The organism is Blastocatellia bacterium (assembly GCA_035275065.1).
Classification (GTDB): domain Bacteria; phylum Acidobacteriota; class Blastocatellia; order UBA7656; family UBA7656; genus DATENM01.
Genome location: DATENM010000035.1, coordinates 57,672 through 115,342, shown reverse-complemented (window position 1 = coordinate 115,342; position 57,671 = coordinate 57,672). Strand labels below are relative to the sequence as shown.

The 57,671-nt window shown below is 59.5% G+C and carries 43 protein-coding genes (1 of these 43 only partly in view); 26 read left to right on the top strand and 17 right to left on the bottom strand.

Annotated features, from left to right (window positions below; translation table 11 throughout):
• Positions 1–2,826, top strand: partial view of a glycosyltransferase gene (locus VJ464_07230; GenBank protein HKQ04907.1) — the 3' portion only. The gene continues 2,595 nt to the left of window position 1, outside the view; the window shows 2,826 of its 5,421 coding nt (coding positions 2,596–5,421); the start codon falls outside the window, past its left edge; the stop codon is at positions 2,824–2,826.
• 155 nt (positions 2,827–2,981) lie between these two features.
• Here VJ464_07230 and VJ464_07225 read toward each other — a convergent pair whose 3' ends face one another.
• Together VJ464_07225 and wecB are read right to left on the bottom strand one after the other, a co-directional pair.
• On the bottom strand, positions 2,982–3,425 hold the full coding sequence (locus VJ464_07225) for a hypothetical protein (protein HKQ04906.1): 444 nt from the start codon (positions 3,423–3,425) through the stop codon (positions 2,982–2,984).
• A gap of 197 nt (positions 3,426–3,622) precedes the next feature.
• The gene (gene wecB / locus VJ464_07220; protein HKQ04905.1) at positions 3,623–4,738 is read right to left on the bottom strand and encodes a UDP-N-acetylglucosamine 2-epimerase (non-hydrolyzing); all 1,116 of its coding nucleotides are present in this window, start codon (positions 4,736–4,738) and stop codon (positions 3,623–3,625) included.
• Positions 4,739–4,938: 200 nt separating this feature from the next.
• On the opposite strand from wecB, the gene VJ464_07215 reads away from it, so the two are divergent.
• The 4 genes from VJ464_07215 to VJ464_07200 are packed head-to-tail and all read left to right on the top strand — an operon-like array spanning position 4,939 to position 8,157.
• Positions 4,939–5,739, top strand: a complete 801-nt coding sequence (locus VJ464_07215; GenBank protein HKQ04904.1) for a glycosyltransferase family 2 protein — start codon at positions 4,939–4,941, stop codon at positions 5,737–5,739.
• 14 nt (positions 5,740–5,753) lie between these two features.
• The gene (locus VJ464_07210) at positions 5,754–6,866 is read left to right on the top strand and encodes a hypothetical protein (GenBank protein HKQ04903.1); all 1,113 of its coding nucleotides are present in this window, start codon (positions 5,754–5,756) and stop codon (positions 6,864–6,866) included.
• A 49-nt stretch (positions 6,867–6,915) separates the two neighbouring features.
• Positions 6,916–7,677 (top strand): sulfotransferase, encoded by a 762-nt coding sequence (locus VJ464_07205; GenBank protein HKQ04902.1) that lies wholly within the window; start codon positions 6,916–6,918, stop codon positions 7,675–7,677.
• A 15-nt stretch (positions 7,678–7,692) separates the two neighbouring features.
• The gene (locus tag VJ464_07200) at positions 7,693–8,157 is read left to right on the top strand and encodes an OsmC family protein (GenBank protein ID HKQ04901.1); all 465 of its coding nucleotides are present in this window, start codon (positions 7,693–7,695) and stop codon (positions 8,155–8,157) included.
• A 26-nt stretch (positions 8,158–8,183) separates the two neighbouring features.
• Here the strand turns inward: VJ464_07200 and VJ464_07195 are convergent, their stop codons facing one another.
• The 3 genes from VJ464_07195 to VJ464_07185 form a co-directional block, all read right to left on the bottom strand.
• The gene (locus VJ464_07195; protein HKQ04900.1) at positions 8,184–10,343 is read right to left on the bottom strand and encodes a M14 family zinc carboxypeptidase; all 2,160 of its coding nucleotides are present in this window, start codon (positions 10,341–10,343) and stop codon (positions 8,184–8,186) included.
• Between the two features lie 281 nt (positions 10,344–10,624).
• Complete coding sequence (locus VJ464_07190) at positions 10,625–10,990, bottom strand: cupredoxin domain-containing protein (protein ID HKQ04899.1); 366 nt, start codon at positions 10,988–10,990, stop codon at positions 10,625–10,627.
• 32 nt (positions 10,991–11,022) lie between these two features.
• Positions 11,023–11,805 (bottom strand): DUF420 domain-containing protein, encoded by a 783-nt coding sequence (locus VJ464_07185; GenBank protein ID HKQ04898.1) that lies wholly within the window; start codon positions 11,803–11,805, stop codon positions 11,023–11,025.
• Positions 11,806–12,024: 219 nt separating this feature from the next.
• On the opposite strand from VJ464_07185, the gene VJ464_07180 reads away from it, so the two are divergent.
• Positions 12,025–12,870, top strand: coding sequence for a lysophospholipase (locus VJ464_07180; GenBank protein HKQ04897.1), 846 nt, complete (start codon positions 12,025–12,027; stop codon positions 12,868–12,870).
• A gap of 15 nt (positions 12,871–12,885) precedes the next feature.
• Here VJ464_07180 and VJ464_07175 read toward each other — a convergent pair whose 3' ends face one another.
• The gene (locus tag VJ464_07175; protein HKQ04896.1) at positions 12,886–13,776 is read right to left on the bottom strand and encodes a response regulator; all 891 of its coding nucleotides are present in this window, start codon (positions 13,774–13,776) and stop codon (positions 12,886–12,888) included.
• A gap of 208 nt (positions 13,777–13,984) precedes the next feature.
• Between VJ464_07175 and VJ464_07170 the strand changes: the two genes are divergently transcribed.
• The 6 genes from VJ464_07170 (at position 13,985) to VJ464_07145 (ending at position 20,903) form a co-directional block, all read left to right on the top strand.
• Positions 13,985–15,100, top strand: coding sequence for a phosphotransferase family protein (locus VJ464_07170; protein ID HKQ04895.1), 1,116 nt, complete (start codon positions 13,985–13,987; stop codon positions 15,098–15,100).
• A 14-nt stretch (positions 15,101–15,114) separates the two neighbouring features.
• Entirely contained in the window at positions 15,115–15,828 is a 714-nt protein-coding gene (locus VJ464_07165; GenBank protein ID HKQ04894.1) for a histidine phosphatase family protein, read from the top strand.
• Between the two features lie 112 nt (positions 15,829–15,940).
• Positions 15,941–17,959, top strand: a complete 2,019-nt coding sequence (locus tag VJ464_07160) for a S8 family serine peptidase (GenBank protein HKQ04893.1) — start codon at positions 15,941–15,943, stop codon at positions 17,957–17,959.
• Between the two features lie 75 nt (positions 17,960–18,034).
• Entirely contained in the window at positions 18,035–18,580 is a 546-nt protein-coding gene (pyrR, locus tag VJ464_07155) for a bifunctional pyr operon transcriptional regulator/uracil phosphoribosyltransferase PyrR (protein ID HKQ04892.1), read from the top strand.
• A 92-nt stretch (positions 18,581–18,672) separates the two neighbouring features.
• A complete protein-coding gene (locus tag VJ464_07150; GenBank protein ID HKQ04891.1) occupies positions 18,673–19,617 on the top strand; it encodes an aspartate carbamoyltransferase catalytic subunit in 945 nt (314 codons plus the stop codon).
• A gap of 5 nt (positions 19,618–19,622) precedes the next feature.
• Complete coding sequence (locus VJ464_07145; protein ID HKQ04890.1) at positions 19,623–20,903, top strand: dihydroorotase; 1,281 nt, start codon at positions 19,623–19,625, stop codon at positions 20,901–20,903.
• A 110-nt stretch (positions 20,904–21,013) separates the two neighbouring features.
• Here VJ464_07145 and VJ464_07140 read toward each other — a convergent pair whose 3' ends face one another.
• Positions 21,014–22,183, bottom strand: coding sequence for a ScyD/ScyE family protein (locus tag VJ464_07140; protein HKQ04889.1), 1,170 nt, complete (start codon positions 22,181–22,183; stop codon positions 21,014–21,016).
• A 325-nt stretch (positions 22,184–22,508) separates the two neighbouring features.
• Between VJ464_07140 and VJ464_07135 the strand changes: the two genes are divergently transcribed.
• The 3 genes from VJ464_07135 to VJ464_07125 all read left to right on the top strand — a co-directional run bounded on the left by VJ464_07135 (position 22,509) and on the right by VJ464_07125 (position 27,686).
• Complete coding sequence (locus VJ464_07135; GenBank protein HKQ04888.1) at positions 22,509–23,684, top strand: IS4 family transposase; 1,176 nt, start codon at positions 22,509–22,511, stop codon at positions 23,682–23,684.
• A gap of 166 nt (positions 23,685–23,850) precedes the next feature.
• Complete coding sequence (locus VJ464_07130; GenBank protein ID HKQ04887.1) at positions 23,851–24,423, top strand: sigma-70 family RNA polymerase sigma factor; 573 nt, start codon at positions 23,851–23,853, stop codon at positions 24,421–24,423.
• Positions 24,420–27,686 carry a protein kinase gene (locus tag VJ464_07125; GenBank protein HKQ04886.1) on the top strand — a complete coding sequence of 1,089 codons (3,267 nt, stop codon included), beginning with the start codon at positions 24,420–24,422 and terminating at the stop codon, positions 27,684–27,686. Before VJ464_07130 ends, VJ464_07125 begins: the two co-directional genes overlap by 4 nt.
• Before the next feature lie 12 nt (positions 27,687–27,698).
• On the opposite strand, the gene hemG is transcribed toward VJ464_07125, so the two are convergent.
• The 4 genes from hemG to VJ464_07105 are packed head-to-tail and all read right to left on the bottom strand — an operon-like array spanning position 27,699 to position 31,870.
• Entirely contained in the window at positions 27,699–29,126 is a 1,428-nt protein-coding gene (gene hemG, locus VJ464_07120; protein ID HKQ04885.1) for a protoporphyrinogen oxidase, read from the bottom strand.
• Between the two features lie 6 nt (positions 29,127–29,132).
• Entirely contained in the window at positions 29,133–30,221 is a 1,089-nt protein-coding gene (gene hemH / locus VJ464_07115; protein HKQ04884.1) for a ferrochelatase, read from the bottom strand.
• Between the two features lie 18 nt (positions 30,222–30,239).
• A complete protein-coding gene (gene hemE, locus VJ464_07110) occupies positions 30,240–31,265 on the bottom strand; it encodes a uroporphyrinogen decarboxylase (GenBank protein ID HKQ04883.1) in 1,026 nt (341 codons plus the stop codon).
• A gap of 41 nt (positions 31,266–31,306) precedes the next feature.
• Entirely contained in the window at positions 31,307–31,870 is a 564-nt protein-coding gene (locus VJ464_07105; protein HKQ04882.1) for a DNA-3-methyladenine glycosylase, read from the bottom strand.
• Between the two features lie 222 nt (positions 31,871–32,092).
• Here VJ464_07105 and mgtE point away from each other — a divergent pair, with 222 nt between their 5' ends.
• Both mgtE and VJ464_07095 read left to right on the top strand, forming a co-directional pair.
• Positions 32,093–33,463, top strand: coding sequence for a magnesium transporter (mgtE, locus tag VJ464_07100; protein HKQ04881.1), 1,371 nt, complete (start codon positions 32,093–32,095; stop codon positions 33,461–33,463).
• Between the two features lie 65 nt (positions 33,464–33,528).
• On the top strand, positions 33,529–34,137 hold the full coding sequence (locus VJ464_07095; GenBank protein ID HKQ04880.1) for a DUF4870 domain-containing protein: 609 nt from the start codon (positions 33,529–33,531) through the stop codon (positions 34,135–34,137).
• A gap of 91 nt (positions 34,138–34,228) precedes the next feature.
• On the opposite strand, the gene VJ464_07090 is transcribed toward VJ464_07095, so the two are convergent.
• The 5 genes from VJ464_07090 to VJ464_07070 all read right to left on the bottom strand — a co-directional run bounded on the left by VJ464_07090 (position 34,229) and on the right by VJ464_07070 (position 41,595).
• Complete coding sequence (locus VJ464_07090) at positions 34,229–35,269, bottom strand: CPBP family intramembrane glutamic endopeptidase (GenBank protein HKQ04879.1); 1,041 nt, start codon at positions 35,267–35,269, stop codon at positions 34,229–34,231.
• A 150-nt stretch (positions 35,270–35,419) separates the two neighbouring features.
• Entirely contained in the window at positions 35,420–36,625 is a 1,206-nt protein-coding gene (locus tag VJ464_07085; protein ID HKQ04878.1) for a VWA domain-containing protein, read from the bottom strand.
• Positions 36,626–36,856: 231 nt separating this feature from the next.
• Positions 36,857–39,169 carry a DUF6600 domain-containing protein gene (locus tag VJ464_07080; GenBank protein HKQ04877.1) on the bottom strand — a complete coding sequence of 771 codons (2,313 nt, stop codon included), beginning with the start codon at positions 39,167–39,169 and terminating at the stop codon, positions 36,857–36,859.
• Between the two features lie 270 nt (positions 39,170–39,439).
• Positions 39,440–40,651: a VWA domain-containing protein gene (locus VJ464_07075; protein HKQ04876.1), complete on the bottom strand. Its 1,212-nt coding sequence runs from the start codon at positions 40,649–40,651 to the stop codon at positions 39,440–39,442.
• A gap of 77 nt (positions 40,652–40,728) precedes the next feature.
• Positions 40,729–41,595 (bottom strand): uroporphyrinogen-III synthase, encoded by an 867-nt coding sequence (locus tag VJ464_07070; GenBank protein ID HKQ04875.1) that lies wholly within the window; start codon positions 41,593–41,595, stop codon positions 40,729–40,731.
• 613 nt (positions 41,596–42,208) lie between these two features.
• Between VJ464_07070 and VJ464_07065 the strand changes: the two genes are divergently transcribed.
• The 9 genes from VJ464_07065 (at position 42,209) to VJ464_07025 (ending at position 55,926) form a co-directional block, all read left to right on the top strand.
• Positions 42,209–42,838 (top strand): tetratricopeptide repeat protein, encoded by a 630-nt coding sequence (locus tag VJ464_07065; GenBank protein ID HKQ04874.1) that lies wholly within the window; start codon positions 42,209–42,211, stop codon positions 42,836–42,838.
• 26 nt (positions 42,839–42,864) lie between these two features.
• Positions 42,865–43,962, top strand: coding sequence for a YvcK family protein (locus tag VJ464_07060; protein HKQ04873.1), 1,098 nt, complete (start codon positions 42,865–42,867; stop codon positions 43,960–43,962).
• A 126-nt stretch (positions 43,963–44,088) separates the two neighbouring features.
• Positions 44,089–45,474 (top strand): bifunctional UDP-N-acetylglucosamine diphosphorylase/glucosamine-1-phosphate N-acetyltransferase GlmU, encoded by a 1,386-nt coding sequence (gene glmU / locus VJ464_07055; protein HKQ04872.1) that lies wholly within the window; start codon positions 44,089–44,091, stop codon positions 45,472–45,474.
• 148 nt (positions 45,475–45,622) lie between these two features.
• On the top strand, positions 45,623–47,485 hold the full coding sequence (gene glmS / locus VJ464_07050) for a glutamine--fructose-6-phosphate transaminase (isomerizing) (protein HKQ04871.1): 1,863 nt from the start codon (positions 45,623–45,625) through the stop codon (positions 47,483–47,485).
• A gap of 131 nt (positions 47,486–47,616) precedes the next feature.
• Positions 47,617–48,459: a TnsA endonuclease C-terminal domain-containing protein gene (locus tag VJ464_07045; protein ID HKQ04870.1), complete on the top strand. Its 843-nt coding sequence runs from the start codon at positions 47,617–47,619 to the stop codon at positions 48,457–48,459.
• A complete protein-coding gene (locus tag VJ464_07040) occupies positions 48,456–50,648 on the top strand; it encodes a transposase family protein (GenBank protein ID HKQ04869.1) in 2,193 nt (730 codons plus the stop codon). The genes VJ464_07045 and VJ464_07040 overlap by 4 nt, the downstream gene beginning before the upstream one ends.
• On the top strand, positions 50,632–52,362 hold the full coding sequence (locus VJ464_07035) for an ATP-binding protein (protein HKQ04868.1): 1,731 nt from the start codon (positions 50,632–50,634) through the stop codon (positions 52,360–52,362). Before VJ464_07040 ends, VJ464_07035 begins: the two co-directional genes overlap by 17 nt.
• A complete protein-coding gene (locus VJ464_07030; protein ID HKQ04867.1) occupies positions 52,356–54,254 on the top strand; it encodes a TnsD family transposase in 1,899 nt (632 codons plus the stop codon). The genes VJ464_07035 and VJ464_07030 overlap by 7 nt, the downstream gene beginning before the upstream one ends.
• Positions 54,255–54,258: 4 nt before the next feature.
• A complete protein-coding gene (locus tag VJ464_07025; GenBank protein HKQ04866.1) occupies positions 54,259–55,926 on the top strand; it encodes a hypothetical protein in 1,668 nt (555 codons plus the stop codon).
• A 196-nt stretch (positions 55,927–56,122) separates the two neighbouring features.
• On the opposite strand, the gene VJ464_07020 is transcribed toward VJ464_07025, so the two are convergent.
• A complete protein-coding gene (locus tag VJ464_07020; GenBank protein ID HKQ04865.1) occupies positions 56,123–57,361 on the bottom strand; it encodes an IS110 family transposase in 1,239 nt (412 codons plus the stop codon).
• Positions 57,362–57,671 lie beyond the last annotated feature (310 nt).

Genomic DNA, 57,671 nt, shown 5'->3' with positions numbered 1-57,671 from the left:
CTGCGCGGGCCGGCCTTGAACGTGTACACCGAAGCACTCGACGAGCGGGGCCGTGACGCGCTGTTTGCCTCGCTCGACGCCTTGCGACGCGACGTGGGGCTCGCGGCGACCGCGGCTTTTGTGCAACTGCCTTTCTGGTGGCCGCTCGTCAGGCAGGCGCGCGAACGGTTCGCCTGGCCGGTGATCTACGACTGCATGGATTTTCACGCTGGCTTTTCGACCAATCGCCAGGAGATGCTCGACGCCGAAGATGAGCTGCTGCGCGCGGCGGACCTGGTGATCGCCTCGTCGGCCTTTCTCGAAGCCGAAGCCCGCAAGCATACCGATAAGGTTCTGGTGGTTCGCAACGCCTGTGATTATGACCACTTTGCGATTGCCGAGCGGACGCCGCGTGCGCGCCCCGTGGTCGGCTATTACGGCGCGATTGCCGACTGGTTCGACGCCGACCTGGTGGCCGATCTGGCGGCGCACCGTGTTGATTGGGATTTCGTGCTGGTCGGCTCGACTTTTTCGGGAGACGTCGGCCGGCTGGAGGAACTGCCGAACGTGCGGCTCGTCGGCGAAAAGCCTTACACAGAGATTCCCGACTGGCTGGCGACCTTCGACGTCGCCATCATCCCGTTCAAGCGCACGCCGCTGACCGAAGCGACCAACCCAGTGAAAGCCTACGAGATGCTGGCCGCCGGCAAGCCCGTGGTCGCGGTGCCGATCCCCGAAGTGCGCCCGCTTGCGCCGCTGGTGCGCCTGGCTTCGACCGCCGAAGAGTTCGAGCGCGAAATCAAAGCGGCGCTCGACGAGCGCGACCCGGCGCTGCGCCGGCAGCGCCAGACATGGGCAAGCGAGCAGACCTGGGAGCGCCGCTTCGCGGCGCTGGCGCCGGCAGTGCGCCGCACTTTTCCGAAAGCCTCGATCATCATCGTTACCTTCAACAACCTGGCGCTCAACCGGCTCTGCGTCGAGAGCCTCTATGCGCGCACCGAGTGGCCGAACTTTGAAGTCATTATCATCGATAATGCATCGAGCGACGGCACGCCTGATTATCTGCGCGAGGCCGAGCGCGAGCTGCCGGACCTGCGCGTCATCCTCAACGACGAGAACCTCGGCTTTGCGAAGGCCAACAACCAGGGATTGCGGCGGGCAACCGGCGAGCTGCTGGTGCTGCTCAACAACGACACGGTGGTGACGCGCGGCTGGATGACGGCGATGATCCGCCATCTCTATGCCGAGCGCGTGATCGGTCTGATCGGCCCGGTGACTAACGCCATCTCCAACGAGGCGCGCATCGAAGTCGGCTATGAGTCAATCGGCGAGATGCCGGGCTGGGCGGCGCGCTATGTCCGCGAGCACGACAACGACACCTTTGCGATTCCCATGCTGGCGATGTTCTGCGTCGCCATGCGGCGCGAAGTCTTTGATAAGGTCGGCCTGCTCGATGAGCGATTCGGCGTCGGCATGTTTGAAGACGACGATTACTGCCGCCGCCTCGAATCTGCCGGCTATCAGTTGTGCTGCACCCGCGATTCGTTCATTCATCACTGGCAGCGCGCCTCGTTCCGCTTGCTCGGCGAGGACGAATACTTGCGCATCTATCATGAGAACCGCAACAAGTATGAGAGCAAGTGGCAGGAGGCACAGCCGCCGGTCGCTGACGGCGCGCCATCGCCCGCGCCATCATCAGGCGGCGCGGAGCGTTACCGCGCCCAGTTAAAAGCGCTGCTGGCGCGCATCGACAACAGTCGCGGCGCGGTCATCTTTCTGCCCTCAATCGGTTGGAACGTTCACCTCTTCCAGCGCCCGCACCATCTGGCGCGGACGTTCGCGCAATATGGCTATGTGGCGATCTTCGACAGCTCGAACGCACGGGACGAGGTAGACGGCTTCAAAGAGGTCGAACGCAATCTCTTTCTCTTCGACGGGCCGCCAGAGTTGTTGCACGAAATCCCGCAGCCGACGCTCTGGGCCTTCACCTACAACATCACTCGCGCCGACGATTTCCCGCGTGGGGCGCGCATCGTCTACGACTGGATTGATGCGCTCGATGTCTTCCCCTATGATCGCGCGATGCTCGAGCGCAATCATGCGCGCGGCCTGCGCGAGGCGGCAGTCGTCGCGGCGGTGACGCGGCAACTGCACGCCGAAGCGATTCGCCTGCGCCCCGACGCGATCTACATGCCGAACGGCGTCGAATACGACCGCTTTGCTAAAAGTGAGGCGACGATCCCTGACGACCCGGAGCTGGCGGCGCTTTTGCAATCGGGCAAGCCGCTGGCCGGTTACTACGGCGCGCTGGCCGAGTGGTTCGACTATGATCTGCTCGACGAAGTCGCGCGGCGGCGCACGGACTGGAATTTCCTGCTCATCGGCCAGGCGCTGGACGAGAGCCTGAGCCGGCACAAACTGCTGGAGCGCCCCAATATTCGATGGGTCGGGCCGCGCCCTTACGAATCCCTGCCCGGCTATTTGCGCGCCTTCGACGTGGCCATGATTCCATTCGCGATCAACCCGATTACCCTGGCGACCTCGCCGCTCAAACTTTATGAGTATATGGCCGCGGGCAAGCCGGTTATCACCACGCCGATGCCTGAATGCCAGCAGTTCACGGAAGTCAACATCGCGCGCCATGCCCAAGAGTTCGCGCCGCTGCTGGACAGCGCGCGGGCGCAGGGCAAAGACGAAGCATTGCGTAAGCGGCTGCGCGCCATCGCCCACGGCAACACCTGGGCGCAGCGTGTAGAGGCGGCCATCGCGGCGCTCGAACAGAACGCCGGCGCACCGCCCGCTGATCGTTCAGCGCAGGCGACAAGCGGGCGCCGCTCGCAACCGTGAGAGCCGAAATGCGTCGGGGTTGATCTCGAAAGGCGGGCTTGACCGCAAAAGGCGCAGCGGGGACAAAGAGGAGCTGAATCGCTCTTTGTCCCCGCTGCGCCTTTTGTGTTCTGGTCGTGAGTTCGAGTGATCCCGATGAAAGGACCGCGCCGCGATTACGGGCAGCCTTCGGCGGTGACGTTGACGGTCAGCGTGGCGATGGTGTTTTCCGCGGCGAGCGGCTTGCCGCCGCTGACATCCTGCAAGTAAAAGGTCATGCCATTGCCGACCCACTTGCTGGTCGTCCAGTGGCCGACCGGGTCGGCTTTCGCCACAAACGTGTCACCGTCCGGCTTGCCGATGTGAACCTCGATGGCGCTGGCGCCGTTCGCCGCCCATGAAATTGTTGTGACGCCTGCGCCTGTCTTGTCGCACACCTTGATCGGGTTTGGATTGGCGGTCAGCGTGCCGGTCGCTGCGGTCTTCGCTTTGGCTGCGGGCGGCGCCGGTGGTTGATTCTTGTTGTCCGCCGCATCGGTCGGCGTGCTGGTGCAGCTCCAACCTGACAAGCTGATAAAGGCCAGACAGGTAGCGGCAAACAGACGGAAAGCAATTTTCATTAGTTCCTCCTAGATGATTTGAATGGGCGCCGTCAAACAGCGTGAGGAGGTGCCGGATTCGGAATAGGATTTTGTAACACGGGCGCGGATAAAGTTCAGCGCCAGGGTAATCAACGTTGCGCCGGCTGGCTCGCCACCGGGCGGTCACTCGGCTGCCTGGCGGCGCGTGTCCGTTGCGGCTATACGCCTATCCACTTTCACAGACGCTCGGCAAGAATCTCGGCGATGCGCTTAGCCGCGAGCCCGTCGCCGAATGGGTTGGCGACCTGACTCATGGCGATATAGGCGTGCGGCTCTGTGAGCAATTCGGCGGCGGCTTCAACGATGCGCTCGGTGTCTGTGCCGACCAGTCGCCCCGCATGCGCTTCGATCAACTCCGGCCGCTCGGTCACATCGCGCAGCACCAGCACGGGCTTGTGGAACGATGGCGCCTCTTCCTGTATGCCGCCCGAATCGGTCAGCACCAGATAACAGCACCGCAACAGCCGCAACAGGTCGTCGTAAGCGACCGGCGCGATCAAATGAATGCGCGGCTGGTCGCCGATCTCTTGATGCACGAGGCGCTTGACCTGCGGGTTGAGATGCACAGGGTAAACGATTTCGATATTGTCGAATCGTTGTGCCAGGGCCACAAGCGCCCGGCAGATGGCGCGCAACGGCTCGCCGAAGCTCTCGCGGCGGTGCGCCGTCACCAGCAAGACGCGGCGGTCGCGGAACGGGACCGCCGACAACTGGCGGTTGTCGAACGCTTCGGCGAGATTCAACATACCCAGCGCATCAACAATCGTGTTGCCGGTCAGAAAGATCGCTTCAGTGGCGACGCCTTCACTGAGCAGATGGCGGCGGGCGCGCTGCGTAGGCGCGAAGTGCAGGTCGGTGACGCAGGCGGCAACGCGGCGGTTCATCTCTTCGGGGAAGGGACTATGCGGGTTGAACGAGCGCAGCCCGGCTTCGACGTGGCCGACGCGGATGCCTTGATAAAATGCCGCCATTGCCGCCGCCATCGCCGTGGTCGTGTCGCCTTGAATCAGCACCGTATCGGGGCGCAGTTCTGTGAACAGGTCGGAGAGGGCAACCAGGGCGCGAGCGTTCAAGCGCGCCAGGCTCTGCGACGGCTCCATCAGCTCAAGATCAACCTGCGGCTTGAGATCAAAAACGGCGAGCACCTGGTCGAGCATCTCGCGGTGCTGCCCCGTAGTCGCGAAGGTGAGTTGGAAGCGGTCGGCGCGCCGCTCCAACTCGCGCACGACCGGAGCCATCTTGATGACTTCGGGCCGTGTGCCAGCGATAACCAGAATATGATGACGTGTCATGAATTGAACATCATAAACGCCGGGCGACGAAACGCCAACCGCGTGGGTGTGTGCGCGGCGGAGACGCTGTGTTGGGCGGGCTGCTGCCCCCTTTTCGAGCATCAAAGGCTGGCTGCGCACACAGTCGCCCTGCGCCCCGCGCATAGCCGCCGCCCTGGAAATTAAAGTATAATCCGCAACGTCTGAACAGCGAGGTTGGCATGCGGGTTATCGCCTTATTAGCAACTTACAACGAAGACCGCTTCATTGCGGGTTGTCTTGAGCACCTGTTCGCGCAAGGCGTCGAGGTTTACCTGATAGATAACTCTTCCACAGATCACACCGTTGAGATTGCCGAATGTTACGTGAACCGGGGGCTGATCGGTAGGGAGACATTCGCGCGCGCCGGCGTATTCAACTTGAAGAGTATACTGAATCGTAAAGAGGAGCTTGCCGCCGAACTCGATGCGGACTGGTTCATGCACGTAGATGCGGATGAAATTCGCGTGCCTCCGCGCTCCGACCGTACCCTCGCACAAGCATTCGCCGAAGTCGAGGGGCAAGGCTACAACGCGATTAACTTCCAGGAATTCACCTTCACCCCGACGATAGAGTCGCCCGACCATGACCATCCCCATTTCCGCGAGACGATGCGCTGGTATTATCCGTTCCTGCCGGCGTTCCCCCACAGGCTGAATGCCTGGAAGCGGCAGCCTGAGCGGGTTGACCTGGCCTGGTCAGCCGGGCATCAGGTCCGTTTCCCGGGCCTGCGCATGTATCCCGACGCATTTCTCCTGAAGCATTACCTGTTTCTGAGCGTGCCGCATGCAATCCGTAAGTACGCAAACCGGCGGCACGACCCGGCGGCGCTGGAAGTCGGATGGCATGGATGGCGCGAGCGGTTCAAGTCGCAAACCATTCAACTGCCTTCGCAGGCGGAGCTGCGCACCTACATCTCTGACGATCAGCTCGACGCTGCCAATCCGCGCAGTCAACACTATATTGCTGAATCGATATCATAGAGACCGAGAGGAGAATGATGCCGCAGAAAATCGAATCAGAGGCTCGGCGGTGGCGCACGTTGTTGAAGCCCCTGGCCCGGCGCTTGAACCGGTCAGACCGCGGTACGCAAGCGGCAGAGAAAGAAAGGCCGCGCGTGATGTACATCGCTCGCAATTTCCCGCAGATATCTCAGACCTACATCCGATCTGAAATCGAAGCCTTGCAGGCCGACTATGAAATCTCGGTGATCAGCGTATCCGAGGCGAACGTTCCTTACAAACGATGCGTCCCGTTCCGAAAGATCGCCGACCCGGCAATGATACGGGAAGCCATAGAAGAGTTTCGGCCACATCTTTTACACAGCCATTATCTCAACCAGTCGGAAATCCTTGCGGCGTTAATCGATCAAGGATGGCTGAACACCCCCTTTACGATCAGGGCGCATTCGTTCGACACGCTTGCCAGAGATTCCGAAATGGCCAGGAGGGCGGCAGCCGTTATCAACCATGACCTCTGTTTTGGGATTCTCAGTTTTCCTTTCACCCGGCCCTTGCTTGAAAACGCCGGTATTCGCGGCGAAAAAATCCTCGACTGTTACCCTGTGGTGAATTACCCCCGCTTTCACGACCGCTCGCCGAACGGCGGGGCCGTCATGAACGTCGGCGCGGCGATTCCAAAGAAGCGGATGGAAGACTTTATTGACCTGGCCTGTCAGTTTCCCGGCACGGAGTTCAACCTCTATGCGGTCGGGCACATGGTGGATCAGTTGGCGCTGTATAACGAATCAAAAGGGAATGCGGTGAGGATCATGCCGCCGATTGAGCCGGACGAGATGCCCGCCGAGTATAAGAAGCACCGCTGGCTCGTCTACACCGCATCGCGCGAGATTGGCACGGTCGGCTGGCCGATGGCAATCGCCGAGGCGCAAGCCGCCGGCCTGGGCATCTGTATCCCTAACTTGCGACCCGACCTGCGCGAGTATATCGGTGCGGCTGGTTTCATCTATGAGTCGATCAGCGAGGTGGCCGACATCATCCGCCGGCCTGTCCCCGACGAGATGCGAGAAATCGGGTTCGAGCAGGCTAGAAAGTCAAATATCTTTGAGCACAAGACTATCTTGACTGATCTATGGCAAAGGGGATTATGAACATAGCCTGGCCGTCCGCGATGTTCCGTACCTCTGCACAGGAGGATGAATGCCGATCTGTATAGCCGGAATGCATCGCTCCGGCACTTCAATGGTAACCAGGCTACTTAATCTGTGTGGCGTCTACCTGGGGCCGGAGAGCGACCTTGCGGTGGCGGCGTCTTTCGACAACGAGGCCGGGTTTTGGGAGAACCGCCAGTTCGTTCGGGTGAACGAAGAAGCCCTGGCGCGATTAGGCGGCGGTTGGGACCTGCCGCCCGCGATGACCGAAGGGTGGGAAATGGGGGACGAGATGGCCGACCTCCGGGAAGAGGCCGCGGAACTCATCAGGCAATTCAGCCCTTATGAGCCGTGGGGCTGGAAAGACCCGCGCAATACCTTAATGCTCCATTTCTGGAAGCGCTTGATCCCAGACCTGAAGATTCTCGTCTGCCTCAGAAGCCCTGTCGAGGTCGCCGAATCGCTTAATCAGCGCGCCAATTCTTCATACGCCTTCGGCATGAATCTATGTCTGAAGTATTACCAACAGTTGCTCGCCACGACGCGGCCGGCTGAGCGGGTGGTGACGCATTACAACGCTTACTTTTTCAATCCTCAAGCAGAGCTGCGGCGCGTCCTGGGCCTGCTAGAGATACCAGTCACTTCGGAAGCGATTGAACATGCCTGCTCAACGATCTCTATGTCGTTAAGGCATAACTGGGCGACGACGCGAGAGCGCATCGAAGAAAAGATGACGCCCGACGTGATGGACTACTACATCAGATTGTGCGGCGAGGCGAAAGCCATGGCTCCCGCGCCCGCGCCGCAATGAACACCGAGGAGGATTATGACCAGCAATACGAGCCAGCCGCCACATGTCGAAACCAAAGTGATGCGCCTGCGCTACACCGGTGAAGAAGCCTTTGTCGCCGAATCGGCGAGCGGCCACGCCATCGTGACCAGCTTCTCGCATGACCAGATGAGCGCGCCGTCGCCGATGGAGTTGTTGTTGATCGCCCTCGGCGGCTGCACCGGCGCCGATGTGATTTCGATTCTCGAAAAGAAACGCCAGCGGGTGACGGCTTATGAGATCGAAGTGCGCGGCACGCGCCGTGACGAGCACCCGCGCATCTACACCGACATCGAAGTCGTCCACCGCGTCCGCGGCGGCCAGATCGACGAGCGCGCCGTCGCCCGCGCTATCGAGCTATCGGAGACGAAGTATTGCAGCGTTTCGGCGATGCTCGCCGCCACCGCGAAGGTCACATCGCGTTACGAGATCAGCGGCGACGATGCCGAATCAGATGATTAGCGACGTGTCGGCGTTAGCGGCGGGAGCTAGCTGCCCTTTTGCTTGACCACAAACCGCTGCCCGGCGATGACGATGGCGCCTTTGCGGGTGACGGACGAAGGATTGGCGGCGACCTGAAAGCTGACCGCTCCCGACCCGAAGCCGCTCGGCGACGAGGTGACGGTAATCCAGTCCACCTTACTTTTCGCCGTCCAGAGACAATTGATTGTCGCCGTGATGTTGATCGAGCCGTCGCCGCCGCCCGGGCTGACGACCTGATTGCCCGGCGTGAAACTGATGGCGCAGCCGCCCTGCGACAGGCCCGCTTGATTGACCGTAAAGACCTGCCCGCCGACCGTGATGCTGCCGGTGCGCGGTTGCTCGGCAAAGTTTTCGCGCACCTCAAAGTTGACCGCCGTGTTACCGATGCCGGCGGCTGTCGAAGTCACCGCAATCCAACTGTCGCTGCCGGTGAGCGACCAGGGACAATTCTCCGACCCCGTAAGCTGAAAGACGCCGGCGCCGCCTCGGGCTTCGAACCCCGCCGACGGCGGCGAAAGCGTCGTTCCGCAGTCAGTGGCATTGACGACAACGGCTCGCACGGGCCCCCAGTTGCCAAGCGTGTCGCGCCCGCGCACGTAAATCAGGTGACGAGCCGCGAGCGGCCCGACCGTGGCCGCGGCGCTTTCGTTGACGCTGTTGAAGCTGCCATCGAGCGCCGTCATCGCCACCGGCGAGCCACCGCGCCAGGGCGGCGTGTCCAGATAATACTCTGCCGCCGCGATGTTCTGCCCGCCGTTGTACTGCTCGTCAAACTGAGCGCGCAGGGCAAAGGTGTTTGCGCCCGCCGCCGTCGCCGTGACCGATTCCGGCGAAGGGCCTAGGACGAGTTGATAAGGCGCGCGGGCGATGCGCGCGGCATAGATGAAAGCCGGCAGGTTGCGCGGCCAGAAGCTGCCGCCGCTGTTGCCGTCCAGGCAGGAGAAGGGCGGAAAGAAGCCGCCGCAGGTTCCCGAATCCGGCCCGACTTCAAAAGTCATTGCGGCAATGCCCAGCTCGCCATACGCCCAATCGTCGGTCGTCCCCGATGTCGGATAGAGCCCCACCGACTGCTCAGGCGTAAAGCCATTGTAAGAAGCGAGCTTGGTCCCCATGTAAACAAAGCTGGCATTGTTGGGCGAGGTCTGCGACGTCCAGCCCCACGGCCATAGCACCAGGTTGCTATAAGAATGCAGCGTGAGAAAAACGCCGGTCGTCGAGAGCGGCGCGGCGTCTGTGTCAGCCGGGCCGCGCTGATCTGCGAACAGGCCGCGCACCAGGGCTTCCAGCGCGGCGGTCTCCGGCTCGCTGGCGACGGTCGGCCCCGGATAGGTCTGCCCGCAGCGCGGCTGCGAGGGCGAGTCCACCGTGCCCCACTTGAAGTCCGAGTTGCGATTCAGGTCAACGCCATACTGGTTGGATACGGTTGGCGGATTTGAACAGCCGCCGCCGTAGGTCGTGTTGGTGTTCTTGCGCTGATAATAACCGGATTCGGCGATCACCCGGCCATCGGGATTGGCTGCCGGCACGATGACGATGCGGTGCTCATCGAGCAGCCAGGTCACGTCGCCATCCGTGCCATAGTTGCTCAACAGGTAATCGATGAAGCGCAGCGCCAGCTCGGAAGTCGTCAGCTCGCGGGCGTGAATCGCCGCCATCAAAAAGAAGGTTGGCTTGGGGCCAGAGGTCTGCCGGTTGGTCAGCGTGATGCCAAACAGGTCCCATCCGGCTGTGCCGCCGCTATGCACTTTCTCCCAGCTCTGGCCGTAGGTGAAGACTTCGGCGAGATTCGGGTACAGCGCCGCCTTGCTGTTCAAGTAATCGCGCATCTCGGCGACCGTGCGATAGCCGCTGCGATAGGTGTTGAGCGCCATCTGCTGACTGAAGAGCGCCGTCTGCTCGCTGTCGGTGCGAATGGCCCAGCCTTTGGCGCGCAGCTCGTTGATCTGTGCCGGCGTGGTGAGAATGAACAGGTCATCGCCGCGGCGCATCTCTAACAGATCGAGGCCGAGTTGCAGGAAGCGGGCGCGGTCATTCGTGTTGCTGAGCGTCACGCGAGCGACGACCGGCGCGCCGCCGGCGCTCTGTGTGGAAACCACCTGGCCCGCGAACTGTGTGGCGGAGATTGCGAACAATACGAGGATGACCAGCAGCGGCCGATGGCGCATAGCGACTTCCTAAAGCGATGGTATTGAGAAACCAGGGCGTCTCCCGAACGAGTCTCGACGGCGGTCGGGAGGCGAAGCGAATTGCTCGGAGACCGGATGAATCTTATGAAGCGCGAATGGTCAAGTCAAGCGGGAAGGGAATTAGGCCAGGGTCGTCGGGCTAATCACCAGTGAAAGGGAGATTAAACACAGAGACACAGAGGCGCGGAGACACAGAGTATTCTCCTGGCCTCCCCTGTGTCCCTGTGTCCCTGTGTTTTTCTTTTGCGCGATTCGCCGATTTATTTGACGACAATGGTGCCGGCCATGTCCTTGCCGCCTTTGTCGCCATGGAACGTGCAGTGATACGGATACTTGCCGGCCTTGGCAAAGGTGAACGAGAACTTGTCGCCGGCCTTCAGCACATCGGATTTGAACGAGCCGTCATCGGCTTCGACCATGTGGCGTCCGGCTTCGTTGTTCCATTCGACGGTGCCGCCGACCGGAACGGTGAGGGTCTTCGGCGTAAACTGGAAATTGCTGATCTTGACCGTCGCCGCGGCAGCCGGGCGCGCCGCTGCGCCCGGACGCTTGACCCGCGCCGTCGCCATAGACGCCATCGCCAGAACGATGGCGCTTGCCAGGAATATGCTAAGGGTTTTCTTCATGACGTTTCTCCTTTGTTCAATGAGTAAGTGTGCTACTTTGAAGCTTCTGTGACGGTAATCACGCCGGCCATCTCCTCGCCGTGCTTGTCGCCGTGGAAGGTACAGTAGTACGGATAGGTGCCGGGCTTATCGAAGCTATGCTCGTACTTCGCGCCCGCCGCCAGCCGTTCTGACTTGAATGAATCGTCATCGGCGTTGACCGTGTGGTTTCCGGCCTCGTCAATCCATTCGACGGTCGTGCCGGCAGCGACGGTCAATTCTTTAGGCGTGAACTGAAAGTTTGAAATCTTGACAGTGACTCTTGGCGCTCTCTCTGTGGCCGGTTTCGTCGTTGTCGTGGCCTGCGTTTGCGCGGCGGGCTTGCTCGCGCCTTTGACGTACCAGACGTAATAGGTGGCGATGCCGAGCAGGATCACTACCCACCAGAGCGTCAGGCAGGTGCGCATCCAGGGGCGGTAACGATCAAACTTCAAGCGCCGTGGCAGCCAGTTGGTGGCGGCGACCAGGATGATGTAGAGCCCCAGCAGCTCGGCGATGGTGCCGAGCGTCGCGTGGATGAACGGCAAAAGGTAATACGCATCACGCAAGCCGGCTGGCACCTGCGGCTCGACGCTGCGATGAAACGACGGCGCCATAATCAGAAAGATCAACAGCAGGTTGAGCAGGACGACTGTGGCCTGGCAGCACTTATGCGCTCCAAACTTCTTTTTGCGCGCCAGGATCATTCCCACGAGCAGCGCCACGCCCATAGCGATTTGCACGAGCAGGTTGAGGTCAGCGCGCATGGTCGCGCCGGTTCCCAGGAATCCGTTCATTCCAGTTTCTCCTGTTTACCGCTTGTGTGAGCTGATGACGGGCGCTATATCGAGGAACGCGCCGGCACCTGCTAACTACGCGGCGGCTCGGAAAGCGGATTGCCGGAGGTGGCGGAAGTTGATCTGTCGGGGCCGGGTTGCAATTCGTGGCATAAACGACTAATCTGGCGGCAACATCAGGCGGGCTTGCAATCACCTTCAGCAGATCGGGAGGCGCGAATGCCTTTCATCGAAGAGACCATTACGGCGGGCGACGGCCTGCGACTCTACCTGCGCCGGCACGAGGCGGCCGGGGCGCGCGGCGACGTGGTAATCGTTCATGGCTTTGGCGAGCACAGCGGCAGGTACGCCGCGCTCACCGAGCACCTGCTCGCCAATGGCTACGCGGTGACGGCTTACGATCAGCGCGGCCACGGCCTGTCGGACGGGCTGCCGGGCCACGTCGAAAGTTTTGGCGAGTATGATGACGATCTCGAAAAGATCGTCTCGAAGACACGCGACTGCGCCGCCGGGCGGCCGCTGTTTATCATCGGCCACAGCATGGGGGGCCTGGTGGCCTTGCGCTACCTGGCGCGCAAGGGCAGCGGGATCGCGGGCGCGATCATCTCGGCTCCGCTCATCGCCGTGGCGATCCCTGTGCCGGCGCATAAGCTCTTGATTGCCCGCCTCGGTCTGCGTTACGCGCCGCGCCTGCGACTCAATAACGAAATCAAACCGGCGCACTTGAGCCGCGACCCGGCGGTCGGCCTTGCCTATGCCGCGGACCCGCACGTCAACCGCAAAGTCAGCATGAAATGGTTTGCCGAAGCGACCCGCGCTATGGCCGAAGTCCAGGAGTGGGCCGCAAGGATTCGCACGCCGGTCTTTGTCATGCACGGCACGGCAGACCGTCTGGCGAGCGTCGAAGCGACAAAGGCGTTGTTTGCGCGCATCGGCTCGCCCGATAAAGAGCTAGCGATCTATGAGGGCTACTACCACGAGTTGTTCAACGAGCCGGAAAAGCGGGCGCTCTTCGAGCGCGTCACCGCGTGGTTGGCTGAGCGGGTGTCGGAAAGCGCGGCCTAGAAGTGAGAGGGATAATCAGGGCTCGATGGGCTCGGTAGACTCTGTGGGCTTATCCGGCGGCGGGCTGCCGTTGTTCTGAGTAAAGTACTTGATGAAGATCAGCTCGTTGTGCTTCTGGTTGTAAATCAATTCGTCAATCGTCTGTGACGCCAGCATGATGCCGAAGCCGCCAGGGCGCAGCCCCTTCGCCATGCGAATCTGCATGTGACGGAATGGCTCGTCGTCGGGGTTGGCTACCGCTGCGTGCTCGATATGCTTGAGGTCGAAGCCTTCGCCGGGGTCTTTGATCGAATACATGATCGCCCGCTTCAGGCGGATGTATTTCACTTCGACCTTCTTGGTGATGTCGAGCTTGCCGCCATGCTCGATGGCGTTGTTGAGCAGCTCGCGGAAGACCGAGCCGATGGCCTCGCGGGTCTCTTTCGGCAGGTTTCCCTGTAGCTCGTAGAGGAATTTTTGAATCGGCTCGACGGCGGACAGATCGCAGGGGACGCGCAGCTCGATCCAATCGGGCTTGTCAGAGATAACTTCGATCTGGCAATTCGGGTCACGGCTCAAGGCCGACTGCACCGCCTCAACCAGCTCGTCAACATGAAATGGCTTGCTCAGAAAATCACAGGCTTTGCTGCGGAAGGCGCGGATGACGGCTTCGTCGGTCTTAAAGCCGGTCATGATGATGGCGCGCAAGTCTGGATGCAGGTTACGGGCGCGCTCCAGCAACTCCAGCCCGTCCATGCCCGGCATGAGCACGTCGGTCAGCAATAGGTCGATAGGCTGGCGCTCAAGAATCTCCAACGCCTGCTCGCCGCTTGCGACGTCGAGCACGTTGCAGCCTTCGAATTCGAGCACGCGGCGATACATGCCGCGTCCAGCCGAATCGTCATCCGCAATAAGCACGGTCGTCATGCGTCCCCTATCTCGCCTTCGTGCGCTCTTCCATGGTGTCGCTTTCCGGGGCCTCTGGCCGTCGCCTGTTCCGCTCCCTATCTTATCATCTTTTTAGATGTTGACCAGACGGGCGGCGTGCGCCGCGAACATAACACGGCGGCGAGCCCTGTTTCAATGAGCCGGCTTGAAATCAGTCAGCCGAGCGCATAACATCCCTGCTCAAGTTATGAGCACTGATGAAAACGACTTGAAAGACACCGCGCCGATTCGCTCCGGCGAAGAGCTAGACACCGCCGCGCTCGAAGGATACCTGCGCGCCCGCCTGGCCGAAGTGCTGCCCGACGCGCGCTTGAGCGACAAGCCCATCGCCATCGAGCAGTTCCCCGGCGGCCATTCGAACCTGACTTACCTGATTCGGATGGGCGGCGGCGAATTCGTCTTGCGTCGCCCGCCGTTCGGGCCGGTCGCGCCGACGGCTCACGATATGCCGCGCGAGTATCGTTTGCTCGCGGCCATCCACCCGCTGTTTGAGCTTGCGCCGCGGCCTTACCTGCTTTGCGAAGACGCTTCGATCATCGGCGTGCCGTTCTACCTGATGGAGCGGCGGCGCGGCCTGGTCGTTCGCCGCGAGATGCCGCCCACAGTCGAAGACAGCCTGGCGCTGCGCCGGCAGATCAGCGAAGCGATGATCGATGCGCTCGCGGCGCTCCACGCGGTGGACATTTATTCGTCCGGTCTCGTCCAGCTCGGCAAGCCCCTGGGGTTTGTCACACGGCAGGTGCGCGGCTGGGCGGAGCGCTGGCAGCGCTCGAAGACCAGCGAGGTGCCGGAGCTTGAAAGGGTCGTCGGCTGGCTGGCTGATCGAATGCCGCCCGAGCCTGACCCCGACCGTGGGCGACCGGCGACGCTCGTGCATAACGATTTCAAGCTCGACAACGTGATGCTTGACGCACGCGAGCCCTGGCGCATCATCGCCATCCTTGATTGGGAGATGTGCACAGTCGGCGACCCGTTGATCGATCTCGGCATCGCGCTCTGTTACTGGGCGCAGAAGGAAGACCCCGAAGCGCGGCGCGAATCGATCAGCCCGGTGACGACCGAGCCCGGCTGGCTGAGCCGCGAAGAACTGGCGGCGCGTTACGCCGAAAAGACCGGGCGCGATGTTGCGGGCATCGCTTTTTATGAAGTCTTTGCGCTTTTCAAAGTCGCGGTCGTCCTGCAACAGATTTACTACCGCTATGTGAAGGGCCAGACGCACGACGAGCGCTTTAAGGACTTTGACCGCCGCGTTGCCGGCCTGGCGCGCGCCGCCTGGGAGCTGGCCGAACGTTCGGGCATATAGGGGGAGATTACCGCTTGAGCTTCATCTATCTGATTCGTCACGGGCAGGCCGGCACGCGCGATAATTACGACACGCTATCGGAAGTCGGCGAGGCGCAGGCGCGATTGCTCGGCGCGCATCTGGCGTCGCAAAAGATCGAGCTGGACGCCATTATCTCAGGCGGCTTGAGCCGCCAGCGGCGCACCGCCGAGCTGGCCTGCGAAGCGATGGCGCGCGCCGGCGCACGCGTGCCTGATGTCACGACCGACGAGCGCTGGAACGAGTTCAGCTTGCTCTCGGTCTATAAATCGATTGCCCGGCGGCTGATGAAAGACGACGAGCAATTCGCCCGCGACGTGGTCGAGATGCAGGAAGCCATCCGCCGCGATCCGCGCACAACGGCAGGCGCGACAGGCCGCTGCGACCAGGCGGTCATTCGCGCCTGGATGGAGAATCGCTTCCCTGAACTGGAGGTCGAAGAGAGCTGGGAATCCTTCCGCGAGCGCATTCATTCCTGCGCCGACACCTTCCATGACCACGAGCGGGCGGTCGCGGTTTTCACTTCGGCGACGCCGATTGCGGTTCACGCGGCGGCGGCGCTCGGCCTGACGAATGAGAAGCTAATCAGCATTCTCGGCGTCATCTATAACACCGGCGTCACGGTGCTGCGCGCCAGGGCCGACGAAGCGCGCCTCTTCACTTTTAACTCGGTGGCGCATCTCGACGCCGAGAATCGCACACTGCGTTGATGCCGGTCAGGCGCGCTGGCCGTCAGGCGATTAAATCACTCTGGGATTGCCGTCGGACGATTGCTATACTGACGACTACCCCCAAATCAGTTCGTCGGGAGAACCCTGAAGCATGAAAATCCGTTTGCTCGCCGTGTTGATCGGCACCCTCCTGTTGACCCTGCTGGTCAATCTGCGCCCGCCGGCAGAGGCGTCGAATCAACTTGCGATGGCGAAGATCGCGCCGCTGGTGATCGAGCGCGCCAAAGACAATCAGCCGGCTGAATTCCTGGTCGTCTTCGGCGAGCAGGCAGACTTGAGCGGCGCCGATCAGCTTGCCACCAAAGAAGAGAAAGGCGCCTTCGTCTACCGCACGCTGATGGCCAAAGCGCAGGCGACACAGGGGGCGACGCTCGACTGGCTGGCGGCGAATGGCATCGAGCATGAGTCGTTCTACGTCGTCAACATGATCCTTGTGAAAGGCAACCTCGACGTGGCGCGGGCGCTGGCAGCGCGCCCCGAAGTAATGCGCATCGAAGCCAACCCGCGCATCTATAGTCAACCGATTGACCAGCCGGACACGCAGCCCAAACTGCCTTACCGGATTAATGAGATTGATGCGGTAGAGTCGGGCATCAACTACACGCACGCGCCGCAAGTCTGGGCGATGGGCTACACAGGGCAGGGCGCAGTCGTCGGCGGCGCTGACACCGGCTACCTCTGGGATCACAATGCGCTCAAGCCGCATTATCGCGGTTGGAATGGCGTGACCGCCAATCACAACTACAACTGGCACGACAGCATTCATGCAGGGAGCAGCACAGGCAATCCCTGTGGTTACGATGCCGCGGCACCCTGCGACGACAACGGTCACGGCACGCACACCGTAGGCACGGCGACCGGCGATGATGGCGCGGGCAATCAGGTCGGCATGGCGCCGGGCGCGAAATGGATCGGCTGCCGCAACATGGATCGCGGCAACGGCACGCCCGCCAGATACGCCGAGTGCTTTCAGTTCTTTCTCGCGCCCTATCCTCTAGGCGGCACGCCGGCGCAGGGTGATCCGTCGAAAGCGCCCGATGTGACGACCAACTCGTGGGGCTGCCCGGCGTCCGAAGGCTGTAACTCGTCAACCTGGGGAATCATTCAGCAAGCGATTCAAGCTAACCGCGCCGCCGGCATCGTTACCGTGGTCGCGGCGGGCAATTCCGGCTCGTCCTGCTCGACTGTTTCGGACGCGCCGTCGTTCTTTCCCGAATCCTTCACCGTCGGCGCGCTCACGACCGGCAGCGATAGCATCGCCTCGTTCAGCAGTCGCGGCCCTGTGACCGCGGACGGCAGCAACCGCGCCAAGCCCGACATCGCCGCGCCCGGCACCGGCACGCGCTCGGCCTGGAATAGCAACAATACTGCTTATAACACGATCAGCGGCACTTCGATGGCGACGCCGCACGTTGCCGGCGCGGTCGCTTTGCTGGTCTCGGTGCAGCCGCAACTGCGCGGTCAGGTGGCGACGATTGAAGGCATCCTCGAAGATTCAGCGGCTCGCATCAACTCGACCTCATGCAGTAGCAGCGGCTCGCCCAATAACACCTTCGGCTACGGACGGCTCGATGTGAAAGCCGCAGCCGACATGGCCTTGACGGTGGCTGCGCCGCAGAGCCTTGCCTTGAGCGCCGCTGCCGCGGAGGGGACGCTCAGCGTCAGCGCGCCGGCGACGGCCAACTGGACGGCGACCACTGGCGATAGCTGGATTGCCATCGTCAACGGCAGCGGCAGCGGCAGCGGCGTCATCCGCTTCGCGGTGCGCGACAACCCCGATCTCAACGCCCGCGTCGGCTCGATCACCCTGGCGCGGCGCGCCTACACGATTCGCCAGCAAGGCGTTAACGGCAGCGATTGCAGTTACGCGCTGTCGTCGTATCGCCAGGTCTTTAGCGCCGCGGGCGGCAGCGACCACATCGCCGTCACCGCCGATAGCGGTTGTGTCTGGAGCGCGCGCAGCAATGTGAGCTGGATTACGATCACTTCAGAGGGCAGCGGCACCGGCAATGGCGCGGTGGCTTACACGGTGGCGACGAACAACACAGGCGCGGGGCGCAAGGGCAAAATCATCCTGGCCGGACAGGTCTTTCACGTCAAACAGAAATGAAGCGGGCGCTTTCTTGAGCGCGCCGCCGCCCGCGTGCTATAGTCAGCGCGATTGTTAAGCCGCGAAGGAGAGCCTGTGCAATTCAAGTTGAAATCGCAGATCATGGATGGGCCGGGCATCAGCCGCGCACTCTCGCGCCTGGCCTCAGAGGTCGTCGAGCGTAACGCCGGCATCGAAAACTTGCTGCTCGTCGGCATCCGCCGCCGCGGCGTGCCGCTGGCCGAGCGCATTGCCGATAAGATCGCCCAGCTCGAAGGCAAGCGCCCGCCGGTCGGCCAGCTCGACATCACGCTCTACCGCGACGATCTTTCGACGGTCGGGCCGCGCCCGGTCGTCAACCGCACAGAGATTCCCGCAGACGTCACCGACAGCACCATCGTGCTGGTTGACGATGTTCTCTACACCGGCCGCACGGTGCGCGCGGCGCTCGACGAGCTGGTTGATTTCGGTCGTCCGAGCCGCGTCGAGCTTGCGGTGCTGATTGATCGCGGCCACCGCGAGCTACCGATTCAGGCCGATTACGTCGGCAAGCAAGTGCAGACCGCCGACGCCGAAATTGTCAAAGTGATGCTCAAAGATTACGACGAAGAAGAACAGGTGATCGTCGTTGAGAATGAGTAAGCAGTGACAAGTGACAGGAGGGGCTGTGCATGCCTGAGATGCCAGCCTTCTCGGTGACAGCGGCTTGTCACTCGTCACTCATCACTCAAGAGATGGCATTCAACCGCAAAGACCTGCTGGGGATCCGCGAGCTATCGGTCGAGGAGATCACCACCATCCTCGACACGGCCACTTCTTTCAAAGAAATTAACGAGCGCCCGATCAAGAAAGTGCCGACGTTGCGCGGCAAGACGGTCATCAACTTCTTCTTCGAATCTTCGACACGCACGCGCACCTCGTTCGAGATAGCCGCCAAGCGCCTGTCCGCCGACTCAATCAACATCTCGGCTTCGACCTCGTCGGTCACCAAGGGCGAAACCCTCGCCGACACGGCGCGCAACCTGCAAGCGATGGCCCCGGACGCCATTGTCATTCGCCACCCGTCGCCCGGCGTCCCTTACCAACTGGCGCGCTTGATCGATGCGTCGATTATCAACGGCGGCGACGGCGCGCACGAACACCCGACCCAGGCGCTGTTGGATGCCTTCACCATCCGTGAGCAGAAGGGCCGCATCAGCGGCCTGCGCGTCGCCATCATCGGCGACATCCGGCATAGCCGTGTGGCGCGCTCGAACACACACCTGCTGACGAAGCTCGGCGCACAGGTGCGCATTGCCGGCCCGCGCCCGCTGATCCCGCCCGATTACGAATCGATTGTCGAAGACAGCAGCGACGCGCTGCTGGTCTGCAACCGCATCGAAGCGGCCATCGAAGGCGCCGACGTGGTGATGATGCTGCGCATTCAGCGCGAGCGCATGAGCGAGGCTTTCTTTCCATCGCTCAAAGAATATTCGATCCAGTACGGGCTGACGCTGAAGCGGCTGGAGCTGGCCGCCAAAGATGCCATTGTCATGCACCCCGGCCCGATGAATCGCGGCGTCGAGATCAGCTCCGACGTCGCCGACGGCAACCGCTCGCTGATTCTTGAGCAAGTGCATAACGGCGTCGCCGTGCGCATGGCCATTCTCTTCTTGTTGATCGGCGCGGAAGGCGAATGAATCAAATGAACAAGCTCCTCATCAAAGGCGGGCGCGTCATCGATCCGTCTCAGCATATCGATAAGGTTACCGACTTGCTGATTGAAGACGGGCGGGTCAAGGCGATAGGCAATGACCTCGCGGCGGACGACGCGGAAGTGTTCGATGCCGGCGGGTTGGTAGTCGCTCCGGGGTTTATCGATCTACACGTTCACCTGCGCGAGCCCGGCCAGGAATACAAAGAGACAATCGCGACAGGGGCGGCGGCGGCGGTCGCCGGCGGCTTTACCGCCATTTGCGCGATGCCGAATACCCGGCCCGTCAACGACAACGCCTCGCTGACGCGTTACATGGTCAGCAAAGCCCAGGAAGCCGGGCTGGCGCGCGTCTATCCCATCGGCGCGATCACGCGCGGCTCGGAGGGGACAGAGCTAGCCGAGATGGCTGACCTGAAAGCCGCCGGCGCCATTGCGGTCTCGGACGACGGGCGGCCTGTGATGAATTCTCAGGTGATGCGCCATGCGATGGAGTACGCTCGCGACCACGGCCTTGTGGTCGTGGATCATTGCCAGGACACACAGCTATCGGCGGGCGGCGTCATGAATGAAGGGCGGATTTCGACGCTGCTCGGCTTGAAAGGCATCAGCCGCGCCGCCGAAGAGAGCCACATCGCCCGCGACATCATGCTCTGCGAGCTGACCGGCGCTCGCGTCCACATCGCGCACCTCTCGACGGCGGGCGCCATCGAGCTGGTGCGCCGCGCCAAAGCCCGCGGGCTGCCGGTGACCTGCGAGATCACGCCGCACCACTTCGCGCTGACCGACGCGGCGGTCGTCGGCTTTGACACCAACACCAAGATGAACCCGCCGCTGCGCACCGAAGAAGACCGCATGGCATTGATCGAAGCGGCGCGCGACGGCCTCGTTGATGCGATTGCCACGGACCACGCGCCGCACCACGAAGACGAAAAGATGCTGGAGTACGATCAAGCACCGTTCGGCGTCATCGGCCTGGAAACCGCGCTCGGAGTCGCGCTCACCGTGTTGCATCACACGAACGGGGTTGCGCTCCCCCGCGTCGTCGAGATGCTGACGGCAGGCCCGGCGCGGGCGTTCGATCTAGCCGGCGGCACATTGGCGGTCGGCGCGGCGGCCGATGTGACGATCTTTGACCCGGAGCGCGAATGGACGGTCGAGCCGCAGCAGTTTAAGTCGAAGAGTCATAACACGCCGTTCGGCGGCTGGCGCTTGCGCGGCCAGGTTGTCACCACCTTCGTCGCCGGCAGCGAAGTCTTCCGCGTTCAATGAGACGCGGCCTGACAATCCACTAAAACATTCATTCCCAGAAGAAAAGCCGAGGGCTGATTCAATCGAGCCCTCGGCTTCGAGTTTGTAGCCGACATCACGGACGACTGAGGCTATTGAACGCCCTGCACTTTGACGATGGTTCCGGTGAAAATCGAGCTGATATAAATGGTGTTCGTCTGTTCGTTGCGGACGATGCTCACCGGCGTGATCAGGCCGCCCGCGACGGCGACCGGCGCGGCGCTCGGCGAGCTAAAGAATTGCAGGCGACCCGGCGCGTTCGCCAGCATGTCTGCGCTGAACTCCAGCGTGTAGAACTGATCCTCCCCGTGCGCTCCCTTCACCGGCAGCACGTCTATGGCCGAAGTCAGGCCGCCGATGAAGGTCGTCTGACTGTCATTCGCGAGATTGACTTTGCGAATTTCTGCCGAGCCCTGGGCGAACGGGAAGCCTATCAGGAAAGGCACGAGGAGCTGTTTGCCGAAAACCCTGACGTTGTTCGGCACCGCTTCCATGATCGGCGGCCCGAACGGCAGCGGGTTGGGCTTGGGGGCAAACCGCGTCAATACTTCGCTGTCGCCGCTGTCGAGGTCAACTCGGTAAATCAGATTCTCGCTGGCGTCGGCGACATAGAGCCCGTTGCCGCGGATGTCGGCGCCGAAGGGGTTCGAGGCGCGCACGTTGTTTAGCAGGTCTGGACGCGGCTCGTCGGCGAAATCACGGAAATTCACCAGGATGTCGGCGACCAGCCGCTCGCCGTTGCCGTTATTGGTTTTTAACTTTCCGCCGCTGGCGAGATTGGCGTAGTTGCTTGCGGTGAAGACAAAGTCGCCGCCCGAAATATCAACCGAGGCGGGGAAGCGCAACGCCAGCACCGAGCTGAAGAGCGGCGAAGTAGGCGATGGGTTCGCCACCTCTGAGCCCGGCGCGGGGCCGGGCAGCGTCGCGTCGCCCGAGCCGATAACCACGTAAAGCGTGCGCCCGCGCAGCACCAGCGCCGCCGGTCCCGATGGCGCCGGCTCGCCGCCCGCGAGGTTGATCGCCGACGGCAAGCCATCTACCAGGGTGCGGCGGCTGCCGCTTGGATCGATGACCGAGATGCGCCCGTCCATGTGGCCTGTGCCGCTTTCGGCCACCAGCAGGTTGCCGCCCGGCGTCAGGGTCATTCTGACCGGCGCTTTCAGGCCGCCGGCAAACACGGTCGCCGATTGCGCCATGGCATGGACGCCCGACAGGATGAGCGCCATCAAGGTGAGCACGGTGAGCGTTGCGAGTTTCTTCATCTGACTTCCTCCTTCAAGATGGTTTGAGAGCTGGTTGCGTACAAGCTCAATGCCGTCTAAGTCAATTGTCGGGGCAGCCCTTTTGCTGCCCCATGCGCATCAAGCTAAGTAAAGAAGCCTGTAGGGGGATGAAAAAGAAACTCCTTCGGTGATAATTGGCATTGTCCATCAACACCAACAACGAAGGAGTTCTCTGATGCGCAACCTATCACACTTGCCCCACACCCTTCAAAACCTGCTGACCGTCCAGGCCAGGCAAGCCGGCTTCTCGTCCGGCTTTGTCCAGCGCCGCTCGAAACTCACCGCCGAGATCTTTGTTCAATCGTTGACCTTCGGTTGGCTGGCTAACCCTTCGGCCAGCTTACAACAACTGGCGCAGACCGCTTCGGTGTGCGGCGCTGACCTTTCGCCGCAAGCTTTAGATCAGCGTTTCACTCAGGCCTCAGCCGCTTGTCTCAAGCAAGTTCTTGAAGCTGCCGTGGCGCAGGTCATCACCGCTGACCCGGTCGCCCTCCCGGTCCTGCGCCGCTTCACCAGCGTCGAGTTAATTGACTCCTCGATCATCTGCCTGCCCGATGCCTTGTTGCCGGTCTGGCGCGGCTGTGGCGGTACGCGCGGCCAAAGCTCGTCACTGAAAGTCGAACTTGGCCTGGAGTTGCTCACTGGCCGATTAAGCGGCCCGCACTTGCACGATGGCCGCACCGCCGACTGTAAAGGGATTCTGCAACACCGTCGGCTGGCGCCGGGGTCATTACGAATCGCCGACCTGGCTTATTTCAAATTAGAGTCGTTGCAGGAATTATCGGCGCAACCGGTGTATTGGATCAGCCGCCTCAAAACGGCCACCGGCTTGTTGGATCAACAAGGCAAGGCGTGGCGACTGTTAGAACTGATTCGCGCTCAAAAGCGTGATCGCATCGAGGTGGAGATCAAACTGGGGCGCAAGGAGCAAATCGCTTGTCGGCTAATTGCGGTGCGCGTCAGCGAGGTGGTCGCCGCCGAGCGCCGCCGCCGCATGCGCGATAAAGCGCGACGTAACTGTCGGCCCCTGAAAAAGGAGAGCTTGGCGCTGGCCGACTGGACCATCTTGATAACCAATGTAGAAGCCGAGAAGTTGAGCTTGCAAGAGGTGCTCGTGGTCGCACGAGCGCGCTGGCAAATCGAGTTGCTGTTCAAGCTGTGGAAAAGTCACGGCCAGATCGATGCGTGGCGCAGCCAGAAGCCGTGGCGCATCCTGACGGAATTGTATGCCAAGCTGCTGGCGATGCTGATTCAGCATTGGGTGTTAGTGGTGGGCGGCTGGGGAGAGGCGGATAAGAGCCTGATGAAGGCCAGCAAGGGAGTACAAATGCTGGCCCTGCATCTGGCTGCGGCAATGGGATCGATCAAGGCATTGACGGAAGCCATCAAGCTGATCGGCAAATGTATTGCGCGGCGATGTCGAGTGGAGAAGCGCAAAAAGGTGCCGTCCAGTTTTCAGCTACTTCTGAATGAGCCTTAGCTTGATGCGCATGGGGCAGCCCTTTTGCTGCCCTTATTTGTTCATGCGCGAACAGGCGGCGAAATAGCTCACGCGCCGGCAAGATTCTTTTTGAGGTCTTTATCTCAAATCGCCAGTTGTGATAATCTGCGCCAGCGGTGAGTCATTCGCGAGGAAGGCAAAGCCTGTGACATCGCTTTCGCCCAAAGAGATTACCCAGCTACTCAGGGCCTGGGGCAATGGCGACCAGTCGGCGCTCGCCCAGTTGACGCCGCTCGTGCATGCCGAATTGCACAGGCTGGCGCGCCGATACCTGTCGCGCGAATCGCCCGGCCATACGCTGCAAGCGACGGCGCTGGTCAACGAGGCGTATATGCGATTGATTGACTGGCAGAACGTCGCCTGGCAGAACCGCGCGCATTTCTTCGGCGTTTCGGCGCAGTTGATGCGCCACATTCTGGTCGATTACGCGCGCCGCCGCCGTTCGCACAAGCGCGGCGGCGAGGCGGTCGAAGTCTCGCTCGACCAGGCCGCGGTTATCTCCAGTGAACGCGCCGCGGATTTTGTGGCGCTCGACGACGCGCTGACCAGTCTGGCGGCTTTTGACGAACGCAAGAGCAAGATCGTCGAGTTGCGCTTCTTCGGCGGCCTGAGCATCGAAGAGACCGCCGAGGTGCTGAAGATTTCGCCGGCCACCGTCAAGCGCGAATGGAGCCTGGCACAGGCATGGCTTTATCGCGAGTTGAGGAAGCAATCATGATGACGAACGCCGAACGCTGGCAGCAGATCGAAGCCATCTATTACGCGGCGCTCGAAATCCCCGCCGCGGCGCGCGCCGACTACCTCCAGCAAGCCTGCGCCGGCGACCCCCAATTGCGCAGCGAAGTCAATTCGCTGCTCTCTTCGCATGACCAGGCGAGCGGCTTTCTCGATTCGCCGGCCCTCGAAGTCGCCGCCCGTGAAGTCGCCGAGTCGGCCAGCACCACCGTCATCAACGCGACACTGCCGCATTACCGCATCCTTTCGGCGCTCGGCCAGGGCGGCATGGGCCGCGTCTATCTGGCCGAAGACACGCGGCTGCGGCGCAAGGTGGCGCTCAAATTGTTGGACATCACGCTGGTCGCCAACCCGCAGTTGCGCGCCCGCTTTGTGCGCGAGGCGCAACTGGCGTCGGCGCTCGACCACCCGAACATCTGCACGGTTCATGAGATCGGCGACGCCGCCGGGCAGCCCTTCATCGCCATGCAGTTTGTCGAGGGGCAATCGCTCAAGCAGGTGATCGCGGGCCGCCCGCTGACGCTCGATTCGCTGCTGTCGCTCGCCCTGCAAGTTGCCGACGCGCTGTCGGCGGCGCACGAGCAAGGCATCATCCACCGCGACGTTAAATCGTCGAACATTATCGTCACGCCGCGCGGTCAGGCCAAGGTGCTCGACTTCGGCCTGGCCAAGCTGGTGGCTGAAGCGGGTGATGCGGCAAACGAGCTGACGCAGACCGGCGCGGTCATGGGCACGCCGGCTTATATGTCGCCTGAACAGGCGCGCGGCGAGCGCGTCGATCATCGCAGCGACCTCTTCTCGTTTGGCGTCGTGCTATATGAGATGGCGACGGGCCGGGTGCCGTTCAAAGAAAAATCACAGCCCGAAACCTTGAACGCCATCATCAATCAGCCGCACCCGCCGGTGCTGGAGCTGAATCGCGAAATCCCGCTGCTGCTTGCCGCCATTATTGACCGGGCGCTTGAAAAGCGTGCCGAAGACCGCTACTCGTCCATGCGGCAGATGATGGCCGACCTGCGCCAGTTCGCCTTGCAAGCAGGGCTTCAGAGCCAGGGCAGCGACGTGCCCGACGGGATCGTCATTCCTTATGTGCCGCCGCGCCGGCAAACCTTCCTGGCTCGCCTCAAGCGTGGCCTACGCGCCGCTTCGGCTACCCCGCGGCTGGCCGCTCGCTTCTGGCTGGCGGTGGTTGCCATCGCGGCGGTCGCGCTTGCTCTGTGGGGTTACATCCATTACCGCAATCGCCAGTGGGCCGCGGCGCAGGTGGCGCGCGTCGAAGAGATGGCGCGGGCCGGCAGATTCTTTGAAGCCTATGATCTGGCGGTGCAGGTGCGCCGCTACCTGAGCGATGAGCCGACCCTGGCGCGGCTGATGCCGACAATCGGCAACACGCTGTCGGTCAACAGCGAGCCGGCGGGGGCGCAGGTCTACCTCAAGCGCTTTTCACCCGACGGCAGCACGACGCGTCAGCCGGTCGGCACGACGCCGATTCGCGACCTGCAAATCGCGCGCGGCGATTATCTGCTGACGATTGAGAAGCCGGGCTTCGCCAGCCTTGAGCGAACGATCTCTGGCGCGCTGTGGGACGAAGGTACGGGAGTCATCATCCCGCCGCCGCTTCGCATCGAAGCTCGATTGATCGAAGCCGGTCGCGTCCCCGACCGCATGGCCTATGTGCCGAGCGGCGACTACCGCATCGTCGCGTGGCGGCGACCGACCGACGCCCGCGTCCGCCTCGGCGACTTCTTCATTGACCGCTTCGAGGTCAGCAACCAGGAGTTCAAAGAGTTCGTCAACGCCGGCGGCTATCAGAAGAGGGAGTATTGGAAATATCCTTTCGTCAAGGATGGCAAAACGCTGACGTGGGAAGACGCGATGCGCGAGCTGCACGACCGCACGGGGTTGCCCGGCCCGCGCGAATGGGCCAACCAGACGTTTGCCGAAGGCCAGGCGCAGCATCCCGTCACGGGCGTCACTTTTTACGAGGCGGCGGCTTATGCCGAGTTCAGAGGTAAGCGGCTGCCGACGCTGTTTCAATGGGAGAAGGCGGCGCGTGATGGCGTTACGAATTTTGTCGGCGATACCATGCCGTGGGGATTGATGGAGAAGGGCATTGACCTGCGCGCCAATTTCAAGCGTGAAGGCACTGTGCCGGTCAACAGCTTCGAGTTCGGCATGAGCCCTTTCGGCTGCTACAACATGGCCGGCAACGTCTCCGAGTGGTGCCTGAACGAAACCTCGCAAGGGTACTTTATCGCTGGCGGCTCATGGGAAGACCCGACCTATCTGTTCGGCTATTATGGCACCTATCCGGCATTCTACAGCTCAAACAAAATCGGCTTCCGCTGCGCGATGAGCGCGACCGATTCGGCGGAAGATCAGAGCGCCATGCGCATTGACATCGCGGCGGAAGTGCCGCGCTACACGCCGGCAAGTGACGCCACGGTGAAGGGGTGGATGAAGCTCTACGGGTATGAGCGGACGCCGCTTGATGCACAGGTCGTCGAGGTGACAGAGACCGAGACGTGGCAGCGCGAGAAGATCACCTTCAACGGCGTCGGCGGCGAGCGCGCAATGGCTTACCTCTACTTGCCGAAAAATTTTCATCGCCCCTTGCAGGTCATCCACCTGCTACCGGCGGCGGATGTCACGTCGCGCGCCCGCACGCTGACCGATTCGATGGAGATTAACTTCGCGTCGCTGGTCGGGGCAGGGCGGGCATTGTTTGCCGTGGTGCTGAAAGGCTTCATCGGGCGCGACCGGCCCGCGGGTGCGGCGGCGGCTCAGAATGATCCCGCCGAATATCGCGACCGGGTGTTGACCGATCTGATCGAGCTGCGGCGTGGATTGGATTACCTTGAAACGCGGCAAGACATCGATGCCAGCCGGATCGCTATGTTCGGCCCGAGCGGCGGCGTGCTGAAGCTCCTTCTGCCGGCGATTGAACCCCGCTACCGAGCGGTGGCTTATAACGGCACGGGCATTCGCAAAGACTATTTGCAATTGCTGCCGGAGATCAATCCCATTAACTATGTCGGGCACATCCGAGCGCCAAAGCTCCTGGTGCAAGGCCGCTACGACGAGGCCGACCCATTGACGACACAGGGCGAGCCGCTGTTCCAACTGCTCGGCGAGCCGAAGCGCCGCATCCTTTTTGATGGCGGTCACATCCCGCCGCCGCAGATCATGTACCCGGCCCTCAATAACTGGTTGGATGAAACGATGGGCGCTGTGATTCGCAACTGAACTCTTCTCAATTCATTGCGCAGGCGGGCGTGTCGCCGCGAGTGATTCGTGGACTTCGCGGGCAACGCGGTCGGCTTCTTTGATTACGTCGCCGGTCGAAACGCCGTGCAGGTAATTGCCGATCAGTCGCAAGCCGGACGTCTGGTCGAGCAAGGCTTCGATGCGGGCGACGCGGTCGCGGTGGCCGATGTTGTATTGCGGGATAGCGCGTTCCCAGCGCGTGACGCCGACGACGGTGGGCTCTGCGGTGATGCCGAGCGCCTTTTGCAATTCGCCGTGCGCCGTGGCGCTTAGCTCGGCGTCGGGCAGCCGCGCCGCATCGGGGTTACGCGCCCCGCCGACGAAGACCGTCAGCAACGCCTTGCCCCGCGGCGCGCGATCCGCAAACAGGCTCGAATTCCACACGCAGCCGAGGATGTTCAGCCCCTCGCTCGGCGCCACCAGAAAACCGAAGCCGTCGAGCGGCGTCGCCACACTCGCAACGTCATACGCCAGATAGACAATCGCCAGCGGCGGGTAGTAGATGCCTTCAAGCAACTGGGCCAGCTCAGTCGAGAGCGGCGCGACCAGTGAGCCTGCGGCCTTTGCCGGGGTGGCGATGATGACCTGATCGGCGGTCACCTGACGCCGCGCGCCATTCTGATTGAATGTAACCTGAACCGCACGGCCTGAATCCGCAACCCGCAAGCCGCAATCGGCAATTCCGGTCATCAAGTCTTCGCCGATTCTCGCCGCAAGCCGACGAGGCAAGACCGTCATACCGCCCTTAAAAGAGATGAGCCGCCGGCGCGTCGGCGCGGCTTTATCAAGCACGGCGCTGACGGCTTTCCTGGCGCGGCGGGCTTCGCGCGCCTTGGCAATGCTGCCGCGAATCAAGCCACCATAGCTCGTTTCAAGGTTCCACAGTCGCGGGAAGGCGGCCTGCACGCTGATCTTTTCGGCGTCGCCCGCATAGATGCCCGACACGAACGGCGCGACCATGCGCTCTGCCGCTTCACGCCCGATCCGTCGGCGCGCGAAGGAAAAAACGCTCTCTTCTTCGCCGGCCCTGCGCCTGCCGATGAACGGCTCGGCGAAGACGCGCAGCTTGCCTGTGGCGCTCAACAGCTTGCTCTTGATGAATGCGCCGGCGCCCGCCGGCACCGCGTGAAGCCGGCCTTTGACATAAACATAGGCCGGCGCTTTCGGGTCGCCTTCGGCCAGTTGGCCCATCAGGCCAAGCTCTTCAATCAGCGCCATCAACTCCTCAGTGCCCTGCGAGCTGTTCGGGCCGCGCTCGATCAAGTAGCCGTTGACGACCTCGGTCTGCATGACACCGCCGACGCGGTCTGAAGTTTCGATGAGCAGTACGTCACCGCCGAGCGACTTTAAACGATAAGCGCAGACCAGCCCGCTGATGCCCGCGCCGATGACGACGACTTGTTTGTGATCGTTGCTCATCGCTGACTAAAGGCTCGCCCGGTCGCAAGCGCAGAGTTGATTCGCTGTGGCCCCACTCGCCGCCGCCGGGCAGTAGCGACAGTTGATCCTTGCGGCTGACGCCGCACCGGGCGCAAGCGCGCGCTCGACCAGGCGGGCGAGCGCGTCAATGAAATCCGCGCGGCAATTCATCGTCGGCACGCGCCGGTAATCCTTGATGCCGACCTCATCGGCAAGCTCGCCGTAAAGCAAGTCCATCTCGTAAAGCGTCTCGCTATGCTCAGAGACGAAGCTCACCGGCACCATCAGCAATTGCCCAATGCCTTCACTCGCGAGGCGGCGCAGCGTCGCGTCGGTCGCCGGCCCCAGCCATTCGACCGGCCCGACCTTGCTCTGAAATGAGAGCGTGAAGGGGCGCTGCTTGCCGAGCCGCTGCATCACCATCTCGACGGTGCGCTCGGTCTGTTCGAGGTAAGGGTCGCCCTGCTTGATGTAGCTCACAGGGACACTGTGGGCGCTAAAGAGAATGTGCGTTTGATCGGGATTGGGGAATTCAGCGAGCTTTTCAGCAACCGACGCGGCGAGCGCGGAAATGTAGCCTTCGTCACCTTCGTAGCTACAGACCACAGAGGTGCGCGGCAGGCGATAGCGGCGCTCTTTGATCAGCTCGTTCATGCGGTTGAGGCTTGAGCCGGTCGTCGAGATCGAAAATTGTGGGTAGAGCGGCAGCACGACGAGATGGCTGATCTCATCGCGCAGAATCTGTTCGAGCGCCTCTTCGGTGAACGGCTTCCAGTAGCGCATGGCGACATAAGCGCGGGCATCGATGCCGCGGCTCTTGAGCGCCGTCTCAAGCGCCCGCGCCTGCTCGTCGGTGATGCGGCGCAAGGGCGAGCCGCCGCCGATCTTCTCATAGTAGCCGCGCGATTTCTTGTAACGCTGCGTCGAGATCATCCACGCCAGCGGCTTCTGCATAAAGCGCCACGGCAGGCGGATGATGTCCGGGTCGGCAAACAGATTGAAGAGAAACGGGCGCACGTCGTCGAGCGTGTCCGGCCCGCCGAGGTTGAACAACAGCACGCCGATGCGTTCCTGCGAGTGGGGTTGGCTGGTCATACGAATGCGGGCTCGGCTTCAGGCGCGCGGCCGCTTGGCGGCGTTGATGAATGCCTGCGCGTTTTCAACCGGCGTCATCGGCAGGATGCCATGTCCGAGGTTGAGGATGTGGCGGTGGCCGCCGCCTTCCTTCAACAGCGCCTGTGCCTTTTCCGTAATAATCTCCGGGGTCGAAAGCAGCACGCACGGGTCGAGGTTGCCTTGCAGCGTGAACCCGTCGCCGACGCGGGCGCGAGCGTCTTGCAGATTGACGCGCCAGTCCAGGCTCAAGACATCTGCGCCGCAGCGCGCCATCTGTTCGAGGAAGATGCCGCTGCCGTTGATGTACATGATGGCCGGCGCGGCGGCGCGGTTGATGGCTTCGAAAATCTTCTGCTCGTAGGGCAGGGCGAACGTTTCGTAATCGCGCGGCGACAGCTCGCCGGCCCACGAGTCGAACAACTGGACGACCTGCGCCCCGGCTTCGATCTGGGCGTTGAGATAAAGGATCACCGTGTCGGCGATCTTGTCTAACAACGCATGAAGGGTCTTCGGCTCGGCGAACATCATGCGCTTGACCTCTGCGTAATTCTTCGAGCCGCCGCCCTCGATCATATAAGCCGCCAGCGTCCAGGGTGCGCCGGCGAAACCGATCAGCGGCACCGCGCCATCAAGCTCGCGGCGCAAGGTTTTGATGATCTCGATTACAAAGCCGGTCTTCTCTGTGGGGTCGGGGACGATCAGCTTATCCACCTGCTCGCGTGTGCGAATGGGGTCGGGCAGCTCAGGACCTTTCTTTTCGGTGAGCTGCACTTCCTGGCCCATCGCTTCGACGGGGATGAGAATGTCGCTGAACATAATCACCGCATCAACACCGAGGATGCGGTAAGGTTGCAGCGACACTTCGACGGCAAGCTCGACCGTCTTGCAGAGGGTCAGGAAGTCTATGTCCTTGCGGATGGCGCGGTATTCGGGCAGGTAGCGGCCCGCCTGGCGCATCATCCAGACAGGTGTGCGCTCGGTGCGCTCGCCCTTTGCGGCTCGAATCAAGAGATCATTTTTCATATTGAAAGCAAGTTCCATTCTAACCGCCGTGCCGTGGGCGCTCAAGCACGCGGCTTTGAAGGCAACCGGCTGACGAACGGGCTGCCGGTCTCGTAAAAGCGCCAGTCCAGCTCGGTTGCGCGGGTGATGCCAATGCGCGGGCTCGCTGAAATCATCGGCTCAGCCTCGCGTGCCAGAACGCGAATGTCGCGGCCCAGCGGTTTGCCGTTCATCGTCAAGTCTATGCCGAACGCCGCACAGAGGCGGCCCGGCCCGCTGGCCAATTGCCGGAGATTGGTCGTGCCGCGCCGCTCGCTCATCAACTCGATGCCGAGCGTCGGTTCGACGGCGCGAATCAAGACCGCGCCGACGCCCGCGCGTTCGGTCGTGATGTTCAAGCAGTAATACATTCCATAAATCAGGTAGACGTAGATGTGACCGAAGCTTTCGCGCATGATCGCCGCCTGGCGGCTGCGGGTTACGGCGTGCGAAGCGGCGTCCGTGGTGTAGGCTTCGGTTTCGACGATGCGCCCGGCGCAACCGCCCGCAACAAGCGTTGCGCCGATCAAATCGCGCGCCACGGTCACGGTGTCGCGGGCGAAGAATTCGTGGTCGAGATCAGCCATAAAGACTCCCTATTGTCGCTTGTCCTTTGCCCTTTGTCATTGATTTTTGGCGGCCACGACGCGAAGTCGAGCAAAACCTCGCGACGAAGGGCAAGGGAGAATCTGCTTTTTGCAATTTCGCTTTTTCCGCCGCTGCCGGCTGTGCTATAAAGGTTTGGCTTTACATCGGGCGACTTAGGGAATCAGCAACAAAAGATATGTGCAGGCGCAGGGACGATTCTCATGCAGGAACAACGGCTCAAGCTGATCTTGGACTCTGTCATTCGGCTGGCGCGGCGCGGCGCGATGTCGAATGCCGTGAACCTGCTGACCAAGTTGCGGCCCGTTGACATCGCGCAAATCCTCACGCAGCTTCCGCAATCCGAGCGCGAGGCGATCTTTAGCGTCCTGGTCGGCAGCGACCTGACGCAGGCCGCCGAGGCGGTTTCGGAGATGGAGACACAGAGTGCGGTCGGATTGCTTGCCGCGCTCAACCGCGGCGATGTGACGCGATTGCTGCAAGAGTTGCCCTCGGACGACGCCGCGCTGCTGGTCGCCGAGATGCCCGAAGCGTTGCGCGACGAGCTGCTCGAAACCATGAAGGCCGAGCACTCGACGGTCGTCAACGAGCTGCTCGGTTTTGCCGATGAGACTGCCGGGCGCATCATGACGCCCGACTACTTCGCCCTCGATGAAGAGCTGACGATTTCAGAAGCCATCACGGCACTGCAAAAGCGCAGCGAAGAGTTCGAGATGGCCTTTTACATTTACGTGGTTGATTCGCGCAACCACCTGCTCGGCGTCGTCAGCCTGCGGCAGTTGCTGTTGAACTCGCCGTCAACGCCGCTGCGCAAGATCATGATCGGCGACGTCATCAAAGTGACGACCGACACCGACCAGGAAGAGGTCGCGCGATTGGTGGCCACTTATAACCTGCTGGCCGTGCCGGTCGTGGACCCGGAGAACAAGCTCGCCGGCATCATCACGGTGGACGATATCATTGACGTGATGCGCGAAGAGGCGACCGAAGACATCTATGCGCTGGCCGGCGTCGAAGCCGACGACCGCGCCATCGGCTCGGCCATGAACTCTGTGCGGCGGCGGCTGCCGTGGCTGCTGCTGTCTTTGGGCGGCGCGTTGATCGCGGTAGCGATTGTGCGCTGGCTGCTGCCCGCAAGCGACCCGCAGTTCGCGTTGTTGCTGGCCATCCTGATTCCAGTGGTCGCGACCATGGGCAGCAACGCCGCGACCCAGACCATGACGGTCGTGGTGCGCGGCATCGGCCTGGGCGAGGTCAGCTGGGAGACGCGCTGGCGCGTTACTTTGAAAGAATCGCTGGTCGGGCTGACCAACGGCCTGGTCATCGGCGTCGTCGTCATGCTCATCGTGGCGCTGTGGTTTACGCCCGGACTGGGCGGCGTTCTGGGGCTGACGATGGTCCTGAGTTTGTTGTTTGCCGGCATGCTCGGCACGATGATCCCGGTGTTGCTCAAGCGATTCAAGCTCGACCCGGCGCTGGCGTCATCGGTCTTCGTCGTGACGTTCACGGACATCGTCACGTTCTTTTTCTACCTCGGCATCGCGGCGCTGCTCTTCAAAGCTTTCAAGCTGTAACGCCGCGGCTGTCGTTCGGTTGTAGCCGCAGTTACTAATTCACGTTTGATGAAGGAGGAACCTTTATGAGCAATCAACCGCCGTATGGGAACCCGCCGGGTGGAGGGGGTTACCCGCCGCCGCCGCCGGGCGGAGGCTATCCGCCGCCGCCGGGTGGGGGAGGCTATCCGCCACCGGGAGGCGGCTACCCGCCACCGGGCGGAGGCTATCAGGGAGGAGGCGGGGGCTATCCGCCGCCGGGCGGCAATTACCCGCCGCCGAATGGCGGCAACAAGACCAAGACCTTCGGCATGGCCTACAACACGGCTGCACTGTTGTGCTATCTGCCGACCTGCCTCTGCTGCGCCAACCTGATCTTCAGCATCATCTGGATGGCGACGGAGCCGAAAGAGAATCGCTTTGTGCGCTTTCATGCGCTGCAAGGGTTGTTGCTGTTCGGCGTCAACTTCATCATTCAGGTGATCCTCAACATCGCCAGCGTCGCCACGCGCAGCGCAGCGGTTGCGACTGACAACGGGATGGTTTACTTCGCCAGCGGCGGCATCTTGGGAATTATCGGTATGCTCGTCGGCCTCGGCTTCCTGGTCATTCACATCATCGGCATGGTCAAAGCCAACCAGGGCCAGTGGTGGAAGCTGCCGTTGATCGGCGACATCGCCGAGAAGAATGCGTAATTCGCATCGCTTCGCTTGAGTTTGAAGCTTGCCTGGCGATTGGGGTGGGCGGTTTGCCGTCCGCCCCAATCGCCGTCGCTGTCGGCCCGCGTCAGGCGCGCGAAGTCTCATCATCGGCAATGATCGACAGCGAGCGTTCCGGCTTGCCGTGCGTGATGGCGGCGAGCATATCTGCCGTCGCGCGAAACCAGCCGCTCTTCCAGATCACCAGCGTCGAAAGCAGGAGAGCCAGGGTCGCCGCCGCGCCGCCTTCCGGCCCATAATCGCCGCCCGAAATCCACCAGGGCGGTTTCGCCTCGCCGTGCAGCCACGCCAGCTTTTCAAACGCCGGGATGCCGCTGACATTCAGCCCGAAGACAAAAACCATCACGAAGTTCCACGAATAGTGCAGCGCCGTTGCCAGCCATAGGCTCCGCGTCTGCAAATAGGCGACGCCTAACCAGACGCCTGCGAGCACCGTGTTGAAGATGGCGAACGGCGAAACGTTGTTGTTATCGATGTGCGCCAGGCCGAACAGTATGGCGGTGATGCCAAGCGCCGGAAAAGCGCCGAGGTTGTGCAATAACGCCTGAAAGACGAAGCCGCGAAAGATCAGTTCTTCAACCGCCCCGGCGATCAAAAAGAAAACCAGCAAGTAGCCGAAGCCGAATATCAACGCCGCCTTATCGGTGAGTTGAATAGCGAAATGCGCCGCACCCGCCGCCGCAATCAGTCCGACAGCGAAGGCGAGCGACGCCGCGCCGATCAGTGAGCCGAGGACAAAATCTTTCGCCCAGCCGCGATGCAGCTTGAAGCCGACTGACCGCAGCGTCCGACGCTCCAGCCAGCGGGCACAGACGAAAGAGGCGATGAAAGCGGCGGCGAGCGTTTCCAGCGCCCCGATGAGCATCACCAGCAGACGCCAGCGATCCGACGATGTTTCGGAGAGTGAGTCCGTCACGAGAAAGCGCAGCGACGGGATCAGTCGGGCGAGCGTGTCGCCGACGCCCCGGATGAAGATAATAGCCATCACGAACGCCAGGAAGAACAGGAGCACGCGCCAGCCCGAGCGCAATTCTTTTTCCCGGTTGATGAAGACGGCGGCGAGCGAATCGCTCAGGCTCTTTGGCGGGCCGTCCGGGTCATTGGTCATACCAGCGACTCTATGAATCACCTCTGTCAGTGTCAAGCAATCACCGCAAAAGAAATCGCCGCGCGAGTGCTGCTTGCGCGGCGAACGAATGGAGGGTAGTGAGTTGCTTCAGAGGAAAACTGAAAACCGTGAAAGGCTCCGCAAGGAGCGTTAGTGTGCGGGCGGCTTCTCGGCATTAATAGGCCGCGCCTTTGCCGCGATGTAGCCGCGCCGCGTGCGGACGACCAGCCGGTCTTCGGGCTTTGTCGAAGGCTGCGCCACATCCAGCTTGATCTTGCGAAAGCTGCCGTCGCGCTTTGTATTCGAAGACACAAAGCCGATGACATAGCGAGTGCGCAGATGATCGATCAGGTCATTAAAGACATGGTTGAGCATCTCGGGCTTGTCGCTGAGGACTTCGCCGCCGGTCTCTTCGGCCAGCCGGTTGAGGTTCGACGCTTTCGCCTTGAAAACGCCGCCGATGCCCGTGACCGTGCGCATGATGCCGCTTTCGAGCCGCTGCTCGGCGGTCTTCGGGATGATGCCGCAGACGACCGCGCCGCTTTCCAGCACCGCGCGGCGCACTTCGTCGCCGCTCGGCCCAGGACAATCAAAGTCAGTGGTGATGCCGGTCAGCACGATGATGACGCGGCGGCCATCAGGATTGCCGGCGTGATTCATGTAATTTGCCGCCTCGTCAAAGGCGCGGTTGAAACAGTGGCTCGCCTGCTCGTCGTGCGGCGGAATGCGGTGCAGCGCGCTTTCGATGCGCCGCCGGTCACGCGTGAAGCCGGCGACCAGATCAACCGTGTTGTGAAAGGCCATCAGCGCGACTTCATCCTGCGGGCGCAGCCGGTTCAAGGCGGCCATCGTCGCTTCGTGAACCCGGTCACTGAACGGGTCCATGCAGCCGCCGCGATCAATCAGCAAGATCACAGAGAGCGGCAAGGTATCCTGGCTAAAGTGAGTGATCGTCTGTTTCACGCCGTCTTCTGTGAGGGTGAACGATTCCTTCTTCATGTCGCCGGCGATGCGGCCTGTTTTCTGTTGCAGCACCTGTGCATCGAGGACGATGAGGTCTACCGCCAGCTTGACAGAGTCCGCCTTGTCGGGGGCCGTCGTCGCCGCTTCTTTCGGGGGCAGGTCGCGACGCAGGGCGGGGCGCTCAAGCGGCGGGCGGTCAAACGGCAGATCACCCGACTGCTGAGTCGTCGGATGATGCGTATTCGTCTGTGCGGCCCCCGTATCAGCCGGCGCGGGCCGCGGCGTTTCAGGTTGAGGCCGCCCATTCTTTGGCGATTGCGAGGCGTAGCCGACAACCGCAATGGCGGCGATGAGGGAGTGGAGCAAGAACGCGCCGAAGCGATTTCTGTTCATCGTCGGTCTCCTTTGGGCAGGTCGAGCGGTAACGGGTAGGCGGCCGGTGGCACCGACCAGGCAGATGACCGAAGCGAAAGAGGATGAAGCAGATGGGGTGTTATCTCTTTAACTTATTCGTCTATCATCTGCCCAGTCCATGCCACCGGTGAGTCGTTGCCAATTGCCGGTTGTCAGTCGTCAGTTGATGTCGCCTTAACTAGCAACTGACGACTGACAACCGGCAACTGCTCAGGATTTTTTGCGCTGCTCTTGTTCGGCGCGGCGCTCCTGCTTCTGCTGATGATGCGATTCGCCCGAAGAATCGGAGCGCGGCGACTTGGTCTGATTCGGCGTCGCGGTGTTTTGCTCAGGCGGCTTTTCGCGATGGCGGTTCTGTTCTTCGTTCCGCTGACGATTGCGTTCTTCGTCGCGCTGGCGATTCTGTTCTTCATTGCGCTGCCGGGCACGTTCCTCATCACGCTGGCGGTTCTGTTCCTGCTCACGTTGCCGAGCGCGCTCTTCTTCATTATGGCGCTGTTGTTCCTCTTGGCGCTGGCGGTTGCGTTCTTCTTCCGCCTGCCGCTGGCGCTCTTCATGGCGTTGCCGTGTGCGCTCTTCGTCACGTTGTCGGTTCTGATCTTCTTCGCCGCGGCGCTGGCGTTCTTCCTCGTGCTGTTTAGCGCGGTCTTCGTTTTGTTGCCGGGTACGCTCTTCGTTGCGCTGGCGCACCTGCTCTTCGTCGCGCTGTTTGCGCTCGCGGGCTCGCGTCTCCTCGCCGGCAGAGTTGTCCTGATTCACCGGCTGCGCCGCCTCGTCATTCTTGCGCCGTGCCTTGCGCTCGGCGCGGTCACTGTCGCCATCAGTACGGTCTGCCGGCAGGATGCGAGGCTGCGCGCCGTCGCGTTCCTGGCGGTTCGGCTTCTGACGAGCTGGATAGTCTTCCTGCCCGTCTGCCGGGCGAGCCACCACCGGCGGCTTCAGGCGCGATTCGTCACCGCGCTCGCGTTTTGCGCGCCGTGCCGGCTCGTCATTTGACATCACGGGCGGGCGCGGAGTGATCAAGCGGCGCTCGCGTGGTGGGTTCGTCGTCGCCTGGGAATCGCTTGGACGATTGCGCGTCACCACCGGACGGTGAATGATTTCGTTAGCCGGGATCGCGACGCGATGGCTCTCGCCGTCGCGCAAGACCGGAGCGATGGCGATGGGCGATGGCTTGATCTCAGGCAATCCGGCCCGTGCGCCGCGTTTGATCCAGTTGCTCAGATCGGTGTCGGGCGCGACCGGGCGGGCCTTGGCGCGGTCGGCGCGTGTGAAGCCGTCGACCGGCAACAGGGTGACGCCGCGCTCATGATGCGGCGGCAGAATGAAGGTGTTGCGACCGGGACGCTGCCAGTCGTCACGCGTCGTCGGGTTTTGCAGGTGCGAGTGATCGCCGCCGCGTTGCGATCTATCAGGCCGCCGCCAATGCTGGCCGGGCGCTAGCGGATACCAGCCAACGTAGTGGCCGCGCGGCGAGGGCGCGTCGAAGAAACCAACCAGCGCCGGACGCCAGCGATAGTAGGCTCGCCATCTGTAATTGTCATTACGGCTGACAGACCTACCGTATCCCGGCACCCAGGCCCAGCCATACGCGGGACCAAAGACCCAACGACCGTAGTGGTAAGGCGCCCATCCCCAGGGCTCGCTCGACACCCACGTCCAGCCGGCGTAAGGCGTCCAGAGCCACTGGCCCTGGCGGTACGGCGCCCAGCCTGCGGTGACACGCGGTCGCCAGCAGCGGCCATAGCTCGGATCGTCATACCACGAGCCATAGGACGACAGATCGCTCACGCCGTAAAAGTCGCTGTAGGTCGTCTCGTATTGCGTAACGTCAGCGGGCGTACCGCTCACACCCTGACCGATAGTTGCGTCGCGCGTCGTGCTCCATAAATCCCAGTCGTCCTGTGTCGTGTCGTAAGCGACTTCGAGCCGCCCGCTGGCCGACGTATCAATCAACAAGCGGCGGCCTTCGCGGAGCTTGAAACTCCCTTCATCAGTCGAAACCTCGGCAGCGCCGCGCCGTACGATCACTTCGCTGTTGTCATCGCCGCGCACGTTGATCCGATAGAGCCCATCCTCTTGCAGCAAGAGCGCGGCATTCGGCACGTCCACTTCAAAGCGCTTGAATGCCGAGGCGAATTGCTCGACGCGAACGAACGCCATCCCTGCCGGCATCTCGAACTGCACACCATCGTCGCGCAGGTCGGTAATCGTCAGCGCGGTGTTTTCCGAAAGCCGGATGTAGCTGCCGCGCCCGAGCTGCAATTCAACGCGGGCGCCATTGCCGGCATAGACTTGATCGCCGGCAAACAGGGGGAGATTCTCTATCGCCGCGGCCCATTCGCTGGTGCCGGCGCGCTGAAACGACACGTCGCCTTCGACGAAGCTGACGCGCACCACACGCCCGGCGGGTGCTTCATCTTCGACATCGGCGTCGGTGTTGTCAGGCGTTTGCGCAAAGCTGGAATTGCTGATCAACAGCAGAGACAGGAGCGTGAGGAGCATGGGGAGAGCGCGTTTCATATCATTACCCTCAAACGAAAAGCTGTTTAACTCTTTTGGCAATTCGCCCAGGAGCAATGCCTGTGCCGCACCCCGCTGCTATGCGCCCTAGCTTAACACACTCGCGGTTAAATTGTTCAATAAATAAAAGAAGTGACGATTGAAAAGATGCGGCGTCGGTTGCCCGAAGTTAGCCAGAGCGGCGCGCGCTATACGAATTAGTGTAATGCCTGTTTGATTACGGGCAGAAGGCGTGCGGGCGAATCGCCGGGCGGTATGGCTTGCCGCTTACTATCTGTCGGCGGTCTGTGTGCGATAGCCGGTGCGGGCGCGCACTAGAACATTCTTGCGGGCGACTTCGACTTTGAGCTTATGGAGCTTATTATCCCGTCGCGCGGCGGTCGGGTAGTAGCCCAAGACGTAAAGATTGTGCAACTCGTCGGCGATGGCGGCAAAGGCGGCGCGAGTGTTCTCGAAGGTCTCGGCCTGGTAAACCCGGCCACCCGTGCGCGCCGTGATCGCGAGCATGAACTGATCGGCCTCACCATACAGCTTGTCGAGATTATCCGAGATCGGATCGGCTTCGCGGGGTTGCGGCAAGCCCATCGGGGCGCGCGACCCCGGGTCGTAGACGACGGGCGGCTGGCGACGCGGCGACCCCATGCCGCCCATATCAATTTCGATCTTGGGCTTCTGCGGCGTGGGGATTTCCGGATTATCACTTGTGATGTCCGGCCCGCCAAAATCAGGCGGCAGCGGAATGCGCCCATCCACGTCGAAGGGCAATCGCTTTTTGGGGCGCTCGGCTTCTTGCTTGCGAGCTTCGGCCTCGATGAACCAGCGCGTGTCAAAGCGTACCACGTAAATCACCGCGCCGACCTCTTCGGCCATCTGCATGGTCTTCTCGGCAGTCGCTTCGATGCTTTTCATGTCAACGCCGTCGCTGAAGAGGATGACGGCGCGGCGGCCTTCCTGGCCGCGGAGCTTGTCCAGAGCGCGTACCATCGCTTCATAGAGCAGCTTGCCGAAACCTGACTCGACACCGCGAATGGCCGATTCAAGCTCTTTCTGGTCGTGAGTGAATTCGGTCAGCTCATGGATGTCATTGTCGAACGAGATGACCATCGTGCGGTCGCCGGCGGCGAGTTCTTTGGTGAACGTCACGGCGGTGTTTTGAATCGCCCGCAAGCGATCCTGAGCGCTGTTGGAGGTGTCGAGGACAAGCACGGCGTTGAATGGTTGTTTGAGCGCGGTGAAGAGCGCGACCTCTTGCCGCTTGCCGTCTTCAAAAACGGTGAAGTCAGCTTTTGTAAGGTCGGTGATAAACTTGCCGCCGCGCTCGGTGACGATGGCCGGAACCTGCACGAGCGTCGAGTTGAGCCGCACAGGCGTCTGGTCGTCGGTCTTCTGCGGGTCCTGCGCGTAGGCTGGCGCGGCGACCATCGCCACCACCAGGAAAAGCCACAATGTGAGACGGGCTCGACCCCGCGGATTGCTTATCATAAATCGATCACCTGAACCAGCTTGATGGATGAACGCGCCGGCAAATGATTATTGCAGCGCGGCGCAGAGAAGCCAAATTAAACACTTCCACGGACCCCTTCGTCACGCGTCAATGCTTCGGTAAGCGCCTGGACCAGTGCGGCGGCGTTATAGCGTCGGGGTTGCACGATGTCCGTGAGGCCGTGGGCGCGCAAGGCCTCCGAGGTCACCGGGCCGATGCTAGCGACGACGATACCGCTCAGGCGATTGGCAAGATCATCCGTGCCGATGAGCGCCGCGAAATTGTTGACGGTTGAAGGGCTAGTGAACGCGATGGCATCAACGTGACTCTCTGTGATTAGGCGAATCAGGCTGGCGCGGTCAACACTCGGGCGCAGGGTTTGATACGTTTCGACCGAATCAACATGCGCGCCGTGTCGCGCCAGTTCTGCCGGCAAGACTTCGCGGGCCACACGGGCGCGCGGCAAGAGGAATCTGAGGCTGGCGAGCTTTTCCTCGCCGCCGACCGCGTCAATGAGAGCCGCCAGCACCCCTTCGCCGGTTGAATCTCTTGCGGTCAGATCGACCTGCCCGCCGGCTGAAATGAGGGCTCGCGCAGTTGCCGGGCCAACGACACAGGTTCGTGAGCCTGACAGCACGCTCAAACCGTCCTGCCGTCGTTCGGCAAGCCGGCGAAAGAAGAATTCGACGCCGTTGACGCTGGTGAAGATCAGCCAGTCATAAGATTCCAGCCGGGCAATTGCGTCATCAAGACCTTGCCAACTGCTCGGCTCGGCGATTTCTATGGTGGGAAAGTGAATCACCGTCGCGCCCAGTTGTTCGAGCCCTACAGCCATTTCGGTGGACTGCGCCGGCGGGCGCGTCAGCATCACTTTCTTGGCGGCGAGCGGACGCTGGCTTATTTCCGTGTTACCTTGACCTGAAAAATGGCTTGCGTTACTCATTTTTTTGCGCCTCGCCCGCCACATCTGGGGCAAAATGACCTAAATGCAGGCAAATTATACAGTTAGCCGTCAAGCATCAGCAATCTAGATCGCCGCTTCCGGGGTTAAATGTTGAAATAACAGGTTTTGAGTGGTGAATGGCGGGCTGGCCTCACTGCCAAGCCGGTAATAGCCTGCTAAGTTTCAAGGCTCTTACAGTTACACGGAATGAATCGCTGAGACCCGGACAAAACCCGCTTTCAGCGCCATTTTGCCGGCTGTCAATGCGGGCGTGCGACGCCAGGTATTTCTTGACTTAACCCATAATTACTTGATATAAAAGACTCATCAACCGACGCAGGCATAAGTTGACGTAGGGTTCGTTGATTCGCAACTAACGAGGACAAGAATGAGCAGCCTGATTACTAAAAGCAACAAAAGCCGCTCGCCCGCGTCTCACAAAGTCCGTACTACGAAGGCTAAGAAGGTTGCTGATAAGAAGCCTCAGCGTCCCGGCAAGATCACCGCTGCTCCTAAAGCCAAGAAAGCTGCTCCTGCAAAAAGCAAGAAACCAGCATCGCCTGCAAAGAAACCCGTAGCCGCCGCCGCCAAGAAGTCGCCGCCAAAGAAGGTGGTGAAAGCTGCGCCGAAGCCGGCCAAAAAGCCCGCGGCTAAAACAGCGCCGCCGCGCCCGGCTGCTCGCCGAGTCGCCGCGCCTGTGAAGCCTGTCAAACCGGCGCCGCCGCCACCGAAAAAGACGCCGCCCGCGACGCTGCTTGCGGTCAAAGCCTTTGAGCAGGCGTTGCGCCTGTTCAACCGCCATGACTACAGCGGCGCCAAAGGAGCGTTTGATAGCATACTGGATCGGTTCGGCGATCAGGCAGACATCGTCGCACCGGCGCGCACCTACATCGCCATTTGCGATCAGCGCATGGCGCGGACGCCGGCGGTGCCGCGCAACCCCGATGCGCTTTATGATCAAGGCGTCGTGCAGCTCAACAAAGGCAATTTCGCTGAAGCCGTGGCGCTCTTTGAAAAAGCCTTGAAGGCCGAGCCGCGCGCCGACCATATCTGGTATTCACTGTCTGCCGCCTACGCGCGTTTGCACCAGCCGCCCAAATCTCTCGACGCTTTGCGCCGCGCCATTGTGATACGCTCAGTGCATCGCTCCCACGCTCGGCGCGACCCGGACTTTGCCAGCCTCCACACCAACGAAGAGTTCCAACAGTTGACCGGCTTCGGCTTTGACTTTGACGAGGAATGAGCCGCGATAGCGGTCAAGGGGATCACGTGAGAGAAGCGAATCGTGGATTGCGCATTGTGTCAATCGGCGGCGGCACCGGTCTATCGAGCCTGCTTTCAGGTCTAAAGGCGCACGTCGGCGAAGACTGTCTCGCCGTCGCGCCCGACGCGGCCTGGATCGAAACGCTCACCGCGGTGGTGACCGTCACCGACGACGGCGGCAGCTCGGGCCGCCTGCGCGAAGAGTTTCAAATCCTGCCGCCCGGCGACATCCGCAATTGCATGGTGGCGCTCGCCGAAGACGAGCGGTTGTTGACGCAGCTCTTTCAATACCGTTTTGAGTCGGGCGGCGACCTCGCCGGCCACAGCTTCGGAAATCTCTTTCTGGCCGCGCTCACGGGCGTCACCGGCGATTTTTTTGAAGCCATCAAAGTCAGCAGCGAAGTGCTGGCCATCAAGGGGCGCATCTTTCCGTCAACCGTCGAGGACGTCACCCTGGTGGCCGAGTTCGAAGACGGGCGCACCATTCTCGGCGAGAGCAAGATTGTCGAGGCGCGCGCCCCGATTCGCCGCTTGCGTCTATCGCATCCATGCGGCCCGGTTCCCGAAACCCTCGAAGCCATCGCCGAGGCCGACCTGATTACGATTGGCCCCGGCTCGCTCTACACCTCAATCATTCCGAACCTGCTGGTTGATGAGATCGTCGCGGCGCTGAACCGGTCGCCGGCGATGAAGGCGTACATCTGCAATGTCATGACGCAGCCGGGCGAGACGGACGGCTTCACGGTCGAAAACCACCTGCGCGCTTTGCTGGCGCACAGCCCCGCCTTGAAGCTCGATTATGTGATCGTCAACTCGGCGCCCATCCATGCCGAGCTGCGCGAGAAATATCTCGCCGACGGCGCCGTGCAGGTCGAGTTTGAGACCGCGCCGCTCTGCTCCGGCGAGATTCCCGTCAAGTTGCGCATCGGCCAGTCGCCGGACGCCCGCAGCATCCTTGTGCTGTGCGGCAACCTGGTCAGCGAACATGACGTCGTGCGCCATGACTCGCACAGGCTGGCGCAACTGGTGTTGAATATTCATCAGCGCCACCTGACGCCGCCGCTCAGCTTCAGCGACACGCGCCGTTCAGATTTTGGATTTTAGATTTTCATAGCTTGGCGCTACGCGCCGGCGATTTTGGATTCAAGGAAGCGCTCTCGCCGCGCGACTGAGTTTCGTTTCCGGCAATCCAAAATCTAAAATATAAAGTTTCCAACAGGGGATGACAGAATGACTGATGTAATGATACTGGCCGCGGGACTGGGCACGCGGATGAAGTCGCGCCGCGCCAAAGTCCTGCACGAAGTCGCCGGCCTGCCGCTCGTCGCCCACGTCTTGCGCGCCGCTTTCAAACTGGCTCCAGAAGCCATTTTTACGGTCGTCGGCCATCAAGCTGAGGAGGTCGAGCGCGCCGTCCGCGATGAGGCGGCGCGGCTCGTCGAGGGCGGCGCGGCGCGGCCTGACTTGCAATTCGTTTTGCAGACCGAACAGCGCGGTACTGGCCATGCGGTGATGGCAGGGCGCGAACAACTGCAAGGCCGCAGCGGATCAATCATCGTACTGGCCGGCGACGGGCCGATGATCAAGAGCGACACGCTCGCGCGGCTCAGCGAAGCGCACCAGCATGAAGGCAATGCCGCAACCGTGCTGACCGTCGAGATGAATGACCCGACCGGCTATGGGCGAATCATTCGAGATGATCGCGGCGGCTTTGCGCGCATCGTCGAGCAGAAAGATGGCTCGCCGTCTGAGCTTGCCGTGCGCGAAGTCTGCGTCAGCATCTACTGCTTCGACGTGGCGGCGCTGCTTGAGGCGCTCGACCACCTGCGCACAGACAACGCGCAGGGCGAATACTATCTGACGGACGTGCCGGCGGTGATGCTTGAGCAGGGCAAGCGCGTCGGCGTGCTCTGTCACACAGACCCCGAAGAGGTGCAAGGCGTCAACAGCCGCGTCGAGCTGGCCGAGCTTGACCAAAAGCTGCGCGCCGCTAAGCTCCGCGAGTTGATGCTCGCCGGCGTGACCATCGTGGACCCGGCGACGACCTACATTCATCAGGATGTCGAGATCGGTCAGGACACCATCATCCACCCGCAGGTCATCGTCGAAGGCGCGAGCCGCATCGGCGCCAACTGCACGATTTTTTCATGGACGCGACTGCGCAACGTCACCATTGAAGATGACGTGACGATTCGCAACTCGACGGTAATCGAAGACAGCGTCATCCATCGGCGGGCCAGCGTCGGCCCATTCGCGCGCCTCAGGATGCATGCAGAGATCGGCGAGAAGGCCGCCATCGGCAACTTCGTCGAAGTCAAGAAATCGAAGATCGGCACCGGCACCAAGGCATCGCACCTGACCTATCTCGGCGATGCGACGCTCGGCGATGACGTCAACATCGGCGCCGGCACGGTGACGTGCAATTATGACGGCGTTCGCAAGAATCAAACGATTATCGAAGACGGCGTCCGCATCGGCAGCGACACGATGCTGGTGGCCCCTGTGCGGGTCGGGCGCGGCTCGAAGACCGGCGCGGGCGCGGTCGTCACCAAAGACGTGCCGCCCGATTCGCTGGCCGTCGGCGTTCCTGCGATCATCAAGAAAAAGCTTCAGTGAGACGACGGCGCGGCTGTTATAATTGAACTGACGAGCGGTGTTGGGCTGCGGACGTGAACTTCGGCAGGGGTTCGTCATTTCGATATGATGGGCGCGCCTCGCGCTTGCCCGTCAACCATTCTTTCTCATCGAAAAAGAGGGAAGTCAGATGTGTGGAATCGTCGGTTACGTTGGTGACAAGCAGGTCGTCGGGGTGATTCTCGACGGGCTCCGCAAATTGGAATATCGCGGCTATGACTCGGCGGGCATTGCCGTCGTTGATGAACAGGGCGCGCTGATGATTCGCCGCGCCGAAGGCAAGCTGCGCAACCTTGAAGAGACTATTCGATTGAAGCCGCTCGACGGCACTTATGGAATCGGCCACACGCGCTGGGCAACGCACGGGCGACCCACGGAAGAGAACGCCCACCCGCACCGCGACTGCTCCGGCAAAGTCGTCGTCGTCCATAATGGCATTATCGAAAACTTTTTGCCGCTGAAGCACAAGCTACAGGGCGAAGATCATCGCTTCGTCACCGAAACCGATACCGAAGTGATCGCTCACCTGATCGAGAAGTATTTGAAAGAGACCGACGGCAGCCTGGAAGCCGCTGTGCGCCGCACGGTGATGGAGATGCGCGGCATCTACGCGCTGGCGATCATGTCGGCTGACGAGCCGGAGAAGATTATCGCCGTCCGCCAGGGGCCCCCCATTGTCATTGGCCTCGGCCAGAATGAGTACTTCGTCGCTTCCGACATTCCGCCGGTGTTGAATCACACGCGCGATGTCTTCTATCTCGGCGATGGCGAGATGGCGGTGTTGAGCCGCGACGGCGTGACCGTGACCGATTTCGAAGGCAACAGCATCTCGCCCAACGTGCAGCGCATCACCTGGGACCCGATCATGGCGGAAAAGGGCGGCTTCAAGCATTACATGCTCAAAGAGATTTACGAGCAGCCGCGCGCCGTCCGTGATACCGTCCTCGGTCGCGTGTCGCAGACCACGGGCCGCGTCTATCTCGACGAGATGGAGATCAGCGAGGCCGAGTTCCGCCAGTTCACATCGATCAAAGCGCTGGCCTGCGGCACCAGCTTGCACGCCGCGATGGCCGGCAAGTATATGCTTGAAGAATTGGCGCGCATCCCTGTCGAGATCGATTACGCTTCGGAGTTCCGTTACCGCGACCCGATCCTTGACGACAAAACCTTAGTCATCGCCATCTCGCAATCGGGCGAGACCGCCGACACCATCGCGGCGGTGCGCGAGTCGAAGGAGAAGGGCGCGAAGATTCTATCGATCTGTAACGTGCAGGGCTCGATGCTGACGCGCGAATCGCACGGCACTGTGCTGACGCACGCCGGCCCGGAGATCGGCGTCGCTTCGACGAAAGCCTTCACCAGCCAGATGACCGTGCTGTACTTGCTGGCGTTATATCTCGGCCAGCAGCGCGGCGTGTTGAGCGAAGAAGAATCACTGAAGCACGTCCGCGCCTTGAACGGCTTGCCGGTAAAGATGGAAACCCTGCTCGGCTGCGACGATCTGGCCGACCGCCTGGCGCGCGAATTCCACAGGGCGCAGGATTTCTTGTATCTGGGCCGCGGCATCAACTTCCCGATTGCTCTGGAAGGGGCATTGAAGCTGAAAGAGATTTCCTACATTCACGCCGAGGGCTACCCGGCGGGCGAGATGAAACACGGGCCGAACGCGCTAATCGATGAAGACCTGCCGGTCGTGGTGATCGCGACCAAAGACGAGGCGAGCGATACCTCGCGGCTGCGCTACGAGAAGACGCTGTCGAACATGGTCGAAGTGAAAGCGCGCGACGGCAAAGTGATCGCCATCGTCACGGAAGGCGATACCCACGCGCACGAGATTGCCGACACGGTGATCGAAGTGCCGGCGGCCTCCGATTTGATTTCGCCGATCCTGGCCATATTGCCGTTGCAACTGCTGGCCTATCACATCGGCGTGCGGCGCGGTTGCGACGTTGATCAGCCGCGCAACCTGGCCAAATCAGTCACGGTTGAATAGCCTGTGGCCAGTCTGTCAGGCCGGTTGTGGGATGAAAATAATGGTGTGAAAAAGAAAATAATACTTTAAAAAAGAGAATAAAGTTATAAACTTTCCCGAGGCGGGTTTTGGACCCTCTCGGGATTGTTATTATGGCCAAGTACAAGTACGCCTTTGACGAATCGAAGATCAAGCGATTTATCAAAGAAGGGAGAGGCCAAGGGCAGGGGAAGGATTACAAACCTTGGCTAACGGCTCATGACGTTCCTTCAACCGGCCGAATCACCCGCGTCACAGGTTGGCGGACGGGGCGGATTCGTCACTTCTTATCTGATCATGAAACCCGCCTCTTTTACCTCTTGGAATGGGCGAACAATGTAGTGGATATCAGAGAGCAGTACCCTTTGCTTGAGAGAGACATCACTCAACGTATCGCCGAAGAAATAGGAGTACGGCATCCAACAGATCCATCAACGGGGGTCCCTGTGGTTCTTACTACGGATGTCCTGATTTCTTTGCTAATTGACGGGAAGCTGATTGAGGTTGCCCGCACTGTAAAGCCGGCCGATAAGTTAAATGACCTGCGCGTTATTGAGAAGCTCGAGATCGAGCGACGATATTGGGAGGCCAAGGGTGTAGATTGGGGTATCATCACTGAAAAAGAGATTCCCAAAGTATTGGCAAAGAACATCGAGATCATTCATCCGTTTTATTGGCTCGAACCAACTACCGAATTGGATATCCCGCATCTCCTTTCATTGGCGTCGAAACTCAAGAGACGTTTGCAAGGCGCAACTGGATCTATCATCCAGGTAGCCGATGATCTGGATACAGAGATGAATTTAAGTGAAGGGACGTCTCTTTACCTTTTCAAGCATCTGGTCGCGCGAAAAGAAATCTTGCTAGATATGACCAGGAAGCTAAACTTCGCACAACCAGCCAGAGAGATAAAAAGCATTCTTTTTGAGGTAGCCCATAAGGAGCTTTCAGCATGAATAACATTCTGACAGTGAATATTGTACTCCAGCGGAAGGTAGACTCGGGAAACGTCTTAGAAAGGATCCTTTGGCTGGACGAGATCAATGATGCTGCCTATGTTATGGAAATCTACTCCAACAAAGGGATCCCAATCTTCAAGCGGCTAACCGCATTGAGACACGGGATTGATAACGGCGAAATATCCATTCTGGAGATAGACCCCTGGGCTAGGGCTGTTGATGAAGCAACTCTTACGGAAAAAAAGAAACGTATACGAGATGATGCATGGCATGCGATTGAGGACCTTGTTTCGGCAGACTCTGAGCCCGCAATTTATGACAGAAAGGGTCGCTGTGAACGCATCCTTAAAGCGGCCCAAGATCATAGCCTTACTGTAGCTACAGTATATAAGTATCTCCGAAAGTTCTGGCAAAGAGGGAAAGTAAAGAACGCATTACTCCCCGATTTCGATAACTCAGGTGCTCCAGGCAAAACGAGAAAGGCTGGAGAAGCGAAGCGAGGCAGGCCCAGGAAATATAGAGCCGATCCCGAGATAGGGATTGGCATTAACATAGACGAATCGACGCAGAGGATCTTCCGGGTGGCGATCTCCAGATTTTATAACACAGAAGAAGAGAACCCCTTGAGGGTTGCGTATGATGAGATGATGAGGGAGTACTTCGTACAAGAAGACTCCCCCCTTGTAAAGGGCCATCCTCCTACACTGATTCCACCGGATAAGAGACCGACCATTGAACAGTTCAGGTACTGGTTTGAAAAAGAAACAAATAAGCCAGAATCGACTTTGCGGCGGAAGGGCAAAAAGAATTACAACCTGAATTATAGAGCCATCCTGGGGTCTGCCACTGCCGAGGTATATGGTCCCGGCTCTCGCTTCGAACTGGATGCCACCGTCGCGGATGTTTATCTGATATCAAGATACAACGTAAATTGGATAATCGGTAGACCTGTTGTTTATGTAGTGATCGACGTCTTCAGCCGGATGATTGTCGGAATATTCGTAGGGCTGGAGGGACCATCCTGGGTCGGGGCAATGATGGCGCTGGCGAATGTGGTCACTCCCAAAGTCTCCTTTTGCCAAGAGTATGGAATCCTGATCGGCGAGGAAGAATGGCCTTGCCAATTTCTGCCGGAAGCAATCCTCGGTGATCGCGGTGAGATGGAGAGCCGATTGGTAGAGGCGCTAATTCAAAATCTGAACGTCCGTATCGAAAACGCTGCTCCGTACCGAGCAGACTGGAAGCCAATCGTAGAGAGAAACTTCCGTACCACCCAAGAGCGTGTGAAACCGTTCCTTCCAGGCTATGTGATTCCGGACGCTTCAAAGCGCACCGGGCAGGATTATCGATTGGACGCGACTTTGAACATTTATCAATTCACCCAAATCATCATTCACGCCGTTAGGCTTCATAATCGTAGCTATTTGAATAGCTACGACCGGTCGGTGTCTCTAATTGCTGATGATGTTCTGCCTATCCCCATTAAGCTTTGGGAATGGGGAATAAAGAATCGCTCCGGACGTCTCAGGACTTTTCCTGAAGACATCGTGAAATTGAACTTGCTGCCTACGGGGAGAGCGAAGGTTACTGAACGAGGAATTGTTTACAAAGACATGCGCTATAGTTGCGATAAAGCGATTAAAGAAAAATGGTTCGATAATGCGAGAATACAAGGGAATGAAGACATAGAGATCACCTATGACTTTAGAAATGTCAACTACGCGTACATTAAAGGCCCAGGCGGACGTAGTTTTGAGAAGTGTTACTTGCTTGACCCCGAAGAGAGGTATCGAGACAAAACGACGTACGAGGTGGATTACTTGCAGGCGCACGAACAATATATGGCACAGCGAAGCGCTGGAGATAATCAACAATCTAGGGTGAATTTCATCACCGAGGTAAAGAACATTGTTGAGCAGGCTACGGCTATGACATCTCGGGCCCGCGACAATGCCACCAGCAAGGCCAGCCGCATTTCGAACATCAAGCCTAAGCGGGCGGTAGAGAAAGAAGGCCTGCGGGAAGAGCAAGCATTTGAACTTGCTAAGCCCTCGCCCGAGCCTCGCAAGGGAAATGTGGTTAGCATTAAAACCGTAGATCCTGAAGACGAAGATCTATCCGTTCCCAGCTATATGGATCTGCTGGCGAAAAAGCGAGAAGAGTTGAAAGATGACTCATCAGAGTAACCCGTACCGGATTCCCAGCGGCGGCTTTGCCGAGGTTGCTGAATACAAACAGCAGGCACTTGCCGAATACCGGGAAAACCCTCTCATAGAGGCCTTACCGGCGATTCTTTCGGAAGCTGAGTTTATAACCTTGGCGTCTGAATATCCGGCCTTTGATAAGACTGAAAAGGGTCTAGATGCATCCCTGCGACTGCACTGTGTTGAGCGGATATTGAAGTACTTTCAGCCCCTGGCCGGCCACATCGCGCTGGAGCAGCAGCTCTCGCGAATCATCAGGCAGGGGTATCTCGCACGCAATCCTATTCGGCCAGAATATGCTGCAAGGCTCAGGCAAATAAACCGGGCGATGAAACAAACCGGAGACGACAAGCTTGACTCTCTTTCCAAGTACGTGTCCACCTCTTCGTCAGCCTCGGGCTTTACTATGATCGGTGTTTCAGGCGTCGGTAAATCCACAGCCATTGAACGCATCCTGCGCTTGTATCCTCAAGTCATTCTTCATTCTGATTACCAGGGTCCTTTGAACCTCTACCAGATTGTATGGCTCAAACTCGACTGCCCTCATGCAGGGTCGTTAAAGGGATTGTGTACAGAATTCTTTAACTCAGTTGATCACCTCCTGGGAACAAACTATGCCAGGGAGAATCCGCCCAGATATAGCTCAGAAGATTCAATGCTGATTCAGATGGGAGAGGTTGCCAGTACACACTGTCTGGGAGTCCTGGTGATAGATGAGATTCAAGACCTTAGCACGGCAAAGAGTGGCGGAGCGGAAAAAGTTCTCAACTTCTTTGTGCGAATGGTCACCAAGCTGAGTGTTCCGGTTATACGCATAGGTACTAATAAGGCCATGCCGATCCTACAGGGCGATTTCCGACACGCGCGTCGAGGTATTGGCGAAGGCGCAATGTATTGGGATCGTTTGAAAAGAGACACGGAGAAAAACAAGAAAGTTTGGCAATTCTTTGTTAAGGGGTTCTTTGACTATCAGTGGACCAGAGAAAATGCTGATTATACAGACGAGATGGATGAAGTTCTTTACGAGGAGAGTCAGGGCGTGGTTGACATCGCCATAAAGCTTTTCATGATCGCGCAGTGGCGCGCGATTGCAAATGGGAAAGAGAGGATCTCTCCGGAGTTGGTACGCCGGGTTGCAAAGGATAGCCTTCACCTCGTGCGTCCGATGTTGGATGCTCTGAAATCTGACAACACGGAACTCATTAGTAAATACAGTGACATTCGACCGATTGACCTCCGAGACTTTTATGAAAAATACCGCAGTAAAGTGGCGGAAAGGGAACAGAGGAAACTGAAACAGCTTTCAAGCGCCTCATCTTCTTCCGTCTCTGCACCTGACCTTCTCTCCCAGGTAATTCTCGGCCTACTTGATCTAGGACTGTCTCCCTCTCTTGCGAAGCACCACGCGGAAGAAGTCTTTGCAACCAGGAAGTCAGAATCAACCGTGAGTGACCTGGTAAACGAGGCTTATAGGAATGCATTGGATAAAGGAATTACTGAAAACTCGCCAAAATCACCGAAAGGAAGAGGTTCTCAAAGTGGAAAGAAGAAAGCGGCAGCATACTTGCCAGGAGATCTGAGGCAACTGGTAAGCAAGGGTAAAGATACTGGCATGTCTTCCTATGAAGCCTTAAAAGCGGGCGGCATAATCAAATCGCCCATAGACGATTTTTATTACGAGACAGAAACATGTTGAGTTTCTTTCCAACACCATACCCGGATGAGCTTCTTTATAGCATCCTGGCCCGTTATCACATTCGCAGCGGAAATTTCGGCCCTAAGGCCACACTGCGGGACCTCTTTGGATCAACTAAGGTTGTAGCAACCTACGATCTTCCCTCTCACATTGATGCATTAGTTCAAAGGCTTCCCCCTTACTCCAGACACACGGCAGAGAGCCTGATCAATGAACATACACTTTACCCTTTTTATGCCCCGTTCCTACCTCCTGTTAGGGCGAGACTAATTCTTAATTCTATGGAGGAGCATTCCTGGGGAGATATTCATGCAAGGATCGGCATTATGGCGAGTTCAGTCAAACCTACGGGATATCTGAAATTCTGCCCAGAGTGCCTACAGGCTGATGAGGAGGCATATGGTGAGCCGTATTGGCACCGTCTGCACCAAGTTCCGGGTGTATTGGTTTGCCCGAAACATTTCACTTCAATATACAACAGCAGTGTGAGGACATTCGGCGAAGACAGACATGAATTCTATCCTGCAACGCAAGAAAACTGCATTATCCCTTCGCCACAAGCCAGCTTCCCAGGCGAAATCATGGCTGAGTTGAGACTTGTTGCTCAAGATATAGAATGGGTTCTAAGCACACCGCTTAGCAGCCGAGAGGCCGCCTGGTTTCAGCACCAGTATAAATCACTCTTGATTGACATAGGGCTGGCCACGGGTTCCGGAAGGATACGTCAGGCATACCTGAGGGACAGATTCCGCTCACGATTTTGGGATGAACTGCTGGGTTTGCTACAGTCATCGATCAATGATCTGCTAGAGGACGATTGGCTTTCAGGAATCGTTCGCAAGCACCGGAGGACTTTTCACCCGATCAGGCACATTTTTCTGATCAGGTTCCTTAGCCAACCCATCACTTCTTTCTTCGATCAGGACCTTTCCTATAAAGCTTTCGGCAATGGCCCCTGGAAATGTTTTAACGGAGCAGCCAAACATTATCTACAGACGGTGATAGATGAGGTGAAAATTACCTGGTCTCATGAAATGAAGAAATCAGTCGGAATATTTTCATGTAAATGTGGGTTCATATACTGCACGAGCGACCCAAAGCAACTCACTGGGCAAAAAGTGACGTTTGGAAAGATACTGGCGTTCGGGCTCATCTGGGAGAGAAAGCTTAGAAAGCTCGCCAAGCAACCTGGCTATAGTCTACGAGAGGCTGCACGCCAGTTGAAGGTCGATCCACGAACTGTAAAGCGGCAAGTCGAGAGACTCGGCATCTCCAGCCCCTGGATTAAAGCCCAATCAGCCCTTATTCGGGATACACCAGGGATCTCTAGGAAAGAACAAAGGGAGAAATGGACGGAACTTCGACGGGAGCACCCTCGTGACTCTAAGATTTTATTGAGAGGGAAAGCCCCAGCTTTATACACATGGCTTTATCGGAATGATCGTAGCTGGTTGGACAAGAATTCCCCACCTCGGTTTGTACGAGCGCAAAGGGTTGCTCGTGTTGATTGGCGCAGGCGGGATGGTGAAGTCTTGCGACTTGTGAAAGGATCTGTTCAAAAGATCCTACAGCGGGTGCCTCCTGTAAGAGTAACTCAAAGCAGGATTGGTAAAGCTATCGGTTTGGTCTCACTGCTCGAAAGACATCTCGACAAACTGCCCTTAACTCAGGGCTTTTTGACCTCAGTTGTCGAATCGATTGAGGATTTTCAGATTCGTCGAATCAAGCATGTTATCCAGGAGCTTGCACAACGGGGTTCGCAGATAAGAGGCTGGCAGGTTGTGCGCTTATCTGGCTTGGGAAGAAGGATCTCCCCAAAAGTGGCTGAAGCAATAGCCGAAGGGATTTTTAGAGCCTGCTCCAGAAAAGAATCCAATCAGAAAGCAGGTTAATCTTATGCCAAGCCTTAGGCTCAGACCCTGGCCCTTCGATAAGAATTCTAGGGTTCTGCTCTACTGGATATGCTCCCCGTTTAAAGATACCTGGGGCTTCTGGCGAGTAAGAGTTGCTTTCCTCGATAGCGCCCCAAGCTCATCAGGAAAGGAAACGATTCGATTAGTAGACTATCCTTGGGGAACTCTCCCGATCTTGCGAATTGGCAGGTTCTATGTTGACGGCCTGCCTGTCAATGGTCCGATCCCAAGACCTCACCACCATCTGAGCATAGTAGATTTTCAGGATGGAGTTATCTGCAAAGCTTTCGACCTTCCCAGGAGGCTCTATGACTTTCGTAAGAACAAGGACATTGGGCTTGAAAAACTCTGGCGGTTTAAGGCTGGAGGAATGACTTGCTACATCCCTTGTATTGAATTGATCAGAGCATTCCTGACCCCGTCTAAAACATTGGCGAACCGGCTGCTAGCCCCTCACGGCCTTGACTCACTGATAAAACAAGCTTCGGGCGACAATGGGAAACTAATGGTGCTATTGAGTGGAGATGTGCCTGTAACCCTTGTGAACGATTATTTCATTTCGCACCTGTTATGGTTATATCTTGATGAGACTGCTCGTAGCGTTTGGGAATCAATATACAGAAATATTTTCGAGGAAGCTATTATGCTCGACCCTACTTCTCCTTCGGCCAAGCTTAGAGCGGCGATCAAACTCCAAATGAGGCCACCGATCAAGGGCCCTTGTGACCTCACTTTTACAGGCGCAATTGACCGAAATGTTTGCTTGATCTTTGAGATCACTAAAGTGAAGGGAATGCCTGCCCTCCCCTTTGAGGAAGTTGTTTATGGGCATCCTTCTACTAAGCCTAAGAAAGCCGGTAAGAGCGTTGAGCAAAGGCAGATGCCCCGAGAACAGAGCATAATTTATGAAATGGATATTGAGCATCGCTCAGTACGAAAAGATTCTTACCAACCCGTAGTGGCAGCAAATGTCACGGTTATGGAGTTTGGGCATATGCCGAACCTAATCCGCGGGAATCCTAATGAAGTTGAATCAGAAATCAATTCAGCCAGTACAAGCGGGGCCTCCGTGTACCCAATTATAAAGCTCGCCGCCAAAGAAATACCTAAATTGGCTAGCACCGCAGAATCTTCTATCGGCGGCAAGATTAGTCCTCTGGAGTTCGCCGGCATGAGGCTAACCGCTTCAAACGACATACGAGGTCTTGAAGGATTTCTCAATGCAGTAAGGCAACTTGCAGAAAGGTATTCAAGCATCATCTTTGAAAGCGCAATCTACGAACTTCCAGGAAATAAATCCTTTTCTCAACTCTATGATGGTTCGAGACGAACGTGTGCAATTATCAGGGCCTTGCAGCAGGGAATCCATCCTAAGTTCATCTTGGAGGTCGCCCGGCCCGATTTTTGGTCAATCTCCACCCTCTTTATAGATTTTATAGTGGATGTATCGCTAACTAATACAATTGAGGGAGAAATTCTTGGACTGATTGAGGAGATAATCCAGAAAGAAGGTCATTGGAATGTGGCAAAGCTGGAGCAGGCAATAACTTCTAAATTCTTGCTCCTTAAACATAATGCCAATCGCTCTGTTTGGACTTGGTCTCAACGAATACTAGATAAGCTATCGCTTCTCGGAATTAGACCAATATGAGGGAGCGAACATCTCCAATGTCGGAGGAGCACTAAATAACGTGAGTCCTTCATGATGCGCGGCCTCACAACCACGCATGAAAATAGGGCTTTCTTAGAATCAACAACTTGGCATTCTATTTTCATCAGAGTCGCCCATGATTCGTGGCATCACAACTACGAATCTTGGGCGACTCTGATGAAAACAAAGTTGTGATCTACGCAACCGCCGGCAGCGCTTCGATAGTGACCTTCATCCCAAGCGCTTCTAACTGTCGCACCAACCGCCGACATTGTCCTTGGCTTTGTTGCTCGTCGAAGTAGTCGCCGCCCAACTCCTGATAGCTCTCCCGGCGTTTCAGGATATGATAGATCATCACCAGCAGACTATGCCCCACTGCCACCAATGCCTTCTTCCTCCCTTTCCTTTTCACCATCCGCCGATACTGCGCCGATAGATACGTCCCTTTCGTATGCGTTGCCGCCCACGCCCCCTGCACCAACGCGACTCGCAAACTCCTGCTCCCTTTCCTCGTCTTCCCGCTCTTTCGCTTGCCTGCACTCTCATTATTGCCCGGACACATTCCTGCCCAACTCGCCAGATGCTGGGCGGTCGCAAACTTCCTCATGTCTACGCCAACCTCTCCGACGATCACCTCGGCCACTACCCGCCCGACTCCCGGGATGGTTTCCAGCAACTTGATGGCCGGCCCAACGAAAGGGTCGCTGCTGGTTGCCACCTCCTCGCTGATCTGTTGATTGACTCTCTCTATGGCCCTGTCTAACTCTTCATAGCGATCCAGCAACTCCCCCAACACGAACCTTTGCGCCCCACTCAGCCTCCCAGTCAATGCCCGCTTCAACGGCTCGGCTTTCTGCTTCAACCGCCCGCGCGCCAGCCCCGCCAACTTCTCCCCATCCTGCTCCCCGTTTGCCAGGGCCCGCAGCATCAGCCGCCCGCTCACTCCCATCACATCGCTGGCCACCTGCCCTAACTTGATATTGCCGCTCTCGATGATTCGCTGCACCCGGTTGGCAATCGCCGCTTGATCGGCAATCACCCGCTGCCGATAGCGAATCAACTCTCGCAACTCGCGGATCTCCAAGGGCGGAATGAAGCTGGCTTTGAGCAAGCCGTGCCGCAACAAATCCGCCAGCCACTCACTATCTTTGACATCGGTCTTTCGTCCCGGCACCGCCTTGATGTGCCGGGCATTGACTAAAATGACTTCGACTTGTCCTTCCAAGAGATTGAAGACCGGTCGCCAATAAACCCCGGTACTCTCAATGGCGACATGGGTACAGCCTTCGGCGACCAGCCAATCTAACAGGCGCAACAAATCATCGGTCATCGTCGAGAAGGTGCGGGTCTGCTTGCGCCCGTCTTTGATCAGGCAAGCGACCACCGTCTGCGCGTGAACATCCAAGCCACAGCAACAACCATATAAGACGTCCATAGAGCTTCTCCTTCAGGCGATGGCGGGAGAGCCCGAAGGGTTAGAATCTCTGATGCGTGCTTCCCTTATGGGAGCGACAGTGGGTTGTGCCTCAGCAGGCTCTCAAGTCAGACTCACGTGCGGGCTAAATCGCACCAAGTTAGCTCGACCTTCATCGCGCCATCGCTTGCAGGTAGAATACACTGGCTCGTGATCGTTTTCATGCGTGGTTGTGAGGCCGCGCATCATGAAGGACTCACGTTATCTATACTTTCAGGTTACTCTTCAAGCAAAAAGCCCCTTATCTAGGCGAGTCTTTTCGCATTGTCTG

What these genes read in the sequence shown, in the direction of transcription:
- wecB (HKQ04905.1), bottom strand. Translation starts at nt 4,738, where the DNA reads ATGACACGTCATCATATTCTGGTTATCGCTGGCACACGGCCCGAAGTC.
- mgtE (HKQ04881.1), top strand. Translation starts at nt 32,093, where the DNA reads ATGCAGGAACAACGGCTCAAGCTGATCTTGGACTCTGTCATTCGGCTG.
- VJ464_07145 (HKQ04890.1), top strand. Translation starts at nt 19,623, where the DNA reads ATGAACAAGCTCCTCATCAAAGGCGGGCGCGTCATCGATCCGTCTCAG.
- VJ464_07150 (HKQ04891.1), top strand. Translation starts at nt 18,673, where the DNA reads ATGGCATTCAACCGCAAAGACCTGCTGGGGATCCGCGAGCTATCGGTC.
- VJ464_07045 (HKQ04870.1), top strand. Translation starts at nt 47,617, where the DNA reads ATGGCCAAGTACAAGTACGCCTTTGACGAATCGAAGATCAAGCGATTT.
- VJ464_07095 (HKQ04880.1), top strand. Translation starts at nt 33,529, where the DNA reads ATGAGCAATCAACCGCCGTATGGGAACCCGCCGGGTGGAGGGGGTTAC.
- glmS (HKQ04871.1), top strand. Translation starts at nt 45,623, where the DNA reads ATGTGTGGAATCGTCGGTTACGTTGGTGACAAGCAGGTCGTCGGGGTG.
- glmU (HKQ04872.1), top strand. Translation starts at nt 44,089, where the DNA reads ATGACTGATGTAATGATACTGGCCGCGGGACTGGGCACGCGGATGAAG.
- VJ464_07040 (HKQ04869.1), top strand. Translation starts at nt 48,456, where the DNA reads ATGAATAACATTCTGACAGTGAATATTGTACTCCAGCGGAAGGTAGAC.
- hemE (HKQ04883.1), bottom strand. Translation starts at nt 31,265, where the DNA reads ATGAAAAATGATCTCTTGATTCGAGCCGCAAAGGGCGAGCGCACCGAG.
- VJ464_07035 (HKQ04868.1), top strand. Translation starts at nt 50,632, where the DNA reads ATGACTCATCAGAGTAACCCGTACCGGATTCCCAGCGGCGGCTTTGCC.
- VJ464_07075 (HKQ04876.1), bottom strand. Translation starts at nt 40,651, where the DNA reads ATGATAAGCAATCCGCGGGGTCGAGCCCGTCTCACATTGTGGCTTTTC.
- VJ464_07080 (HKQ04877.1), bottom strand. Translation starts at nt 39,169, where the DNA reads ATGAAACGCGCTCTCCCCATGCTCCTCACGCTCCTGTCTCTGCTGTTG.
- VJ464_07215 (HKQ04904.1), top strand. Translation starts at nt 4,939, where the DNA reads ATGCGGGTTATCGCCTTATTAGCAACTTACAACGAAGACCGCTTCATT.
- hemH (HKQ04884.1), bottom strand. Translation starts at nt 30,221, where the DNA reads ATGACCAGCCAACCCCACTCGCAGGAACGCATCGGCGTGCTGTTGTTC.
- VJ464_07160 (HKQ04893.1), top strand. Translation starts at nt 15,941, where the DNA reads ATGAAAATCCGTTTGCTCGCCGTGTTGATCGGCACCCTCCTGTTGACC.
- VJ464_07180 (HKQ04897.1), top strand. Translation starts at nt 12,025, where the DNA reads ATGCCTTTCATCGAAGAGACCATTACGGCGGGCGACGGCCTGCGACTC.
- VJ464_07090 (HKQ04879.1), bottom strand. Translation starts at nt 35,269, where the DNA reads ATGACCAATGACCCGGACGGCCCGCCAAAGAGCCTGAGCGATTCGCTC.
- VJ464_07025 (HKQ04866.1), top strand. Translation starts at nt 54,259, where the DNA reads ATGCCAAGCCTTAGGCTCAGACCCTGGCCCTTCGATAAGAATTCTAGG.
- VJ464_07200 (HKQ04901.1), top strand. Translation starts at nt 7,693, where the DNA reads ATGACCAGCAATACGAGCCAGCCGCCACATGTCGAAACCAAAGTGATG.
- VJ464_07195 (HKQ04900.1), bottom strand. Translation starts at nt 10,343, where the DNA reads ATGCGCCATCGGCCGCTGCTGGTCATCCTCGTATTGTTCGCAATCTCC.
- VJ464_07225 (HKQ04906.1), bottom strand. Translation starts at nt 3,425, where the DNA reads ATGAAAATTGCTTTCCGTCTGTTTGCCGCTACCTGTCTGGCCTTTATC.
- VJ464_07140 (HKQ04889.1), bottom strand. Translation starts at nt 22,183, where the DNA reads ATGAAGAAACTCGCAACGCTCACCGTGCTCACCTTGATGGCGCTCATC.
- VJ464_07185 (HKQ04898.1), bottom strand. Translation starts at nt 11,805, where the DNA reads ATGAACGGATTCCTGGGAACCGGCGCGACCATGCGCGCTGACCTCAAC.
- VJ464_07210 (HKQ04903.1), top strand. Translation starts at nt 5,754, where the DNA reads ATGATGCCGCAGAAAATCGAATCAGAGGCTCGGCGGTGGCGCACGTTG.
- VJ464_07070 (HKQ04875.1), bottom strand. Translation starts at nt 41,595, where the DNA reads ATGAGTAACGCAAGCCATTTTTCAGGTCAAGGTAACACGGAAATAAGC.
- VJ464_07020 (HKQ04865.1), bottom strand. Translation starts at nt 57,361, where the DNA reads ATGGACGTCTTATATGGTTGTTGCTGTGGCTTGGATGTTCACGCGCAG.
- VJ464_07085 (HKQ04878.1), bottom strand. Translation starts at nt 36,625, where the DNA reads ATGAACAGAAATCGCTTCGGCGCGTTCTTGCTCCACTCCCTCATCGCC.
- VJ464_07105 (HKQ04882.1), bottom strand. Translation starts at nt 31,870, where the DNA reads ATGGCTGATCTCGACCACGAATTCTTCGCCCGCGACACCGTGACCGTG.
- VJ464_07205 (HKQ04902.1), top strand. Translation starts at nt 6,916, where the DNA reads ATGCCGATCTGTATAGCCGGAATGCATCGCTCCGGCACTTCAATGGTA.
- VJ464_07170 (HKQ04895.1), top strand. Translation starts at nt 13,985, where the DNA reads ATGAGCACTGATGAAAACGACTTGAAAGACACCGCGCCGATTCGCTCC.
- hemG (HKQ04885.1), bottom strand. Translation starts at nt 29,126, where the DNA reads ATGAGCAACGATCACAAACAAGTCGTCGTCATCGGCGCGGGCATCAGC.
- VJ464_07175 (HKQ04896.1), bottom strand. Translation starts at nt 13,776, where the DNA reads ATGACGACCGTGCTTATTGCGGATGACGATTCGGCTGGACGCGGCATG.
- VJ464_07190 (HKQ04899.1), bottom strand. Translation starts at nt 10,990, where the DNA reads ATGAAGAAAACCCTTAGCATATTCCTGGCAAGCGCCATCGTTCTGGCG.
- VJ464_07030 (HKQ04867.1), top strand. Translation starts at nt 52,356, where the DNA reads ATGTTGAGTTTCTTTCCAACACCATACCCGGATGAGCTTCTTTATAGC.
- VJ464_07125 (HKQ04886.1), top strand. Translation starts at nt 24,420, where the DNA reads ATGATGACGAACGCCGAACGCTGGCAGCAGATCGAAGCCATCTATTAC.